The organism is Escherichia sp. WS2035 (assembly GCF_046487065.1).
Lineage (GTDB): Bacteria > Pseudomonadota > Gammaproteobacteria > Enterobacterales > Enterobacteriaceae > Escherichia > Escherichia coli.
Window position 1 is genome coordinate 1 of record NZ_JBJQKD010000023.1, and the last position, 53,846, is coordinate 53,846.

33 protein-coding genes, 17 pseudogenes and 1 other annotated feature are annotated in these 53,846 nt (G+C 47.6%); of the genes and pseudogenes, 26 read left to right on the forward strand and 24 right to left on the reverse strand.

Going from position 1 to position 53,846, the window contains the following annotated elements; translation table 11 throughout:
* Positions 1-1,709, reverse strand: a pseudogene (locus tag ACJHX4_RS24695) (Tn3-like element TnAs1 family transposase); the annotation flags it as partial.
* A gap of 3 nt (positions 1,710-1,712) precedes the next feature.
* Entirely contained in the window at positions 1,713-2,273 is a 561-nt protein-coding gene (locus ACJHX4_RS24700; protein WP_001161490.1) for a recombinase family protein, read from the reverse strand.
* A gap of 309 nt (positions 2,274-2,582) precedes the next feature.
* Between ACJHX4_RS24700 and ACJHX4_RS24705 the strand changes: the two genes are divergently transcribed.
* Positions 2,583-4,160 carry a PAS domain-containing methyl-accepting chemotaxis protein gene (locus ACJHX4_RS24705; protein WP_001513488.1) on the forward strand — a complete coding sequence of 526 codons (1,578 nt, stop codon included), beginning with the start codon at positions 2,583-2,585 and terminating at the stop codon, positions 4,158-4,160.
* Positions 4,161-4,352: 192 nt separating this feature from the next.
* Positions 4,353-4,478, forward strand: a complete 126-nt coding sequence (locus tag ACJHX4_RS24710) for a hypothetical protein (protein ID WP_257792357.1) — start codon at positions 4,353-4,355, stop codon at positions 4,476-4,478.
* 19 nt (positions 4,479-4,497) lie between these two features.
* Here ACJHX4_RS24710 and ACJHX4_RS24715 read toward each other — a convergent pair whose 3' ends face one another.
* Together ACJHX4_RS24715 and ACJHX4_RS24720 are read right to left on the reverse strand one after the other, a co-directional pair.
* On the reverse strand, positions 4,498-5,088 hold the full coding sequence (locus ACJHX4_RS24715; RefSeq protein ID WP_001350923.1) for a hypothetical protein: 591 nt from the start codon (positions 5,086-5,088) through the stop codon (positions 4,498-4,500).
* Entirely contained in the window at positions 5,085-5,345 is a 261-nt protein-coding gene (locus ACJHX4_RS24720) for a hypothetical protein (protein WP_000343091.1), read from the reverse strand. Before ACJHX4_RS24720 ends, ACJHX4_RS24715 begins: the two co-directional genes overlap by 4 nt.
* A gap of 292 nt (positions 5,346-5,637) precedes the next feature.
* Here ACJHX4_RS24720 and ACJHX4_RS24725 point away from each other — a divergent pair, with 292 nt between their 5' ends.
* Positions 5,638-6,090, forward strand: coding sequence for an acyltransferase (locus ACJHX4_RS24725; protein ID WP_000670963.1), 453 nt, complete (start codon positions 5,638-5,640; stop codon positions 6,088-6,090).
* Positions 6,091-6,145: 55 nt separating this feature from the next.
* Here ACJHX4_RS24725 and ACJHX4_RS24730 read toward each other — a convergent pair whose 3' ends face one another.
* The 3 genes and pseudogenes from ACJHX4_RS24730 to ACJHX4_RS24740 all read right to left on the reverse strand — a co-directional run.
* Positions 6,146-6,412 carry an FAD-dependent oxidoreductase gene (locus ACJHX4_RS24730; protein ID WP_001017350.1) on the reverse strand — a complete coding sequence of 89 codons (267 nt, stop codon included), beginning with the start codon at positions 6,410-6,412 and terminating at the stop codon, positions 6,146-6,148.
* The gene (locus ACJHX4_RS24735; RefSeq protein ID WP_000379710.1) at positions 6,409-6,678 is read right to left on the reverse strand and encodes a SemiSWEET transporter; all 270 of its coding nucleotides are present in this window, start codon (positions 6,676-6,678) and stop codon (positions 6,409-6,411) included. The genes ACJHX4_RS24730 and ACJHX4_RS24735 overlap by 4 nt, the downstream gene beginning before the upstream one ends.
* Position 6,679: 1 nt before the next feature.
* Positions 6,680-7,457: pseudogene (locus ACJHX4_RS24740) on the reverse strand (Gfo/Idh/MocA family protein); the annotation flags it as partial.
* Positions 7,458-7,617: 160 nt separating this feature from the next.
* On the opposite strand from ACJHX4_RS24740, the gene cvi reads away from it, so the two are divergent.
* Entirely contained in the window at positions 7,618-7,854 is a 237-nt protein-coding gene (gene cvi, locus ACJHX4_RS24745; RefSeq protein ID WP_001323890.1) for a colicin V immunity protein, read from the forward strand.
* Complete coding sequence (gene cvaC / locus ACJHX4_RS24750; protein WP_001259758.1) at positions 7,832-8,143, forward strand: colicin V; 312 nt, start codon at positions 7,832-7,834, stop codon at positions 8,141-8,143. The genes cvi and cvaC overlap by 23 nt, the downstream gene beginning before the upstream one ends.
* Before the next feature lie 169 nt (positions 8,144-8,312).
* Here cvaC and cvaB read toward each other — a convergent pair whose 3' ends face one another.
* Entirely contained in the window at positions 8,313-10,409 is a 2,097-nt protein-coding gene (cvaB, locus tag ACJHX4_RS24755; protein WP_000184924.1) for a colicin V export peptidase/ABC transporter CvaB, read from the reverse strand.
* Positions 10,402-11,676, reverse strand: a complete 1,275-nt coding sequence (locus ACJHX4_RS24760; RefSeq protein WP_000489608.1) for an HlyD family secretion protein — start codon at positions 11,674-11,676, stop codon at positions 10,402-10,404. Before ACJHX4_RS24760 ends, cvaB begins: the two co-directional genes overlap by 8 nt.
* 610 nt (positions 11,677-12,286) lie before the next feature.
* Between ACJHX4_RS24760 and yacA the strand changes: the two are divergent.
* From yacA to ACJHX4_RS24775, 3 genes and pseudogenes are all read left to right on the forward strand, one after another.
* Positions 12,287-12,555, forward strand: a pseudogene (yacA, locus tag ACJHX4_RS24765) (type II toxin-antitoxin system antitoxin YacA).
* Positions 12,555-12,680, forward strand: a pseudogene (gene yacB / locus ACJHX4_RS24770) (type II toxin-antitoxin system toxin YacB); the annotation flags it as partial. The pseudogenes yacA and yacB, both read left to right, overlap by 1 nt.
* Before the next feature lie 167 nt (positions 12,681-12,847).
* Positions 12,848-13,141 carry a DUF6404 family protein gene (locus ACJHX4_RS24775; RefSeq protein WP_000269327.1) on the forward strand — a complete coding sequence of 98 codons (294 nt, stop codon included), beginning with the start codon at positions 12,848-12,850 and terminating at the stop codon, positions 13,139-13,141.
* A gap of 77 nt (positions 13,142-13,218) precedes the next feature.
* Here ACJHX4_RS24775 and ACJHX4_RS24780 read toward each other — a convergent pair.
* Positions 13,219-13,520, reverse strand: a pseudogene (locus tag ACJHX4_RS24780) (hypothetical protein); the annotation flags it as partial.
* 180 nt (positions 13,521-13,700) lie between these two features.
* Here ACJHX4_RS24780 and ACJHX4_RS24785 point away from each other — a divergent pair.
* Both ACJHX4_RS24785 and iroN read left to right on the forward strand, forming a co-directional pair.
* Positions 13,701-14,735 (forward strand): 3-deoxy-7-phosphoheptulonate synthase, encoded by a 1,035-nt coding sequence (locus ACJHX4_RS24785; protein ID WP_001190234.1) that lies wholly within the window; start codon positions 13,701-13,703, stop codon positions 14,733-14,735.
* A gap of 853 nt (positions 14,736-15,588) precedes the next feature.
* Positions 15,589-17,766, forward strand: coding sequence for a siderophore salmochelin receptor IroN (gene iroN, locus ACJHX4_RS24790; RefSeq protein ID WP_001222186.1), 2,178 nt, complete (start codon positions 15,589-15,591; stop codon positions 17,764-17,766).
* A gap of 44 nt (positions 17,767-17,810) precedes the next feature.
* On the opposite strand, the gene iroE is transcribed toward iroN, so the two are convergent.
* The 5 genes and pseudogenes from iroE to ACJHX4_RS24815 form a co-directional block, all read right to left on the reverse strand.
* Positions 17,811-18,767, reverse strand: a complete 957-nt coding sequence (iroE, locus tag ACJHX4_RS24795) for a catecholate siderophore esterase IroE (protein ID WP_000271277.1) — start codon at positions 18,765-18,767, stop codon at positions 17,811-17,813.
* 84 nt (positions 18,768-18,851) lie between these two features.
* A complete protein-coding gene (iroD, locus tag ACJHX4_RS24800) occupies positions 18,852-20,081 on the reverse strand; it encodes a catecholate siderophore esterase IroD (protein ID WP_000933672.1) in 1,230 nt (409 codons plus the stop codon).
* A 103-nt stretch (positions 20,082-20,184) separates the two neighbouring features.
* Positions 20,185-23,844, reverse strand: coding sequence for a salmochelin/enterobactin export ABC transporter IroC (gene iroC, locus ACJHX4_RS24805; protein ID WP_001442133.1), 3,660 nt, complete (start codon positions 23,842-23,844; stop codon positions 20,185-20,187).
* 139 nt (positions 23,845-23,983) lie between these two features.
* The gene (gene iroB, locus ACJHX4_RS24810) at positions 23,984-25,099 is read right to left on the reverse strand and encodes a salmochelin biosynthesis C-glycosyltransferase IroB (RefSeq protein WP_001318220.1); all 1,116 of its coding nucleotides are present in this window, start codon (positions 25,097-25,099) and stop codon (positions 23,984-23,986) included.
* A 1,310-nt stretch (positions 25,100-26,409) separates the two neighbouring features.
* Positions 26,410-27,428, reverse strand: a pseudogene (locus tag ACJHX4_RS24815) (integrase core domain-containing protein); the annotation flags it as partial.
* Positions 27,429-27,948: 520 nt separating this feature from the next.
* Here ACJHX4_RS24815 and ACJHX4_RS24820 point away from each other — a divergent pair.
* Both ACJHX4_RS24820 and ACJHX4_RS24825 read left to right on the forward strand, forming a co-directional pair.
* A pseudogene (locus ACJHX4_RS24820) lies at positions 27,949-28,053 on the forward strand (lysis system i-spanin subunit Rz); the annotation flags it as partial.
* Positions 28,013-28,161 (forward strand): annotated as a pseudogene (locus ACJHX4_RS24825) (Rz1 family lipoprotein); the annotation flags it as partial. The pseudogenes ACJHX4_RS24820 and ACJHX4_RS24825, both read left to right, overlap by 41 nt.
* 83 nt (positions 28,162-28,244) lie before the next feature.
* On the opposite strand, the gene iss reads toward ACJHX4_RS24825, so the two are convergent.
* Entirely contained in the window at positions 28,245-28,538 is a 294-nt protein-coding gene (iss, locus tag ACJHX4_RS24830; protein ID WP_000738422.1) for an increased serum survival lipoprotein Iss, read from the reverse strand.
* Positions 28,539-29,164: 626 nt separating this feature from the next.
* On the opposite strand from iss, the gene ACJHX4_RS24835 reads away from it, so the two are divergent.
* The 5 genes and pseudogenes from ACJHX4_RS24835 to ACJHX4_RS24855 all read left to right on the forward strand — a co-directional run bounded on the left by ACJHX4_RS24835 (position 29,165) and on the right by ACJHX4_RS24855 (position 36,012).
* Positions 29,165-30,393 (forward strand): IS3-like element IS2 family transposase gene (locus tag ACJHX4_RS24835; RefSeq protein WP_088130945.1). Its coding sequence is split into 2 segments (ribosomal slippage): positions 29,165-29,480 and positions 29,480-30,393, totalling 1,230 coding nucleotides; the frame shifts between segments, so codons are not numbered across the junction.
* 1,223 nt (positions 30,394-31,616) lie between these two features.
* Positions 31,617-32,810: a CobW family GTP-binding protein gene (locus ACJHX4_RS24840; protein ID WP_000450494.1), complete on the forward strand. Its 1,194-nt coding sequence runs from the start codon at positions 31,617-31,619 to the stop codon at positions 32,808-32,810.
* A gap of 177 nt (positions 32,811-32,987) precedes the next feature.
* Positions 32,988-33,260 (forward strand): annotated as a pseudogene (locus ACJHX4_RS24845) (hypothetical protein); the annotation flags it as partial.
* 186 nt (positions 33,261-33,446) lie between these two features.
* Positions 33,447-34,836: pseudogene (locus ACJHX4_RS24850) on the forward strand (ISNCY family transposase).
* Positions 34,837-35,070: 234 nt separating this feature from the next.
* Positions 35,071-36,012: an STM4504/CBY_0614 family protein gene (locus ACJHX4_RS24855; protein WP_000974762.1), complete on the forward strand. Its 942-nt coding sequence runs from the start codon at positions 35,071-35,073 to the stop codon at positions 36,010-36,012.
* Between the two features lie 128 nt (positions 36,013-36,140).
* On the opposite strand, the pseudogene tnpA reads toward ACJHX4_RS24855, so the two are convergent.
* The 5 genes and pseudogenes from tnpA to ACJHX4_RS24880 all read right to left on the reverse strand — a co-directional run.
* A pseudogene (tnpA, locus tag ACJHX4_RS24860) lies at positions 36,141-36,335 on the reverse strand (IS200/IS605-like element IS200C family transposase); the annotation flags it as partial.
* Positions 36,336-36,808: 473 nt separating this feature from the next.
* On the reverse strand, positions 36,809-38,179 hold the full coding sequence (locus tag ACJHX4_RS24865; RefSeq protein WP_001312828.1) for a TolC family protein: 1,371 nt from the start codon (positions 38,177-38,179) through the stop codon (positions 36,809-36,811).
* A 3-nt stretch (positions 38,180-38,182) separates the two neighbouring features.
* A complete protein-coding gene (locus ACJHX4_RS24870) occupies positions 38,183-40,123 on the reverse strand; it encodes a MacB family efflux pump subunit (RefSeq protein WP_000733252.1) in 1,941 nt (646 codons plus the stop codon).
* Complete coding sequence (locus tag ACJHX4_RS24875; protein WP_000928804.1) at positions 40,120-41,307, reverse strand: efflux RND transporter periplasmic adaptor subunit; 1,188 nt, start codon at positions 41,305-41,307, stop codon at positions 40,120-40,122. The genes ACJHX4_RS24870 and ACJHX4_RS24875 overlap by 4 nt, the downstream gene beginning before the upstream one ends.
* 594 nt (positions 41,308-41,901) lie before the next feature.
* Positions 41,902-42,170: pseudogene (locus ACJHX4_RS24880) on the reverse strand (IS3 family transposase); the annotation flags it as partial.
* 81 nt (positions 42,171-42,251) lie between these two features.
* On the opposite strand from ACJHX4_RS24880, the pseudogene ACJHX4_RS24885 reads away from it, so the two are divergent.
* Positions 42,252-42,613, forward strand: a pseudogene (locus ACJHX4_RS24885) (integrase core domain-containing protein); the annotation flags it as partial.
* 147 nt (positions 42,614-42,760) lie between these two features.
* Here ACJHX4_RS24885 and ACJHX4_RS24890 read toward each other — a convergent pair.
* Positions 42,761-43,974 (reverse strand): IS3 family transposase gene (locus ACJHX4_RS24890; protein ID WP_182638387.1). Its coding sequence is split into 2 segments (ribosomal slippage): positions 42,761-43,686 and positions 43,686-43,974, totalling 1,215 coding nucleotides; the frame shifts between segments, so codons are not numbered across the junction.
* Positions 43,577-43,693 (reverse strand) — a sequence feature (AL1L pseudoknot). It overlaps the preceding gene by 117 nt.
* A gap of 138 nt (positions 43,975-44,112) precedes the next feature.
* Here ACJHX4_RS24890 and ACJHX4_RS24895 point away from each other — a divergent pair.
* The 5 genes and pseudogenes from ACJHX4_RS24895 to ACJHX4_RS24915 form a co-directional block, all read left to right on the forward strand.
* Positions 44,113-44,336 (forward strand): annotated as a pseudogene (locus ACJHX4_RS24895) (integrase core domain-containing protein); the annotation flags it as partial.
* Positions 44,337-45,588: 1,252 nt separating this feature from the next.
* Positions 45,589-46,542, forward strand: a complete 954-nt coding sequence (locus ACJHX4_RS24900) for an omptin family outer membrane protease (protein ID WP_000280980.1) — start codon at positions 45,589-45,591, stop codon at positions 46,540-46,542.
* Positions 46,543-46,974: 432 nt separating this feature from the next.
* Entirely contained in the window at positions 46,975-48,084 is a 1,110-nt protein-coding gene (locus ACJHX4_RS24905; protein ID WP_000771475.1) for an SDR family oxidoreductase, read from the forward strand.
* A 68-nt stretch (positions 48,085-48,152) separates the two neighbouring features.
* The gene (locus ACJHX4_RS24910) at positions 48,153-49,055 is read left to right on the forward strand and encodes an antimicrobial resistance protein Mig-14 (RefSeq protein WP_001312822.1); all 903 of its coding nucleotides are present in this window, start codon (positions 48,153-48,155) and stop codon (positions 49,053-49,055) included.
* Between the two features lie 682 nt (positions 49,056-49,737).
* Complete coding sequence (locus ACJHX4_RS24915) at positions 49,738-50,478, forward strand: tyrosine-type recombinase/integrase (RefSeq protein ID WP_001514245.1); 741 nt, start codon at positions 49,738-49,740, stop codon at positions 50,476-50,478.
* A gap of 284 nt (positions 50,479-50,762) precedes the next feature.
* Here ACJHX4_RS24915 and ACJHX4_RS24920 read toward each other — a convergent pair whose 3' ends face one another.
* Entirely contained in the window at positions 50,763-51,740 is a 978-nt protein-coding gene (locus ACJHX4_RS24920; protein WP_000361611.1) for a RepB family plasmid replication initiator protein, read from the reverse strand.
* Between the two features lie 745 nt (positions 51,741-52,485).
* On the opposite strand from ACJHX4_RS24920, the pseudogene ACJHX4_RS24925 reads away from it, so the two are divergent.
* The 3 pseudogenes from ACJHX4_RS24925 to ACJHX4_RS24935 form a co-directional block, all read left to right on the forward strand.
* Positions 52,486-52,815: pseudogene (locus ACJHX4_RS24925) on the forward strand (IS21 family transposase); the annotation flags it as partial.
* Positions 52,808-52,915: pseudogene (locus ACJHX4_RS24930) on the forward strand (AAA family ATPase); the annotation flags it as partial. The pseudogenes ACJHX4_RS24925 and ACJHX4_RS24930, both read left to right, overlap by 8 nt.
* Positions 52,916-52,975: 60 nt before the next feature.
* Positions 52,976-53,489: pseudogene (locus ACJHX4_RS24935) on the forward strand (DUF4113 domain-containing protein); the annotation flags it as partial.
* A gap of 179 nt (positions 53,490-53,668) precedes the next feature.
* On the opposite strand, the gene ACJHX4_RS24940 reads toward ACJHX4_RS24935, so the two are convergent.
* A partial coding sequence (locus ACJHX4_RS24940; protein WP_000663719.1) for an IS1 family transposase occupies positions 53,669-53,846 on the reverse strand: 178 nt, incomplete at its 5' end.

Below are 53,846 nucleotides of genomic sequence, written 5' to 3' on the forward strand. Positions count from 1 at the left end.
CTGGTTTGGTCGATCAGCGCCTGCGCCCGATCCGGCACCGCCGCATCCAGCGGGGTGATTTTCAGCCCTGACTCGGTGAGGATGGCATCGGGCAGCTCGTTGTCCTTGGCCTGGCGGGTGACGGTGGCCAACTGCTCGTCCAGCAGCTGCAAACGCTCTTCCAGGTACTGGTCGCTGTTCGGGTTGATCGCCAGGGGCAGGGCCTGCTCGCGCTTGAGTGCGGCGAACTTCTCGGCCGGCAGCAGGTAGTCGTCGAAGTCGCGGAACTGCCGCGAGCCCTTGACCCAGATGTCGCCGGAGCGCAGGGCGTTCTTCAGCTCGGACAGGGCGCAGATTTCGTAGAATTTCCGGTCGAGGCCTTCCGGGGTGATCACCAGCGGCTTCCAGCGCGGCTTGATGAAGGCCGTGGGTGCATCGGCCGGCACCTTGCGCAGGTTGTCGGCGTTCATCTCACGCAGGGTCTGCACGGCTGCCAGCACGCCTTGCGCGGCCGGCGCGGCGCGCAGTTCCAGCACCTCCAGCAAGGCCGGCGTGTAACGGCGCAGGGTGGCGAAGTTCTCGCCGACCAGGTGCAGGTGGTCGAAGCCTTCCGGCCGGGCCAGCAGCTCGGCCTCGCTGACGCTCTCGGTGAACTCGTCCCAGGGAATCACCGCCTCGATGGCGGCATAGGGGTCGCTGCCGCTTTCCTTCGCTTCCAGCAGCGCCTGGCCGATCCTGGAGTACAGGCGCACCTTGTCGTTGATCGCCTTGCCCTGCTTCTGGAACTGCTGCTGATGCTTGTGCTTCGCGCCGCTGAACAGCTTGACCAGGATGCGGTCATGCAGATCGACCAGCTCATCGATCACGGTCGCGGTGCTCTCCAGCACCACGGCGGCCAGGGTCGCGTAGCGGCGCTGCGGCTCGAACTTACCGAGGTCTTTGGGCGTCATCTGCCCACCCTCGCGGGCCAGCTTGAGCAGGCGGTTCTGGTGGATGTGCCGGCCCAGGCCTTCGGGCAAGTCCACCAACTGAAATGTCTTCAGCCGCTCGATGTGTTCCAGCATGTGCCGAGAGTTGGGTTTCAGCGGTGCCTGGCGCAGCCAGGTCAACCAGGTGATGCTGCTGCCGGCCTTGAGCTTCAACAGCTCGTCCAGCTTGGCCCGATGCGAGTCCGTGAGTGGTTCGACCAGGGCGCGGTAGACCCGCCGATTGGCTCGCGCAATGGCTTCCGAGCAGGCCCGGTCAATCACGCTCAGCGCCGGCAGGATGCGTCGTTTCTGCCGTAGGCTCTCCAGGGCCTGACCGGCCAGCAGCAAGCCTTTGTCGGTCTGCTGGGCCAGCTCGGTTAGCTCGCGCACCAGGGCGCGGAAGTCGGACAGGCCGAACGGGGCCAGTTGCAGGTAGGTGCGCAGTTCCTGGGCATGCTCGCGACGGGTCACGTCGCGCTCGCCGTACTTTGCCCAGCTCGCCGGCTCGGCCTGGACTTGCTTCGCCACCCACAGGATGACCGGCTCGGGCAGCTCGCTGTCGGTTCCCAGCGCGTAACCGGGGTAGCGCAGCAGGCAGAGCTGCACGGCGAAGCCGAGGCGGTTGGCGTCGCCGCGTCGCTGGCGGATCAGCGACAGGTCGGAGTCGTTGAAGGTGTAGTAGCGGATCAGGTCATCCTGGCTTTCCGGCAGCGCAAGCAGGGTGTCCCGCTCCGTGGCCGAGAGGATCAAGCGACGCGGCATGTGTCAGTCGTCCGTGCGGAGGTACTGGTAGAGGGTTTCCCGGCTGATGTTGAACTCGCGGGCAAGCTGCGCCTTGGGCTCGCCGGCCGTCGCTCGCTGCCGCAGGGTAGCAGCCTGCTCATCGGACAGGGCTTTCTTGCGGCCCCGGTACGCGCCACGCTGCTTGGCCAAGGCGATGCCCTCACGCTGCCGCTCGCGGATCAGGGCGCGCTCGAACTCAGCGAAGGCCCCCATCACCGACAGCATCAGGTTGGCCATCGGCGAGTCCTCGCCAGTGAACACCAGGCCCTCCTTCAGGAACTCGATGCGCACGCCGCGCTGAGTCAGCTTCTGTACCAAGCGACGCAGGTCATCGAGGTTGCGGGCCAGCCGATCCATGCTGTGCACCACCACTGTATCGCCTTCGCGGACGAAGCTCAGCAGCGCTTCGAGCTGGGGGCGCTGGGTGTCCTTGCCCGATGCCTTGTCGGTGAACACCTTGCTCACCTGGGTTTGTTCCAGCTGGCGTTCCGGGTTCTGGTCAAAGCTGCTGACCCGGACGTAGCCGATGCGGTGCCCCTGCACGATGTCTCCTTGGTTGAAGGCGGCTTAAGTGCACTTTCTGTTCCGTTGTGCCTCAAAGCCCATTTCTGTCAGGCTGAAATCTATAACCTTCGCGGGCATGTGTCAAAAAATGGGAAAGCAGACTCTATTCTGACGAAGCGGCGCGGCCCTGCCTGACATCAAGTTAGGGTATAGCCTAGATTGACATGCGCGATGCAACCCTTAACTTGCTTGCACCTATCGTTTCCATGCTAGCTTTATCGTAACGCTCAAGAAATTGGGCTTAATGCCGAAAACAATAAAATAAAACAGCCAACCCTTGAGGTTCTTATGCGCCAGAATTTACCAGTGACGGGTCGAAACTTAGAACTCCCAAAAGATGCCAATATTCTTTCGACTACCTCCCCTCAAAGCCATATCACGTACGTTAATCCTGACTTCATTAAAATCAGTGGTTTCACTGAGGAAGAACTATTAGGCCAGCCTCACAACATCGTAAGACACCCAGATATGCCGCCTGCTGCATTTGAGCATATGTGGAGTACATTAAAATCTGGCCGCTCATGGATGGGGCTAGTAAAAAATCGCTGTAAAAATGGCGACCACTATTGGGTAAGTGCTTATGTAACGCCAATAGCTAAGAATGGTTCGATTGTTGAATACCAGTCTGTAAGGACCAAGCCTGAACCTGAGCAGGTTTTGGCTGCGGAAAAATTATATGCTCAATTGAGAAGCGGGAAGGCCGCGAGGCCGAAATTGGCTGCTAGCTTTTCCGTGAAAATACTCTTGCTCATATGGGGTAGTATTATATCAAGCGCAATGGCTGCCGGCATGCTTACTGATACATCAATAAGCAGCTTATTGTTAGCCACTTTAATGTCAGGAAGCTTAAGCTCTGTTAGTGTTTTGGCTATTCTCTCTCCTCTTGGAAGACTGGTTGAAAGAGCCAAGAATATTTCCAATAACCCATTAAGTCAATCCCTCTACACTGGGCGCACCGATGAGTTTGGCCAAATAGAGTTTGCTTTACGAATGATGCAAGCTGAAACAGGCGCCATAGTAGGTCGCATAGGTGATGCATCAAATCGGCTTAGCGAACACACCCGAGGCCTACTAAAGGATATTGAGTCAAGCAATGTACTTACAGTTGAGCAGCAGGCAGAGACAGATCAAATAGCAACGGCAGTAAACCAAATGGTGGCAAGCATTCAAGAGGTTGCGAGCAATGCACAGCATGCTGCAGATGCGGCCGGAAGAGCAGACACTGAGACGGCATCTGGCCAGCGTCTGGTAGCCCACACAAGCCAGTCAATCACTGCCCTTGAAGGTGAAATTAGGCAAGCCACTCAGGTTATTCATGAGCTTGAAGGTCAAAGTAACGAGATATCAAAAGTTCTTGACGTTATACGAGGGATCGCCGAGCAAACGAATTTGTTGGCACTCAACGCAGCAATTGAGGCCGCGCGTGCTGGTGAGCAGGGGCGTGGTTTTGCTGTTGTCGCCGATGAGGTTCGCAGTCTTGCTGCTCGCACACAGCAATCGACAACGGATATTCAAAGCATGATCAGCGCTCTACAAGAGCGAGCGCAATCCGCTGTTACAGTCATGGAGCAAAGTAGTCGGCAAGCGCACACGAGTGTAGCTCACGCAGAGGAAGCAGCTACAGCTCTTGATGGAATTGGCCAACGCGTTAACGAAATTACCGACATGAACGCGCAAATAGCGACTGCGGTCGAGCAGCAGGGAGCAGTAAGTGAAGACATAAACCGCAGTATTATCAATATACGCGATGCTGCTGATACCAATGTACAGACCGGGCAGAATAATTTGCAAAGTGCGAAATCTGTCGCTCAGTTAACTAGCGCTCTGAGCGAACTGGCAAAACAGTTTTGGGAAAAACGAGGATAACGCTTTTCAGTATCTCGACAGGGATAACTTACTTTACCATCGGTTATCCCTTTTAGCCGCACAAATTTTAGCCATGGCTTTTCAGGAAGTCAGGGCTATCAGAATGGCCTTAGAAAGCCTAGTCAAAGAGCTGTCACGAGAACACCGTTAGCTTAGCGTACGATTTTTTCCGAATTCTGCGGTTCCCCCTTTATGCCGTTCTGGCAGGTCACGGTGCTGACGGGGGGCTTATGGGGCATTTCCTGGGGATGTGCAATGTGGTTTATCTACTGGGGGCGCAGGAAAGTTAACCGGCTGCCACCATGGGATGATGTGTAAACCGTGCACAGGCGTGTTCTTACGGAGCGGCACTTTCATTTATCTGTACGCGAACCTCCATTCCTGCATCGTGACAGGCCTGCAGCCACTGCGCCACTTCCAGCGGATCGCCCTCCCGGCGTACCACCCTGCCTTCTTTATTCCATAACTGCAGACAGGTGCTGCCGTCGAGATGCACCACAAAATCCCCACGGCAGGCCTGATACGTTATGCCGTTCAGCTGCACCGCCAGATCAGTGGCAGAAGTGCCATCTGCGGGCAGACCTGCTGCCGGGACCAGCGGCAGTACGACGACTTCTGCCGCACGCTGTTCTGCCCGGAGGCGGTCCTGTTCTGCCAGCAGCAGAGGCTGTGCCACGGCCCGGCCGGCGTCCGTCAGCTCCACTGCCAGCTGCAGGTTCGGAGCGCGCAGGGTACGCAGCCAGCCGGCATCCTCCAGACGACGGCAGGAGGCGCGCAGGTTTGGCCCGTAGACTGGGGCTTCCCCGCTTCGCTCCAGCACCCGTTCTATGTCCCGCGTCAGCACGGGTCCTGGCCGTTTTTCATCAAGGGCAGCCAGCACAATCAGCATTCTTCGCTGCAGTGGCGACGGTCGGCGGCTCTGAGTCATTTCCAGTCATCCTCCGGCCAGATGAGCTTTCTGAGGCGCTGATGGTCGGCGTCAATGATCTCCTGTCTCTTTATGGCATTCATTGAGGCATAGCCATTTATGGCCAGTTCATGCCAGAAGATCAGCACAGCTCCGGCTTTGGCTGACTCGCAGAGATAAGTTACGCCCTGGCTGTCCAGATTGCATTCCCGGATGCGTTTTTCCGCAAACCGGGTCAGTTGTTCATAGCTGAGTGAAAACACCCTTTCTTCATCCATCCTGCACGCTCCATCTGATAATGTTCTGACAAATAAAAATCATATCCCGCATGATTTGTGTGTTATTTATTATTAATAATATCAGATATGGTTTTATATAAGTTGCTTAATTATCATATTGTATGCCCGTTCCCCGCCGCGCAGATCCGGTTTCCGGCTGAAGTGGATCCAGACCTGATTTGTTGCTGAGTATCGGTAAAAGTGCGGCTTATAAGCTATTCTGAAACATAGCAAGTGAATCTGGGCTGTATAATTCCGGCAAGTGTCATCTGTATTTAAAGGACGTGTGAGTATGAAATTTATGGAATGTGCTGTCCGGGATGTGATTTATGGGACCAATGTCCGTATTGTCAAACCGGTCAACATTTATGAATGTGAACTCAGGGACAACGTGTTTGTCGGCCCCTTCGTTGAGATACAGAAAGGCTGTGTCATTGGTAGTGGAAGCCGGATACAGTCGCACACGTTTATTTGTGAGAACGTAACACTGGGGGAGAACTGCTTCATTGGTCATAACGTGACGTTCGCCAACGATCTGTTTCGTTCAGGAGCACCAGATCCGTCACCGGATAACTGGATCAGCATTACCCTGGGGGATTCGGTTACTGTTGGCAGTGGAGCCATTATTCTGTCTCCGTATATATGCAGCGGAGCTGTTATTGGTGCGGGTTCAGTTGTGGTAAAACCGATTGAGAACAAAGGCATTTATGCAGGAAACCCGGCAAGACTGCTCAGAATATTATGAAATAAATATCCTCCGGCATAGCCGGAGGTTTTTCAAATGCGCCTATAAGGCTCTCTTACCAGCCGCGCCCTAACAGGCGCACACGATCTGACATTTGCATCCAACTTCGTTCATCGATATCGCCAGGGGGAAAGCCAGTATAATGAAATGTATAACGAGAGTTCTGCATACAGGCATTACGGTAAGCGCCACCACTCCAGGGGTTCCAGATCCCCCCAATTCGGGTATTCTTCTCAAACAGAACCACGGAGTGACCTGCTTTAATCGCATTACGGGCAGAAATGATGCCGGCAGGACCCGCGCCGATGATTGCAATATTCATACGTGTTTTTTCCTGCGGTTGATAAGTGTTATTACAAGCACTGGTGCAGCCAGAAACAGTGTGACAATATTGGCGATCAGTACGGCAAAATCAGATCGCATAATGCCATACGCTATCCATGAGATTACACCTGTCAGGAACATGATATACATAACAACGGAGATACCTTCGGTATTGCGTGTCCTGATAGTTTTTATGCTCTGGGGAGCGAACGCAAACGTTGTGAAAAATGCAGCAAACAGCCCGGTTAAAAGAATGGTATCCATATCAGAATGCCTCAATTATTTCCTGTATATGAAGGCCGGATGACAGGTCCGCCAGCTTAGGAGACGAGTGACCATATTTAATAAGAGCACACCAGTCGTCATGAAGATGAATAAACGAATCAGACCAGAATGGAAGCTCCCGTGGTGGATCAGGCAAGCGTTTCAGAGCGTCGAAGCCAATTGTTTCCGTATTCGTATCATTAAATAGAATCAGGAGCAGGCGATTTTCATGGTGGGTTGAATATCTGATTTCACCATTTTCAAATACAAGCTGTATATGCAGTCCCAAATTATGATCTGTTTCCGATTTACTGGCATGAACTCTGAAATAAGCTCCCTTTTCTGAACTGCCCATTACATAGCCGTTATCATCCACTTCAACCTGACCATCTGATTTTGTACCCACGTGTCCCCTTTACCGTTTTGATCCCATGAACCACTACCGGGCTTTCCCCTATAAAACAAAATAAATCAAGCAGATGACAGGATAGATCGCCCAGAGCACCGCTGCTTTTGCTCTGTTGTGCGGAGTCTCGCCAGGTCAGGTGATGGCGGGTCAGTGCAGAATTTTTATTAAATTCTGCTGAGAAGAAATGCAGTTCACCTAATTTCTTCTCATTTCTCAGACGCATTATCATGTCGATGACGGGGTTATATCGGTAGTTAAAAGACACGATACTGCCTTTTGGAGCAATCTCCTGTAGATATCGTGCAGAGTTGAGATCTGTTGAGAGGGGTTTTTCACACACAAACGGGAGCTGTTTGTAGCGAAGCCACTCGTTCAAATCAATTCTCTTGACGTGGGGAAATCCGTTTTCCAAGCGGACCCCTTATAGGGGGTTGAGGGCCTCCTACCCTTCACTCTTGACTATGTTAACGATAATCATTATCGTTAGTGTTTGTGTGGTAATGGGATAGAAAGTAATGGGATAAAAAGTAATGGATAGAAAAAGAACAAAATTAGAGTTGTTATTTGCATTTATAATAAATGCCACCGCAATATATATTGCATTAGCTATATATGATTGTGTTTTTAGAGGAAAGGACTTTTTATCCATGCATACATTTTGCTTCTCTGCATTAATGTCTGCAATATGTTACTTTGTTGGTGATAATTATTATTCAATATCCGATAAGATAAAAAGGAGATCATATGAGAACTCTGACTCTAAATGAATTAGATTCTGTTTCTGGTGGTGCTTCAGGGCGTGATATTGCGATGGCTATAGGAACACTATCCGGGCAATTTGTTGCAGGAGGAATTGGAGCAGCTGCTGGGGGTGTGGCTGGAGGTGCAATATATGACTATGCATCCACTCACAAACCTAATCCTGCAATGTCTCCATCCGGTTTAGGGGGAACAATTAAGCAAAAACCCGAAGGGATACCTTCAGAAGCATGGAACTATGCTGCGGGAAGATTGTGTAATTGGAGTCCAAATAATCTTAGTGATGTTTGTTTATAAATAGTATTATTTAATATAAGAAAGAACAGTTATTGGACAATCCACACAGAATGATATTTCTTCTTGGTGGATTGTCTATCTTCCATTCCACCTCCAACAGATATCTGAGCATAACGAGGAATTATAACAGGAAGAAATATTCCTCATACGCTTGTAATTCCTCTATGGTTTAAATAGAAATAACTCTATCAACAGTTCTCAACGTTGTTTCTCTGTGTGCAATAATTACCCTGGTGATATTCATGTTTTTTATGGCAACATTCACGAAATGTTCACTCTCTGAATCAAGAGCACTGGTTGCCTCATCCATAAATAATATTCCTGGTTTCCGGTATAAGGCTCGTGCAATAAATATACGCTGTTTTTGACCGCCAGAAAGACCTTCCCCAAGTTCACCTATTAATGTTTCATATCCCATTGGCATATTCATTATAACATCATGAATATGACTTGCTCTGGCACATTCTACCATCCACTCTTCATCCATTTCCTCTGCAAAACCACAGATATTTTCACGAATTGAGCCTGAAAATAGCCGGTCATCCTGCATAACACAGGCTATCATCCGGTGATAATTATTTATTCCAATTTGGCGTATATCTATACCATTTATCAGTACCCTCCCGCTATCAGGTTCAAATAGTCCACATAGTACTTTCATTAATGTGGTTTTTCCCGCACCGGAAGCACCAGTTATAGCCACACTTTCCCCCGGAGCTACAGATAAACTCAGAGCACTGAATATCGGTGCTGACTGACTGTCATAACGATAGCTTAAACCATTGGTTTCCAGGGATATTGGCCCCATATCAGCAACGATTTCAATTTCAGGTTTCTTTTCCTCCTTTTCATGTAATGCAATATCTGCAATGCGCTCATTGTGCAGACTCATTATTCTTAGCTGAAGAAGAAAACTGGTCAGAGAGGCAACTCTTTCCGAAAACTGCCCACGAAAAGAACTAAACGCTACAAACATTCCTATTGTCATCTGATTATCGATCACAAGGCCTGCTCCCAGCCATAAAATTACAATCTGATCACAGGCGGTAACAAAGGTATTTATTCCTCCGAAGAGCAAATCCATCCTGGTTAGCTTAATACCCGAATTTATCGCATCTATTTTCATATTAAGCCAGTGTGCCCCCCGAATTCCGACCATCCCCTGGATTTTTACCGTGGCAATACCATATAATGTTTCCATAAAATAGGAGGCGGCACGGGCCTCCCTGACAAGACATTCTTCTGATATCTGTCGGTAATTGCCGTATGTCACCAGACGAATAAAAATGTAAATTGTGGTAAAGCAGAGAACTATCCAGGTGAGATATCCTCCGTATAACAGCATCATCACACAAACACCGACAACCATAATGCTGTCCATTATGAACCCGATCACACTGGTGGTAAATGTGGCCCTCAATGTGTCAAGGGAGTCAAAACGTGACTGGATATCACCTAATTTTCGGCGTTCAAAAAACGCCAGCGGTAGTCTGAGAAGATGATCGAACAGCCCCGACTGCCACTGTACATTGATGAGCGTGCTCATAACCAGTGAAGACCATGCGCGCAGCGTACTCGTTGCAGCTTTGAGTAATATAAAAAACATAAGAGCAGCAGAAATTAGCGTCAGTAGCCCTCTGTCCCCCGCAGGAATAGCATGATCCATAACCAGCTGTGTCCCCACCGGCATTAGCAGATTGATTGCTTCAATTACAACTGACAGACAGAAAATTTTCGCCAGCGTTCTTTTAATACCGTAAATACTGTTAATCAGTGAACGAAGACTTATGCGGGTCTGCAGGGTTTCCGACTGGAATTCACTTCCGGGCCAGACCTCAAGTGCAACGCCTGTAAAATATCGGCTCATTTCCTCCCGGCTGATATATCTTATGCCCCTGGCCGGATCATGCAGTACATAACGGTTACGCTTTACGCTGACCAGAACGACGAAGTGACTGAAATCCCAGTGGAGAATACACGGCGTTTTGAGGACTCGAAGTTCATCCAACTCCAGTGAAAGAGCCCGGGTGGCCATCCCCAGTTGCTCCGCTATTCCATTGATTCCTGCAAGGGTTGCTCCACGGGCAGAGAGATTAAACTTCCGGCGAAGATATATCAGGTCAATATTCTTACCAAAATGACCGCATATCATTGCTAGGCAGGCCAGTCCACATTCAGCGGTCTCCGTCTGATGAATAACCGGAACACGACGTTGCCAGCGCAAATCAAGCAGATTTATAATTTGTCTGAAATTCCTGTTAGTCATTGATCGGTCCTGTTGCACTGTGTTTCATGTCATAGAAAGGAGAAAGCATCCACTGGTAAATACGCCTTTTTTCCAGAAATAGTGTACTTTCGGCTTTCATTCCATTTTCCAGAGGGAGGTATTTTTCGTCATACCTGATTATCTGCTTTTCAGGCGTCGCAATGACTTTATACCAGGGAACAGAGGCACCCGGCGTATTTTGAGGTGCTCCCTTATAGGTCAACATTTCCTGTGTTGACGCAGGAGTCCTGGATATAGTTTTAACCGTAGCAGAGAACTGCCCAAATTTTTCTGAGGGGAAGGCTTCATAACGAATATTCACTTTGTCACCAGCCGAAATATAAGGAACAGCATCATTCGGGACCCAGAGAATAAGATAATAGTTTTCAATGTTCTCAGGAATAACCTGCAGAAGGCTGTCTCCGGTATTGACCATTTGCCCTACAGTGACACTCAGGGAGTCAACTTTCCCGTCAGACAACGCCCGGATAATGATTTCGCCTTCCACATCAGTGTTAACCAGTTCTTTCTGCAATTCGAGTCGTTGCAGTTCCATCTGATAGATACGATTATCAAAATCTGCTGCCTGAGTCTGAATCTGACTCTCCAGAGTGGTTATCTGCAGGGCATTTTGTTCATTTTGTCCGCTCAGACTGAGAAGGTTGTTTTGTTGTTGATAATATAATGCAACTTGGTTAGTTAATTGATCTTTATTAATCAGTCCTTTTGACTGATAGTATCTGTAATTCTCCATATTATTTTTCATTATTTTTATCCCTTCCTCTGCACGCTGTATAATGTCTGATGAGCGACGGAACGCATCTGTGTATTGCAGACGTTGTTTTTCCAGGGTATCTAGCGTTATTTTTTTACTTTCTTCCAGACGGGAAATAATGTTGTCCACACGAACCAGCTGGTTTTCTATATCCCGGCGATGATTATCAGTGACAATACCATTGCGTGTACTTTTACTGATGTCAATCAGATAAACAGGATCCCCTTTTTTTATCAACTGCCCTTCATGAACAAACTGCCTGACAACAAATCCCTGTACACCTGAATATATATTGACAGCTCTTGGCCAGGTTGTGACCTCACCACTGACATTAACACGGCGGCTATAGGTACCAACAATAATGAACATCAGAAATGCCGTAATAAACACAATGCTTCCCAGCATGATTAACCACAGTGGTATTCCGGGAAGTAATATTGCCCGTCCCTGCCACTTCATTTTTCTGTTTTCTAAAGCATCCTGGCGAAACAAATAATGTCTCCTTGCATACTATTAGTTTGTTGTTTATCTGGATTAATGATGGAAAATAAATCGAAAATTTGCATTATATGTTTCAAGGAAAATCATATAAACATACAGCATAGGAGAGTTATCAGGATAAATAATCATATAATGCTGAGAACAATATTATAAACAATAGTCTTTTTATTTATGATGAAAGAATGTCATTATTTATTAAATGACAATAATCTAACTGATTTAGGTTATTGTCAGAGAATATTAAAGTAACATAACTCATTCATCTATTTCCTAGTTTCTCTGTATATTAAAAGAGAATGGTAATCATTATCATGTTAAAGTGTCATATCGTTTACATAAAGTCAAGATATATCAGTGTGGCAAGCCTAGCAGGATTCTCTAGGGAAGGGCAGGCATACTCAGTGCATAGCTGATGCACGGATGACGGCAGGGGGGAGGAGGCTGGTGACTTTCGGACGACTGTAGCGGCTTACATCGGGCTTCGGCGGTATCATATGAAACAGCGGAGTGCCGCCTTCCATGCCGCTGGCGCGGCATATCCTAGTGACGATATCTGAATCGTTATATACTGTGTATATACGTGGTAATGACGGGGTGATAAATGGCACAGGTTAATATGAGTTTAAGAATTGACGCTGAACTGAAGGATGCTTTTATGGCCCTGCAAAAAGCATGGACCGTAATGGCTCTCAGTTAATCCGGGATTTTATGCGCCAGACCGTGGAACGGCAGCATAATACCTGGTTCCGTGACCAGGTTGAGGCAGGACGTCAGCAACTCGAGCGCGGCGATGTGCTTCCCCATGACATGGTCGAATCTTCCGCTGCTGCATGGCGGGATGAAATGAGCAGGAAAGTCGCCGGTAAATGATGGAGATATTCTGGACCATGCTGACCAGCCAGGACAGGAAGCGCATTCGTGAGTACATTGCGGAGCAGAACCTGATAGCCGCCATTGAACTGGACGAACGGATTGGTTGTTCAGCCAGCCTCCTGTTCTCCCTTTCTTTTATCAGTGTACAGGTGCATGACAACATAATCACGGTATGATAATAATAATCAATAACAATAAGTTGTGTCACGTTTACATCATGGAACGGAGGTGCTCCTGTGACTTTTGAGCAAAAAAAGCCCGGGCAATTGCCCTGATGGACAGCAAAAAGATGTGGCGGAGTAATTATGCTCCTCCTCTGCTGCGTATTCTCTGGCGGCTGGGTATCCGGCTTCCGCCATTGCCCTTTATGCCGTTCTGGCAGGTTACGCTGCTGATGGGGGGCTTATGGGGTATTTCCTGGGGATGTGCAATGTGGTTTATGTACTGGGGGCCGTCAGGAATGGTAGCAGGTGAGGCCATTATTATAAGTATCACGAGTGGTTTTTTGTTCGGACTGCTCATGGCCTCTTTCCACTGGTGGCGCAGGAAAGTTAACCGGCTGCCACCATGGAATGATGTGTAAACCGTGCCGGCATGTTTTTACGGGGTGATGCTTTCATTAACCTGTACACGAACTTCTATTCCTGCATCATTACAGGCCTACAGCCACTACGCCACTTCCAGCGGATCGCCCTCCCTGCGTACCTCCCCGCCTTCTTTATTCTATAACTGCAGACAGGTGCTGCCGTCGAGGCGCACCACAAAATCCCCACGGCAGGCCTGATATGTCATGCCGTTCAGCTCCACCGGCAGATCAGTGGCAGAAGTGCCATCTGCGGGCAGACCTGATGCCGGGACCAGCGGCAGTACGACGACTTCTGCAGTACGCTGTTCTGCCAGCAGAGAGGCTGTGCCACGGCCCGGTCAGCTTTTGTGAGTTCCACAGCTAGCCGCAGCTCAGGGATTAAGATTCAGGTAATTTACGGAAAACAAGTGATTTCCGTACGGGAGAGAAGGCCTAACGTATATTATCTCAGAAATGACTATGAATCCCCATATATTGCCAATTATACAGTAAATGATTATCATTATCATCTACTGTGTGCAACTGATGGTCTGAAATAGCGCTTTTAGGAGACAAGATGCAGTCAGCTAGTAAATTAATCTACCGCGGGAAGTTGCTTGGCAGTTTACCCACTGTGGGCGAGATTCATAAAGAAATCGCAGTATCGGAAGAAACCGTAACATGGATCTCTCTGCAACGAGATATTATAGCGAATATTTTGCTGGGAAAAGATCCTCGCTTACTTGTGATTGTTGGTCCATGCTCAATCCATGACGTTCAGGCCGCAGTTGATTATGCGAAGCGATTGTTCGTATTACAGAATAAGTACTTATCGAAAATGTACATTGTAATGCGCACTTATTTTGAGAAACCTCGAACCCGTAAAGGCTGGAAGGGAATAATGCACGATCCTGATCTAAATGGAAGTTATGATGTTGAGAAAGGGATACGATATGCTCGCCAGTGTTTGTCTTCAATCACAACGATGCGTGTCGCAACCGCTACAGAATTCCTCGATCCTTTTCTTACTCCCTATATTGCTGATTTAATATGTTGGGGTGCTATTGGTGCCAGAACCACTGAATCACAAACGCATCGTCAACTTGCGTCTGGTTTACATTGTCCAGTTGGATTTAAAAACAGTACTGATGGAAATATTAACTTAGCTATTGACGCTATTATTGCAGCCCGTGAACAACATATTGTATATATGACATCTTTAACAAATAGTATATCTACACTATTAACCGATGGCAATCCACATGGACATCTAATATTACGTGGAGGTAGAGAACCTAACTATGGTTTGTCTGATATAACTAAGGCAGTGAAATTAATGCATGATGAGGGTATTAACCATCGTCTGATAATTGATTGTAGCCATGGTAATAGCGGTAAAGTGGCTAAACGGCAAATTTCCGTTGCACGTCAAGTTATAGATAATCGGAAAAAAATACCAGGATATGTAGCTGGCATTATGGTGGAAAGCTTTTTACAAGATGGAAAACAATCCGATAGTTTTCCGCTAGAGTATGGTCAGTCTGTTACTGATGAATGCATATCATGGCAACAGACAGAACAATTATTATCAACTCTGGCAGCACAGCTTTAACTTCAACTATTGCACATATATTGCTTTTAAAGGGGGAAAAATGAAATTACTTAGTTTAAGACACTCAATTAGTGTTATCAGAGAAGCAGATATTTTATCTCTACAGTTTATGATTATATAAAGCGCTATCGTAGCCGCGTATTTAATGGTCTTAAAATATAAAACAATTGGTTACTATCTATGGCAAACTCCTGAATTATGTGTGTGAACCAGGAGTTTCTCAGGAATTTCCTCACAATGTGGCACTATCACTGTCACCTTTTTCTCCTTGGAAACCTCCAGGGATGCCCCAAAGTTTCGGTCAGTTTTTAGATAGGTAGCATTCCTCATTAATAATGAGGACACCGAGGGTAGAATCTTAACTCCGTGTTAATAGAATAAAAAACAATCATCAGAACTGAGTAGGGAAAGCGAATCATGATGTATGAAGTTTCACACACAATGTGAATCAAAAACGCACGTAGATAATCCGATAGTGCTGCCTGATACGCTGAAAGAAATTGCTCGCAGGAAGATCTGATTATGCTGATTCGTCGACCACAGGCCCTTATATACATAAGCAGCGCCCGCGCCTGAAATGCAGGTCAGAAACAATGTGAACACTATCCGTGAGAAATTGTGACAAAATTCCCGATGATCGACAAGTGCAATGAAATAAAAAACATATGTTATATATCAATTTGATATTTATGAAAAATCGATATATTTATCTTGTGAGGGATTGCTTTTTTTTTGCTAAATGATATTAATTATCATTCTTATATAAAAACAATAATGGCAGTAAAAAATATCTGGCAAGGATGTGAGCTTAACGATCAAACATTTTAAGTTAGGCATTTATTAGGGAATAGGTATGAGAATTAACAAAATCCTCTGGTCGCTAACTGTGCTCCTGGTTGGGTTGAATAGCCAGGTATCAGTAGCCAAATCCTCCGACGATGATAATGACGAGACTCTGGTGGTGGAAGCCACCGCTGAGCAGGTATTAAAACAGCAGCCGGGCGTGTCGGTTATTACCAGCGAGGATATTAAAAAGACCCCTCCGGTAAACGACCTTTCAGATATTATTCGTAAAATGCCTGGCGTCAATCTTACCGGCAATAGCGCCTCGGGCACACGCGGTAACAACCGCCAGATCGATATTCGTGGTATGGGGCCGGAAAACACCTTAATTTTAATTGATGGTGTACCGGTGACGTCACGTAACTCCGTGCGTTATAGCTGGCGTGGAGAGCGTGATACCCGCGGTGACACCAACTGGGTGCCACCGGAACAGGTTGAGCGTATTGAAGTGATCCGCGGCCCTGCGGCGGCGCGCTACGGTTCGGGGGCAGCCGGGGGGGTGGTGAACATCATTACCAAACGTCCCACCAACGACTGGCACGGTTCGCTGTCGTTATACACCAATCAGCCGGAAAGTAGCGATGAGGGCGCTACGCGTCGCGCCAATTTCAGCCTTAGTGGGCCTCTGGCTGGTAATGCTCTTACCACGCGTTTGTATGGTAACCTGAATAAAACGGATGCTGACAGTTGGGATATTAATTCTCCGGTCGGTACGAAAAACGCAGCCGGGCATGAAGGGGTACGTAACAAAGATATTAACGGCGTTGTCTCGTGGAAATTAAATCCGCAGCAGATTCTCGATTTCGAAGCCGGATATAGCCGCCAGGGGAATATCTATGCGGGCGATACGCAAAACAGTTCTTCCAGTGCAGTTACCGAAAGCCTGGCAAAATCCGGCAAAGAGACGAACCGCCTGTACCGACAGAATTATGGCATTACGCATAATGGTATCTGGGACTGGGGACAAAGTCGCTTTGGTGTTTATTACGAGAAAACCAATAATACCCGCATGAATGAAGGATTATCCGGCGGTGGTGAAGGGCGTATTTTAGCGGGTGAAAAGTTTACGACCAATCGCCTGAGTTCCTGGCGAACCAGCGGCGAGCTTAATATTCCTTTGAATGTGATGGTTGATCAAACGCTGACCGTTGGTGCAGAGTGGAACCGCGATAAGCTCGATGATCCTTCCTCTACCAGCCTGACGGTGAATGACAGTGATATCAGCGGTATTTCTGGCTCTGCTGCGGATCGCAGCAGTAAAAATCATTCTCAAATCAGTGCGCTGTATATTGAAGATAACATTGAGCCGGTTCCTGGCACGAATATCATTCCCGGCCTGCGCTTTGATTATCTCAGCGACTCCGGCGGGAACTTCAGCCCCAGTCTGAATCTTTCGCAGGAATTGGGCGATTATTTCAAAGTCAAAGCAGGGGTTGCCCGAACCTTTAAAGCCCCAAACCTGTATCAATCCAGTGAAGGCTATCTGCTCTACTCGAAAGGCAATGGCTGTCCAAAAGATATTACATCAGGCGGGTGCTACCTGATCGGTAATAAAGATCTCGATCCGGAAATCAGCGTCAATAAAGAAATTGGGCTGGAGTTCACCTGGGAAGATTACCACGCAAGTGTGACCTACTTCCGCAATGATTACCAGAATAAGATCGTGGCCGGGGATAACGTTATCGGGCAAACCGCTTCAGGCGCATATATCCTCAAGTGGCAGAATGGCGGGAAAGCTCTGGTGGACGGTATCGAAGCCAGTATGTCTTTCCCACTGGTGAAAGATCGTCTGAACTGGAATACCAATGCCACATGGATGATCACTTCGGAGCAAAAAGACACCGGTAATCCTCTGTCGGTCATCCCGAAATATACTATCAATAACTCGCTTAACTGGACCATCACCCAGGCGTTTTCTGCCAGCGTCAACTGGACGTTATATGGCAGACAAAAACCGCGTACTCATGCGGAAACCCGCAGTGAAGATACTGGCGGTCTGTCAGGTAAAGAGCTGGGCGCTTATTCACTGGTGGGGACGAACTTCAATTACGATATTAATAAAAATCTGCGTCTTAATGTCGGCGTCAGTAATATCCTCAATAAACAGATCTTCCGATCTTCTGAAGGGGCGAATACCTATAACGAGCCAGGCCGGGCTTACTATGCCGGAGTTACCGCATCATTCTGATCGTAGTGTTTCAGGCGTACTGCCCGCGTAAAAGCGGGCAGTGTTTAGTGGCTTAACTCATGACAACCTGCTGTGTAATTTGCGTTTTCACCACTGATATCTAACAGTGCCTGGCGAAAGGAGGCATTGAACATCGGCCCGTGTCCTAGGTTGGGGAAATCCCAAAATACGGCATTGACGCCTTTATCTTTCAGTATAGTGAGGGTGGTATGAATTTTCGACAGCACCCCGACAGCATGCGTTTCCCGGTTATCACCCTGTGTCGCCGAGCCTTCCATTATCGCCAGGTGTTTGGCGCAGAATTGCAGAGGCTCAACCGCCGTAACGCGGCTTAGCAAAGCATCATAACCTCTGCCCAACGACGGGCTGGCGCTGTAGTACGACCGGAAGTAAGAGGAGGACAGCCAGGAATCCAGCACGAAGAGGCCGCCGTAGGAGTGCCCCCATAAGCCGCGGCGTTGCCGATCGATATTCAGTCCCTGTTCCACTTTTGGGGCAATACGCGTTTCCAGTAACTGGCGGAAGTTGTTGCTGCCACCACTCTTACGGCTAAAACGCCCTGAGTGGAGATCTGTTTTTCTGCTTTCTGCTGCTGGCGTATAGTCGTAAGCCCTGCTGTTGAGATCGAAAGGGAGGTTGGTCTGATACCCGACAGCCACGATCACTGGCGGTGTTTTTTCTGACAATTGTTTGAGCAGTTCGTCATCCAGGCGATCCATAACTGCGTTACCGTCAAGCATATATAAAATCGGGTAACCCGATGCCGGTGCGGTTGTATTCGGCACGGCCGTCCATACCCGATAATGGCGTGTGCCATCGACAGAGTCGAAAGAGGTGACGCTGAAATGGTAAAACACGGAGCCTTTATCGGCTATATTCGGCCCCAGTGGCCGCATATCCGGCTTCGCATAAACTTGCGCACTACAGATAAGGGTGAGGCAAGAAAGATGAAAGAAAATCGCTTTATGCGGGCGTGTTGAGCGATACTCGCGGGCATACATCTGATGATTATTCCTTTTCCGCAGGTGACTATTTGATTTATTCAGGAAGTCTGTACCGTTTCCTGAAAGTGTTTGTGGGTCAACTCAACCCTGTAGTAAACCAATCCCGTCAATCAGTGCACCGCGCCACCATGCGTAATCGTGACCACCGGTGTAGATTGCGCAATGGCTTTCGACGCCAGCGGTAATCAGCCGCTGGTGAAGCTGCTGAACGTGAGGCACTGTCGAACCTTCCAGCGATCCCACGCACAGGCTGATACGTACGCCCTGCGGTGGGGCAGAAAGCAGATGCTCACTCACCCATGAGGTATCGGTTTCGCTGAACAAGCCTGGTCGACTGGTTCTTTCTGGCGTCCACCACATTGAAGGAGAGTGGCTGAGCACCAGACCGAACGTTTCCGGTGCGTAACGAGCCCCCATTAGCGCACTGATCCCGCCGAGGCTCTGCCCGGCCAGCACTGTGCGCGAACGGTCTGCCCACTGACGCTGCGGTTGTTCAGCGCGAATCATCGGCAGCAGATGTCCGGCGATATCCTTTATCAGTTTGCTGCGCCCGCCGAGTATCTCAGTGCGTTCATGTTCATTAATGTTGTCAATGCCCAGTACAGCCACGGGCACGATGCGCCCATTATTTATGGCGGCGTCAATTGCCGCGCATACGCCAAGGTGATCAAACCAGGTTTCACCATCGGGCAGCACGACCAGCCCGAGGGGCTGAGAAATATCAACATCCGGAATATAGAGCCGAACCTGGCGAGATTTCCCGGCGATAATGCGCATGGAGGTAAGCAGTTGTCCGGTGTGGAAGCCGCCGTTCCATTCCGACAGGGCGGGAGCTTTATCAAGTGTCAGCACTGATTCCTTTGCGTTTCCCCGAACGTTGATCTCCGGCATTTTGTTTAGCGGATCGGCCTTTCCGGCAAGGGTGGCAAAACGGCCTCCGGACAGTGCAATCGTCTCAGCCGTAGTGCCGGGGGGGATTTCCAGCAGCGAATAGGAGCCGCAGTAACTTGCGGGTAAACGCAGTGTCAGTGTCCAGATATCCGTTTCGGGAAGGGCGCTCATCATTCCTTTTTCTACGTGCTCTTTATCCGTCACCCGGTTCAGACGCAGATAAACGCCCTGCAGAGGATGTCGGGCGCGCCACAGAAAGGTCACTTCTCGCTCATCTTCCGCTCCTTCGACTGGCGTCACAAGAGGAACATTCAGCGACTCAGCTTCGCGCCAGAAGTCAGTAAGGTTAGCAATGTGGCCCGCTGCCAGTTGGTTGCGCAGGCTGGCGATAGCAGAGAGATGTTGTTGCATGTTCAGCATTCATACTCTTTAAAAATTAAGGATGTCAGTATAAATAATTAAAGCGGCTATTCACGGTACCGCCGCTTCTGACTGTGTTTTTAATACATTACGTGTCCAGTAACTATCCCGGGGTTTCCTCCTTCATGTTGTGCTGGCGATGGAGAGCAGTACTGCTGACGCTGTCATGCCATAAGCGGGTATAGAGGCCGCCCGCAGATAACAGCTGTTCGTGGGTTCCGTATTCCGCAAGTAACCCCTTATCAATAACGGCAATCAGATCGCAGCGTTGCGCGGTGGTCAGACGATGTGCAACAATCAGCGCCGAGTGCTTCCCGGCATGCACGACATCTGTTAACGATGACATCAGTCGTTCTTCGGATGTGCGATCCAGACATGACGTGGCTTCGTCGAGCAGCAGGATGTGGGCATTCGCCAGTTGCGCGCGGGCCAGCGCAATCAACTGGCGCTGACCTGCGGGCAGATCGGCTCCGCCGTTATTCACCGGTGTCCGGAATCCCTGCGGCAGATTGCACACCATCTCATACAGCCCTGCCCGCTGTGAGGCAATTTCAACGTCTTCATTGGTGGCGGATGGCCGTGAATAACGAATGTTTTCTGCAATATCACTACTAAACAGTGCTACATCCTGATCGACAAGCCCAATCTGGCGACGATACTCAGTGAGCGAGGCATCATCGAGCATTTGCACACCGATTCTGATGTTGCCGTGCGTGGGGAAATACAACCCGGCAATCAGCTTAATCAGCGTCGACTTACCCGCACCGCTGCGACCGACGACCGCGACAACCATTCCCTCTGGGATCGTCAGGGTAAGTTTGTTCAGAGCTGGCTCGTGACTGTCGGGATAACTGAACGTGACCTCATCAAGATGCAGTGCACCGGTGACAGGGAGGACCGAAGAGGACCCGAGGTTCTCAGTGCCTTCTGTCGCCAGTAGTTCATCAATATGTTTGCCGCTGGCTGTCGCCTGCTGCCAGGCGTCGACAATCCCTGATAACTGCTGCACTGGCCCATAGAATTGCCCCAGCAACAGGAAGAAAGCCGCCAGTACCCCGGCAGTCATTTCTCCAGCGGCGACCTGCGAAGCTCCCACTAACAGAACAGCGGCATAGGAGGCCTCGGTGCAGAATGTCAGGAACGGAAAATAGACTGCAAGGTATTTTTGTGCTCGCACACGGGTTGCGCGGAAACGCTCCGATAACGCGCGCAGCCGGGCGCCCTCCAGTTCCTGCTGACCATGCGATTGCACGACACGCAGGCCAGAGACTTTTTCCTGCAGGGTGCTGTTGACTTTGCCTATTTCCAGCCGTGCCTGTGCATAAGCAGGGGTACTGAGGCGGCGATAAATCATGGTTGCCAGTGCGGCCACTGGCACTGCGCTTAATGCCGTCAGCGCCAGGAACGGGTCGAGCCAGAACATGGTGGCGGCGATTGCGAACATCGTCACCAGACTGGTGGCCGCACCGGCAAGGCCGTTTTGCAGAAAGCGGGCGAGAGAGTCCACATCAACGGTCATGCGGGTAAGACGCGAATCGGCATGCTTTTCATGCCAGGGGAGTCCAAGACGCAGCATATGGCCGAAGCTGCGCAAGCGCACCGAATGCTGAACTGATTCCGCCGCTCTGGCGGCGAAGACCGTCTGCAGAGAATAACTGCACCAGCCCACAATGACCAGGCACAGGGCGAGCAGGGCACAGAGGCCGATGATCGACATATCGCCTGCGGCGACACCGGAGTCAATGCCGTGCTGCAACAGTATCAGTACCCCTACGCCTGCCGCAGAATCGAGTGCGATCAGCAGAGCGGCGATGACGAACATCCACGCCACAGGCTTCAGTAGTGACGTGACTTTGCGACCTTTACCGGCCAGCGCCTGCTGTACTGCATTTTCCGGTACGCGGGTCATACGGGCGACAAAACCTTTATCCCCCGTATCCGTTACATCGTCTTGTGTCGCTGGTTCAGCCGGCCACAATTCGTTGTGGCTATTGTGGGACGTGGCCAGAAAATCGCTGTCGCCGGTCATCAGTGCGCGGAACGCCGGACAGCGCGCTTCAAGTTCTGCCGGGGTTCCGGTATCCACCATACGGCCCTTATCCAGCACCACAACCCGGCTGGCTAGCTGAAGTGTTGAACGCCGTCGGGCAATCACCAGCAGCATATGCCCTTCGTCAGCATAGCGACCCAGCGCGGTATTAATCTCCGCTTCCGTAACAGCATCAACCGCTGAGGTAGTATCATCCAGGATTAACACGTCCGGTGCAGTAATGAGCGCCCGCGCCAGCGCTATTCGCTGCCTCTGCCCGCCGGAAAGATTCGTACCCCGTTCGGTTAACAGGCTATCGAAGCCTTTCGGCAGGGCGTTAATAAAATCGCTGGCTCCTGCAGCAGCTGCCGCACGGCGAATGTCGTCCGCCGTTGCCTGAGGGTGGCCATAGGCGATATTTTCCGCCACCGTACCGGCAAACAGAAAAGCATCTTCAAATACGATGCCTACCCGGCGACGAAGCGCCTCCAGTCTGATATCGCGAAGATTTTGTCGGCCTTCGCTGGTGTTGAGCCATATCTTTCCGGAGCAGGGATCATAAAAACGCGCCAGTAGCATCAACAGGGTCGATTTTCCTGAACCCGATGCGCCCACCACCGCCACGGTTTCACCGGCGCGCAGGGAAAAGGAGATATTGCTGAGGATATGTCTGTCGCCATGGTGGTAGTCAAAGCTCATATTCTCCAGTTCCAGTCCGACAACCTGACTGTTAATCGACTCCGTCCCGTCCTCCATCTGTGAACGGGTGTCGATCAGTGCAAACACCCGCTCCACGGACGCCTGAGTGCGCTGTGCGATAACCAGAAACGATGCCAGTACGCGGGTTGGCCCGGTCAGCATCGCGAGGAAGCTGGCGAATGCAACGAAGGTACCGAGATCGATCCGCCCGTGCATGACCGACCACCCGCCGTAGCACAGCAGGACGATTTGCCCGAGCACCGGTAGCGCCAGCATGGTGGCCCCAGGCATCGCCTGCGAGATAACCGCACCGATGCGTACACGCACAATCTGCCGCGACTGCCTATCGAGCCAGTGCGTTTCACGCATCTCTGCCACACAGGATTTTACCACTGAGATCTGTGCCAGCACCTCGCGTATATGTTCGGTGAGATTCGCCAGTTGGTCCGAGGCCAGCCCGGTTTGCGCGAAGACCCTACGACGCGCACGAAGCGCGGTGATCGCCAGGCATACCAGTACGCACACGACGATAAGCGTCATGGCAGGGGACATCCACAGCATCACGGCAATGCCGGCAATGTAATAAGTGAACACTGCCAGCGGCACCGGGCACATCTGCAGCAGGGTATGCACCTGCTGCAGATCGCTGTTGGTCCGTGAAATCACCTGCCCGGTGCGCAGCGCATCCTGGCCTGCGCCGTCAAGTTTCTGAATACTGTCGAATACCCGTCCTCTGAGGGTATGCTGCACCCAGAGTGAGAGCATCCCGGCATAACCACGGCGCACATAGTTACCGATGAAATCAAAAAAAGCGATCAACAGTAACCCGCAGGCCAGCCACGGCAGGCGGGCCGGATTGCCCGCCAGTGCGTCATTCACAGCCTGTCTTGTCAGCAGTGGCGTCAGCGCAGCCAGCAAAATAGTCGATACTGACGCTACCACCACGATGACACTAAGTTTCTTACGTTCCCAGCACACGCGCGCTAGGCGAACTATCCATGACTGAGCCGGTGTGGGAGTGTGATTCGCAGGCATTAAGCCTCCTCCGTCTGTAAAATACGATCCACTGGCCGGATCGTTCCGCAAAAAAGCCAGCACGCTCCGGTCCCGCATTGTTATGGATGCATGACTCCTGGATGGGTGCTGGCATATGATTATCATGAAGGTGTAGTGGTTACCCTTTCTGTACCATTGTGATCAGGCTTTTCGCCACTTCACCTGGGCAGGGTTGCGCCGCCATTTCCGCTGCTACCTCTTCAGAGGCTTTGCGAAGTGAGCGATTGTTGAGGAAAGCATTGATCATGTTACTCGACAGGCCGACGTCGCCAGGGATAATCCCGCAGCCGCGTTCGGCAACAACGCGGGCATTTACCGGGCGATCGGCTCCCTGGCCGAAGACGATTTGTGGAATACCAGCGTGTAGCGCTGTCAGGGTATTGCCTGCTCCGCCATGATGAATGAAACCATCTGCGCCGTTGAGGAAGACACCCATGGGTATCCAGTCAACCAGGCGAACATTTGACGGCAGCGAGCGCAAATCGGACCGCGCATTGGCTGAAATATGCAGGATGATCTCGGCATCGACCTCACTGGCAGAATCCATAACCCAGGCGATTAGATCAAGGCCGTCAACCATCGGTTTGACAGTGCCGAGACTCACCAGCAGACGTTTACGCTCGGGCCTTCTCTCCCACCATGGTTCCCACACCGCGCCACCGTTATACGGGACGTACTGCATCGGAATAATGGGTTCACCGTCGTTTTCCAGAATGCTCATACTCGGCGGTGTTACGTCGATCCAGGCCATATCACGTGGTGTGGCCCCCACATTGTGGCGACGATAGGCGTCCGTGAGCGAACGCGTTACACCCTTGATATGCCAGGGGGTATGGCCGAAGCCTACGGTTTGCATCACGACCGGTATATCATATTTGGCGGCAATCAGCGGCCCGATGACTCCGAGCGGAGGGTAGATGATGAGGTCAGGCCGCCAGTGTCCGGCAAACTCCACCAGATGGTCGGCCATTTCTTCGCTGAAGAATGAGAAGTTGCCCATTTGGGTTCCGATATTACTTTTTTTCCGCTGTGCCTCATGGTGGCGGTAACCAGCTTCGGAATCCAGACCGGGTGCGGCGTCAAACACCACCAACCCGGCCTCTGCCGCTTTTTGTGCGAATTGTCCTCCACTGGCGATCAGCACTTCATGACCGTTAACGCGAAATGCCTGCGCCAGAGACAGCACAGGATACAACAGCCCATAGAGAGGCGGGCCTACAAACAAAATACGCATGAGAAAATCCCTCTCCGCTTGACGATCTAAATCAGGCAGTCGACGCACTCATATGCCAGCAGCAGGACACGACTTTTCGTTAAACCTGCTTTACCAGATGCTGCGCCATTTGTGCTTCACCAGCGTTATGGACAGCTCAGTCAGAGACTTTTCCGTGACATACACAGGTGAACAGGGAACTCCGTATCCCCACTTCCATTAACGCTTACGCGCCATTGTCCTGTTGAACAGCCCAAATGGCGTCGGACAGCTACGCCGGGATGTTCTGACGCATTTGTGCAGTGTTAGACCGAACAACGAATCTGGAAAGAACCGTGATTTCTTAGACACACGATGCATCATCCTGATAGTCTCGCCTTCGCTGGTCTGTAAGTAAAAACGCCGTTGTACAGGCGATGTTTGTTCCCTTTCAGCCTTACCAGAAACAACACAGACACAAATGCTAATGATAATAATTACCAATATCATTTAACTATTGCAACGGTAATTAAAACTTAATAAAAAGGGAAGCTCCCAGAGGGCTATCTGGGGATATTTAAATTGAAACCTACGCTGCTACAGACCGTGGAGAATATCTTGCAAACGCTGAGCATGCTGTTCCAACTCACCGGAAGGCTGATAGACGTTAAGGCATTGGTGAGCGGTTCTGCCGTCGCCAAAAATGTATAGAGAACTCCGACCAGCAGCGTTTCATCCTCTGTCTATAGCGCAAGCGTGTCGAGAACTACTGCTGATATTACGCTGTTGGCGAATAATCCGATTTTTGCTCCTGACCAGGTGAGTTTTTTCGGCTTTTCGCTGCCAGTATCAGGCTTTCACGTCATCATTTTGGATACGTTATTTCACTAAATGGTCATTGTTAGGGAAAAGAGAATGTGTGACTAGGTCGTTTAGCGTTGCTTTCCATCACACTCTAGCCAATTCACAACTATGGGCGGTTCTCGACGATTCCAGGTCAGGTTGACGGGACGCTAGTGGTTTCAAAGCTTGGTCAACAGATAACGATTGAAAAAGTCATGATCTTACTGAAGTTGTGCGGATAGTGAGTAATGCCGCGAGACGAACTGGCCGGGAGATTGATGGAACTTTAAAAATTATCTCTTAACGCATTTACGAATGCAAAAAGTCTATTTTTTGGTTAGCGGAGAATTTGTTAAAAGAATCCAGCATAGTGAATCCCCCTGCGCGGCTGTCTCTTGATCAGATCTCCTGATAAAGAGACTTCATCACCAGCCTCAACCATATCCTGAAGTCTGAACCAGCCATCCCACATATCTACCCAACCGGGGCGGCCTGTGCGTTTGCTGTGTATGGGTCCACCACATATTGCAATTTTTGTTCTCTTTTAAAATATATTCCACGGGCGTCGTTAGTGCGAGCGCCTTGTGGAGTCTTTTGCTGTTATACAGCGCCAGATATTCCGCCAGTTTCAGGTTAAACAACGCCAGATCCTCAAAGAGTAAAATTTCATTAAATTCAATGAATTGCTCTCTTAATGCCCGGTTAAAACGTTCACAGATAGCGTTCATTTTTGGCGTGTAGGGATAGGTCCAGAGGTGTTTGATGGCGGCTTCCTGCAGCGTTTTGTCAAAGCTTCCCAGGAACTCTTTCCCGTTATCTGTGATGATCTGGCTGATACCGACAGGGAACAGCCGGGCTGCACGGCTGAAAAAGTGATTGACGATATCACTGTTGAGCGACGGCACAGCCAGCGCCAGTACATAATCGCTGTGTTCGTCGATCATGGTAATGATATAGCGACGCATTTCACCCATTCTGAGCTCAATGGCGTCCATCCCAATGAGCTCTCCTGTCTTTACCGGACGGTAGTGCTTTGGCCTGCGGGGGGGTGGTGGTTCGCTTTTTGACAAGCAGAGCCTTACCCCGCGAGCTCAGACGTACTGGTATCATCCGCATTTTATCGTGTGCGGTGGCGATCATTCTGCCGATGGTGGAAACACTCGGGCAGGTCTGATGGCGTTATGCGCACCAGGGCTTCAGGCGAACAAAAATCTGCTCTTTACCGAGGTTCGGCAGCTCTGTCCTGAGGCGTCGAATCTCTTTCAGCACATCGGGATGCCAGTGCTTTTTTCGTCGCACCAGAGGTGCCTTACTGTGCGGGATTAGCCCCTCAGGTCCTCCCTTGATCAGTAACTGACGCCACCAGTAAAGCGTGCGGCAGGATACGCCAAAGGCTTCAGAAGCTGCAGAAATACCGTGTTTATCCCAGAAGTGCAGAGCCTTCATTCTCATTGTTGCTATATCAGCCATCACTGAAAGCCTCAACGCATAATCGGCTGCTTAGGATAGCCAACCTCAGGTGCTGCATTTGCATAGTGCAATCTCCCCTTACTTATCCGGAGGCAATTGCAATATCTCTGTGAACTTACACTGTGTATCATCAGGTTATTATGTGAGCTGGTAAATCAGATTTTGCATGGACTGAAATGATGCTGTTATTTAGGGACAAAGAACCGACTTTTTCTCTTGCCTCCTCGCCAGTAATGATTAATGGGAATGCTTCCTCTGGGGAGGAGGACAGTAGAAAAAAGAACCCGCCAGCAAAAATATTGGGGATGAACAGCTTTCGCTACTCAGGTTGTTGGCGGGTAAATTTCCTCATGAAATAAGAATGCTACGCGCTCTTTTTAATGAAAATGATAATCACTGTCAACTAATTGCGCATATTTTCTTCATACATGATTGATAAAGGTGATTCAGACTATCAGTGTTTTGCTGATGGCCTTTTTGTCTTTAGAAAACACCAGCCAGGCTGGTTGGTTCAGTTAAGCTTTCAGCTTCGAGAATTTTATGAAAGCTATTGATTTGTTAAAATAAATCACAGTCTGGTGACTGCAAAAGTTAAACGAGAAATCAAAAGGTGGCCCAAATCTGAAAATGAAGCTCTGCGTGATGATGTTGCCGCTGGTCGTCGTCGGTTGCATATCAGATCAATCTGCCCATCCCCGCGTGAAGCCACCACCGCCTCGGGCGTGGATAATGCAGCCCCCCCGACTGGCAGACATCGCTGAACAGGATTATTTCCTCCCTCAGAGAGAGGCTTATCACTATGCAAAAACAACTGTAGGGAGCCCAGAAGTATATTAATGAACAGTGCAGATGAGCTCCCCATATCGATGGGCAACTATTGTGAGCAATATACCCGGGCTTCCAGCGGAGTATAGATGCCAAAAGTGATAAAACCGAGCAATCCATTTACGAATGTTTGCTGAGTTTCTGTTTTAACAACATTTTCTGCACCGCCACAAATTTTGGCTGCATCAACAGTTTTCTCTTGTCCAATTCCCGAAACGAAGAAATGATGAGTGATGGTTTCCTTTGGTGTTACTGCTGTCGGTTTGTTTCCAACAGTAAACGTTTGTTGAGCACATCCTGTAATAAGCATTGCCAGAGCGGCAGAAAATAACATTTTTTTCATCTTATTATCCTGCATTGTTAAAAACGGCAGAATCCTATGTGATAATAATTAAACGATAGCTAAATGAACGAAAATTAAAAGTATAAAAGTGGTTACTCAGACTTGGTAGGTACTCAGAATCATGGGAAATGAATAAACCGCTTCATCTGTCCATTACTCTTTTAGGTGTGTTGTATTGTCGCCATATTCCCCGCATTAACCATGACAGTAGCCCGACGGAGAACTCCTTCTGCAAGAGTATACGGGAATAATCAAAAACGATGCACATCAAGTGGTTCGGGTTGCTGTTTTACTAGTTTTCGCCACAAAAGCCACTATTTTCCCAGACAATATATCTCTGTCTGGGTTACATAACGTTTGTCCGTTTATTTCCTTACTGATTGAACAGACCTGATTTCGTATAGTGTAATGTATGTAGCATACAGCAACAGAATATCTTATCTCTGGCTACGGTGTATCGTACAGAACGGGCAAAATGCGGCGGTTTCTCCACAAGCATGTGGAGAAACATTCTGCCTCTAGGATTCGTGCACCTTAGACTGGCCCCCTGAATCTCCAGACAACCAGTATCACTTAAATAAGTGATAGTCTTAATACTAGTTTTTAGACTAGTCATTGGAGAACAGATGATTGATGTCTTAGGGCCGGAGAAACGCAGACGGCGTACCACACAGGAAAAGATCGCAATTGTTCAGCAGAGCTTTGAACCGGGGATGACGGTCTCCCTCGTTGCCCGGCAACATGGTGTAGCAGCCAGCCAGTTATTTCTCTGGTGTAAGCAATACCAGGAAGGAAGTCTTACTGCTGTCGCCGCCGGAGAACAGGTTGTTCCTGCCTCTGAACTTGCTGCCGCCATGAAGCAGATTAAAGAACTCCAGCGCCTGCTCGGCAAGAAAACGATGGAAAATGAACTCCTCAAAGAAGCCGTTGAATATGGACGGGCAAAAAAGTGGATAGCGCACGCGCCCTTATTGCCCGGGGATGGGGAGTAAGCTTAGTCAGCCGTTGTCTCCGGGTGTCGCGTGCGCAGTTGCACGTCATTCTCAGACGAACCGATGACTGGATGGATGGCCGCCGCAGTCGTCACACTGATGATACGGATGTGCTTCTCCGTATACACCATGTTATCGGAGAGCTGCCCACGTATGGTTATCGTCGGGTATGGGCGCTGCTTCGCAGACAGGCAGAACTTGATGGTATGCCTGCGATCAATGCCAAACGTGTTTACCGGATCATGCGCCAGAATGCGCTGTTGCTTGAGCGAAAACCTGCTGTACCGCCATCGAAACGGGCACATACAGGCAGAGTGGCTGTGAAAGAAAGTAATCAGCGATGGTGCTCTGACGGGTTCGAGTTCCGCTGTGATAACGGAGAAAAACTGCGAGTCACGTTCGCGCTGGACTGCTGTGACCGTGAGGCACTGCACTGGGCGGTTACTACGGGCGGCTTCAACAGTGAAACAGTACAGGACGTCATGCTGGGAGCGGTGGAACGCCGCTTCGGCAACGAGCTTCCGGCGTCTCCAGTAGAGTGGCTGACGGATAATGGTTCATGCTACCGGGCTAATGAAACACGGCAGTTTGCCCGGATGTTGGGGCTTGAACCGAAGAACACGGCGATGCGGAGTCCGGAGAGTAACGGCATAGCAGAGAGCTTCGTGAAAACGATAAAGCGTGACTACATCAGTATCATGCCCAAACCAGACGGGTTAACGGCAGCAAAGAACCTTGCAGAGGCGTTCGAGCATTATAACGAATGGCATCCGCATAGTGCGCTGGGTTATCGCTCGCCACGGGAATATCTGCGGCAGCGGGCTTGTAATGGGTTAAGTGATAACAGATGTCTGGAAATATAGGGGCAAATCCACAATTTCTTAATATAAAAGATCCATTACATTGCTCTGCAACTATAACTGCGTATTACCGTGAAGGAGAACGGTGAGTAACGGCGTTTTTCAAGGCCATTGTCAACGACGGATGAAAAGTGGAATCCTCTGCTGGGATTCAGCTCCTAATGCTACAAATCTCATTGATGGCTTGATGTAACTTCACATATGGTTTCAGCCTCAAAGAAATCATTTTTATTAATTTTAACGAAGGGTTGGACAAAATGAGGAGGTATTAGCTTTGTTTTATGACGCATTTCCGAAAATTTCCGTGCCATATAGTGAGCATCTTCGCAAGCTTCCATAACAATAGTTGTGTAGGAGGAATTAGTAAGGAATTCGAATAATTTCGAGCACTTGGATTCTGACAGTTAAGGACTCTGCCTGTTGCATCTTGGCAGTGGACGTTGAATGAATTTTTGCCTAGATAAATACCAATCAAAGATGACGTTATTCATAATGGTTCTCCCAAAAAAACACCGTCAGCGTACTGCTGCAGGGTAGGGTGATCATCTAATAAAATCCAGTATAACTGGATAAGAAAGATACTCCTGGTGAACTGGCTCCGCCACACTTACCAGGAAACACTATTCCCTGGTCGAACTTATCCTCCGGAAACACCTCTTTTAAGTGGTTTGAAGTTTTTCGGAATATATCGCACACAGAAAAATGCGGATATCACAGACAGACTTCTGTCGGTTCCAAATAGTGCAGACCCAAAAGCTATGTATCTTAGTACAGAACGGGTGCCCGACATCCTCGGAACGGATGTCTTTTAGATACGACAACAGGGTGAATAGACAGGAAAAATAGAATGATGCAGCTCTCTTTTTTACAAATGACTGACTCTCTGATATCTAGAACAGATAACGCTCCCGGAATATACTTTATCTAGGTGCTATCACTGATACGAAGAGACATATTCGAATAAAAATACAACAACTAGCAATCTGTAATTACTTTCAGGAGGTCACACCTCCCACTCCTGTTCAGAACAAATCTTCCCCCGGAGATAAAAATGGTGATAATTATGCTGATGGAGACTAAATACCAATAAGTCCGGTGCGTTCTGTGGCAGGTTGAGACCTCACAGGAAAAACGACAACAACTCCCGTCGACGTTATGCGATTCAATCCGGATGCTCTTTGTACCACCAAGCGCCTTCCTCGCTAACTAACTGGTGTACTGCTGATATGGAAACAACATCTGTCATCATTCTCAATGGCTTCCTCGGCGCAGGGAAAACCACTCTGCTGAAAAACCTGCTCATACAGGCACACGAAAAACAGCTTTCAGTCTCTGTCATAGTCAATGACATGAGCGAACTGGATGTGGACGGCGTGCTGATCGCCAACACAGATATTGTAGATGCAAAAGACAATAATTTCGTAAGTATCACCGCAGACAGCATCAGCAGCCCCGCAGGCCTCAAAAAGATGGATCTCGCAATTAACCACCTGCTTGATCACAACAAGCCGGATGTGATGCTGATTGAAACCTCCGGAAGCAGTCATCCGCTTCCTCTGGTCAAATACCTGCGTCGCCATTCACGTGTACGCCTGAAGGCGTTTTTAACACTCGTTGATACTGTCATGCTCCATGAAGATTACAATGATGGGAAAAAACTGATCCCCACTCTTCAGGAAAATCTCCGGCATAACAAACGCGGCCTGGAGAATTTGCTGGCCGAGCAAATCATGTTCTGCAACAGGCTGCTGCTGACCAGAAATGACCGCCTGCCCTTTGACATTATCTCCGCTGTGGCAAAAGCCATACACCCACTTAACCCCTCCGTGGATGTGCTCGCGGTATCATGGGGAAATATTGAACTGAGCACATTACTGGCGATCCCGGACTACAATTTTGACCGTGTTGAGTTACTCATCAGTGAACTGGAAGCACTTGTAGGAAACATGGATACTCCGTGCAACAATGAGGAACTTATATGGCGCGTCATCAGGGACGACAGGCCATTCCATCCGCAAAGATTATGGGATACCTGTCACCGCTTTATGGGCATGGGCGTTTATCGCAGTAAAGGTTTTTTTTGGCTCCCCGGGAGAGATGATCTTGCCCTGCTCTGGAATCAGTCAGCAGGAAGCATCAGTCTGGCGCTCATTGGCTACTGGAAAGCTGGAGTACTGGAACATACTGACAATAATTTAACTCGTGAAGAACGTTCAGCGCTACAGCGACACATCGACACAGCCTCTGGGCGATTTGGCGATCGCTGCTGTCAGTTGACTATCATTGGCAATGCCACTGAAGTTAATGATTTTACACATGCCTTATCCCTTTGCTTGTTGACTGAAGAAGAAATTCAGTGGTGGATGTCGGGTGGAGTATTCCCTGATCCATGGCCACAGAAAGTTACCCGCCTGTCCTGACAGAAATTGCATTCATATCAGGCTTCCTGTTGCATCTGGTGCAGGCAGTGGCCCCAGAAGGGCTCTCCATACCATCTCGTATCATAGCCGGGGGAGAGCTGAAACACACGTCACGAGAATAGTTGCATTATAGTGGGTATGCAGAGTAGCTACCTGGGAGGTCTTTCGACCGCTGACTCTGACTACCGGGTTAATGAAACACGCCAGTTCGCTCGGATGTTGGGACTTAAATCGAAGAACACGGCGGTGCGGAGTCCGGTGAGTAATGGAATAGCAGAGAGCTTCATGAAAACAATAAAACGTGACTACATCAGTATCATGCCCAAACTTGTGGTCTGTTTTTTATGGAGCAGTTTGTGCTCAGTACTCAGAAAAAATATTTTAGAGCCTGTAGAGCAGATGAATGCGTGGATTAGGGGAGCGATTAATAAGAAAAAGAAGTGGAAATAGAAGCAGTAAGCTTCATGAAGTAAGTTAATATTCAATGTTATTTAACATAAGATAGATTGTGCGCACAAACATTGTAGAGGCTCAATGCTAATGTCTATTTGTGGCTCATTAGGAATGTCCAGGCTATAGTTTCTCAGATCCCTATGTCTAGACAACGACTCACTTTTTCCTGATGAGGAGTTTTCTATGGCTATAAATGACGCCGGAATGTTCACCGTGAAAGAAATCAATCGCCTCAAAATCCTTCAGGATGTCATCGATCGCAATATCCGTCCTGGACAGGCTGCCGAAATGCTGGGCATCACGCCACGTCATTGCAGCCGTCTGCTCAAACGTTATCGCCAGTATGGGCCGCTTGGCATGAACAACCAGAGTCGTGGCCGCACTGGTAACCGTCTGTTGCCAGCGTCACTGACAGATCAGGCACTCAGTATAATCCGGGAGCACTACCGTGATTTTGGCCCCACGCTAGCGCGGGAAAAGCTGGAGGAAGTTCACGGTCTGGTCCTTGGAAAGGAAACCATCCGACGTCTCATGATAAAGGCCGGACTCTGGATTCCCCGCAGACAACGCGCACCGAAAATTCATCAGCCTCGTTACCGGCGTCCTTGTACTGGCGAGCTGATACAAATTGATGGCTGCGACCACCACTGGTTTGAAAACCGGGGTCGACCCTGTTCTGCCCTGGTCTATGTTGACGATGCCACCAGTCGCCTGATGCACCTGCTGTTTGTGAAATCTGAGTCCACATTTACCTATTTTGAAGCTACACGTGGCTATATCGAGAAATACGGTAAACCGATGATCCTCTACAGCGATAAAGCCAGCGTATTCAGAGTCAATAATAAGCACGCCACCACCGGCCCCGGCGAAACCCAGTTTGCCAGGGCCATGCGCTGCCTTAATATTACTCCTTTGTGTGCTGAAACCAGCCAGGCAAAAGGCCGCGTTGAACGTGCTCATTTGACACTTCAGGACCGACTCGTTAAGGAGCTCAGGCTTAAGGGGATCTGTACAATAGAAGCGGCCAATGCATTTGCAGAAGGATTATAACCGGCGCTTTGCCAAAGAACCCTTGCATGATTTTAACGCGCACCGGCCGCAGGCATTAGACGATGACCTTGATGCAGAATTTACCTAGCGAGAGCCTCGCCGGGTATCAAAAAATCTGACTGTACAATACGATAAAATGCTCTATCTGATTGAGGACAACGAGTACAGTCGAAGAGCCATCGGCAAGTATATTGATGTCTGGCATTATCCTGACGGACATAAGGAGCTGCGACTAAATGGCGTGCTGCTGCCCTACTCCACCTATGACCGGCTTTCTGAGGTTGATCCCGTCGCCATTGTAGATAACAAGAGACTTGGCCATGTGTTGGATGTTGCCCGTCAGGTCCAGAGAAAACGGGACAATAATCGCTCACAATCGTTACCTTGTTCTGGTGATGAGCCTTCCCGCAGACGGCACGCCCCTAGCATCAACAAATCTCAGCGCTCACTGAACGAAGATGACCTACTTGAAGCCATGATAAAGCTTCAGGGAAGCTCTGAGGCCATCTTTGGTAAAAGGTGAACTTGGCGGAAACCTCGTACTAACTGACCAACGGCGATGTGTGCGCTATCTTTCGGCTATTGCAATCAAAGCCAGAGAAGATTTCTGAGAAATGCAAATAACTTCAATGATATTATATACAAAGGAAACCGAGGTAAAATTCGGGTGTCACAGAACCCCGAACCGCTTCGCGGTGCAAAGAGCCAAACAGCAAGTATCACAGAACAGCATGTAAAAAAATCTTGAGGCTATTTCATGGCAATTATTAATATTTATTCTAAGAGACAAAGAAAAATTCGTGGCGAAGTAAATGACGTATATCAATATAACAATATTCCACATGCACTCAGGGTGCAAATAATTAAAATAATAACTGATTCTATCGGCTTCCCCTCTTCTAATGAACGCTACACATCGTATAGAAATGAAGCTGACAAAGTATATGCATATATCCATGAGATACTTTCTAAGGAATATGGTGTTTTTTCTTTGAAGGAATTTGCAAAGAATGACTTTGACGCTCTTGTCGACTTTTTCCTTAAAGAGAGAAATACAGAGAAATGCCTAGATTTCATAGAAATATGCTTCCAGATACTAGTGAGCCACGTTGCGAAAAACCATTATGAATTCAAAGACATAACAAGTCAAAGTCCTGGAGATGCAGTTATTGAACTAAATGAAAGGTTTAGAGAACATGGGGTTGGTTATCAGTTTGAATCTGAAGAGATAATAAGGATAGACTCTCAATTGATTCATGCTGATGTCGTAAAGCCAACCCTGATTCTTTTAAGTGGAGAACCCTTGTTTGAAGGCGCCAATGATGAATTCCTTGCTGCGCATGAGCATTACAGGCATAAGCGTTATAAAGAATGTCTAAATGATTGTCTGAAATCATTTGAAAGTATAATGAAAGCAATACATGATAAGAATAACTGGAAATATAGTCCTAATGATACAGCATCAAAACTAATAAATAGCTGTTTAAGTCAAAATTTAATTCCGGCATATTTACAAAGCCAGTTCACAAGTCTGAAAACAATGCTGGAAACAGGAATTCCAACCATCAGAAACAAAAATGCAGGTCATGGGCAAGGAGCTGATATTAAAGAGGTTCCGGAAGAATTGGTAAGCTATATGCTTCATCTTACTGCTACAAATTTACTATTTCTCTTAAAATGCGAGAAGAACATTAAGTGATGGTTCGCATAATGACGTTATGCTAAAGAGGCCGCTGCGGGAGGGATTTTCGCAGCGGCCTTTTCAATATATGGACATTTATAATGAGCCAGTGATTAGACATTTTCACTGAGCTTTGACAAACATTGTAGCATATGGATATGATCTGCACAGCATTCAGCTTCCAGAATCCGTACACTTTTCCACTCACACAGCTTTCTCAAAATACAGCCTATTGCTCTACGCTTCTCTCTGTAGAACACCTGTCTTCGGTATTTTGGCGCAAATACTATGTGATATTTACAGTTCCATCGGGTGTGCGCTAAGCTCTTTTCGTTCCCCATTGGGACCCCCTTTTGATTTCTTGTTTGACACTTGCAGTTGCCAGACCGCAAGGTGTTTTAACAAATCAAAAGGGGTTTTAATAACTGGCTCAAAGCTGAAAGCTTTCCGGAACCCCCAGCCTAGCTGGGGGTTTTCTATGCACAAGAAAACGGCTCCCTGTTGTAGAAGCCGTTATAGTGCCGCAGTTTAAGGAGCGGTCAATTGATCCTTAATTGCTCGGCATTACGCTATGCCGGTGGATATTTATCGAGTTTGATGACTGCTTTGATGATCACTTTTAAGAAAAGATATTTACACAGAATGGTAAACATGCTCGTGACACGCAATACTGCTCTGCTGAAGTGAATAGCATTGCGCTTAACAGTGATTTTTTGTTTTCAAGAGCAGGTAAAGCTCAAATGTCAATGGCTATGGTGTTTTCAGCTGTGGCTATTTTTCACTCCTTATTGCTCCTGGTTGTCCCCAATTAGACTTAAGGAAAGGTTGATGCCCCGCCAAACTCAAGATAAATTTTTGCTAGATTCTGCAACTGATTGAAGCGGTTTTCATCCAGTCGCAGCTCCGCCTGACGACGTTTTTCCTGAGCATCAAGCCAGAATGAAATACGTACTGCACCATGCCGGTAACGAACTTCGTTTAACCACTCTGACTTACGTGCAAGTTCCAGTTCTTCCCTGAGTCTTGTCTCCTGAAGCAGCAACTGGTTACGAAATGAAAGCGCGTCCTCTATACTGCTCATTGCCTTATAAAGTAGCTGTTTAAACTCCAGCACTCGCTGTTCGTAATCGTTACGGGCAATTTTTACCTCTATGTCCCGCTGTCGCCACTCCAGGAACGGTAGCGTCAGGTTAGCGCCTACGGAACCGACCGGATTATGCAGTAATGCCAGTAGCGAAGCGCTGCTGGTACCCAAAGCGCCTGTCAGGTTGAAGGTGGGGTAATATTCGCTACGCTTGATATCAACCGTAGCTAGCGCCTCACGCAACTGCCACTCTTTAGCACTTATGTCAGGCCGGCGCATCAGTATGCTGGCAGGAATATTCGCATTGACCTTAGGCAGGCTTCCTTTTGGCAGCGTTGTGGGCTCGACTATCTGGCAACCGGGCACGGTGCCGAGCAAAACGGCCTGCTGATTGAGTAGCTGTGAATGTTCTCGTTGTAGCCCTGTAAGCTGGTTCTCTTGCGTGAGCAGGTTTTGCTGCGCGTCAATCACATCCAGCGACGAGATATTTCCTGCACGATAGCGAACCTCGGCCAGACGCAGCGTCTCTTTTGCATAGTCAATACTCTGCTGGAGGGTGGTAATTTGTTGATTTACAAAACCGATACGCCAGTAATTATTGCTGGCCTCTGAAAGCAGCATCAGGCGCGCGGAGCGAAAATCTTCTTCACTGGCATGGACTGCCCACTCAGCAACATCACGCTGACGGGCAATTTTTCCCCAGAGATCCAGCTCATAGCTGGTGCCAAGGCTGGCAGAACCGCTTTTTGCCCAGCCGGACGAGTTATTCAGCTGTTTTTTTCCGTCCATACTCAGTGCCGCCTTTAGTGCAGGAGTATTGGTGATACCTGTTCTTTCCGCATCCAGCTGCGCCCGATGTATCCGCAGTGCAGCTATAGCTATGTCGTTATTACTTGTCATCACCAGGTGAAGCCAGTTATCGAGATTAGGATCGTTAAATTCTTCCCAGTCAAACGGGGATGTATTTCCGTCCACATCGCCCTTGGTCCAGTTGATGGGATAGTTCACTTCGGGAGCGCGATAGTCACTTTTCAGCACGTTTGTGCAACCTGAACAGAGTGCGGTGATAAGGCATAAAGTCAACGATGATAAAATTTTCATATATTATTCGCTGGCCAGTGAAATAACCGGGTCCATCCTTGCTGCCTTGCGGGCTGGGAGATACCCGAAGATTATGCCGATTAAGGTTGAGCAAAAAAATGCAGCAACAGCAGCCTGCCACGAATATATAGCTGCGAATATCCCGTCCGCCAGAGCGTTAAAGAGCGCACCTGTGATATACGACAGTGCAATACCGAGTGCGCCACCAATCAGGCAAACCAATACGGCCTCAATAATAAACTGTTGCATAATGTCGCTGCGTCTCGCGCCAACCGCCATTCGTACGCCAATTTCATGAGTTCGTTCCGTTACAGAAATCAACATGATGTTCATCACCCCGATACTGCCGATCATTAGTGAGATACATGCGACCATAAGAATTAAAATACTGAAGGTCATTGAGGTGTGTTCGATAGACTTTCTTATTTGTTCAAAGTTATAAAGCTGGAAGTCTTTTATGCCGTGACGCCGGGTTAATAGTTGGGAGATAGCGCTGATTGCAGCCTCGTTATCCACATTGTCTTTTAGCCTGACGCTAATACCGGTCAGAACTGGTTTACCCACAATACGGTACATCACCGTGCTGTAAGGCATCCACACAGTAATGCGATTTGATGCATCACTACGGTTGTTACTTTTAGCGATGCCAACCACTCGTGCTGGTACAGAACCAAGAAAGACTATTTGCCCCAGAGCCTGTAACCCTGTGTTGTCGAAAATGGCCTTACGAGTATTCTCATCGATAATAACTTCCTGTAGAGCGTTGCGATCGTCTCTAAAAGTAGTCCCTTGCAACAACTCAATACCTTTTACCCGGAAATGTTCCCGCCCAACGCCGTTAATGGACGCTATCGCAGATTTACCCAGAAAACGAATGTTGTCTGAAGCGCTAACTTCCGGGCTGACGCTATCGATAAACCCTTGCTTCGCCAGTGCATTTGCGTCAGCAGGTACCAATGTTCTAATACTCTCAATGCTGTCATCGAACAAATCCTGCCCGGGATAAATGCTGACCACGTTTGTCCCCAGACTTTTAATCTCTTCCAGTGTTTCTTGCCTGGCTCCTTCACCCAATGCCACAACAGTGACAACGGAGGCGATACCAAAAACAATCCCGATCATGGTAAGCGTGGTGCGTAAGCGATGCGTCTTCATCGCTTTTAGCGCCATTTGCATCGATTCACGCGTTCGATCGAGCAGTGTTTTCCAATAGCTTTGCCGGATTCTGTTGGTTTTTGGTAGTGTTTCCGTCGCAGATACGCAACCTCCACTATCAGCGATGATTTCGCCATCACACAGCTCAATGATTCGCTTTGCGTGCCGGGCGACCTTCATATCGTGGGTCACCATTACTACAGTATGACCACGTCGATTAAGTTCATTCAGAATGGCTAACACTTCTTGCCCGGATTGCGAATCCAGAGCACCAGTTGGCTCATCCGCCAAAATTATCTTTCCACCGTTGATCAGTGCTCGGGCAATACTGACGCGTTGCTGCTGACCGCCTGAAAGTTCGCAAGGTTTATGATGCTCACGTCCTTCCAGTCCCAGTCTGCCCAGCAACGCCGTTGCACGTTGCCGACGGCTGTCGCGTTCGCTGTTGGCGTAAATGGCCGGGATCTCCACGTTACCAAGTGCGCTAAGATCAGGTATCAAATGGTAGCGCTGGAATATAAAGCCAATGTGTTCCCGGCGCACTCTAGCCAGCTCATCGGGTGAAAGACAGGCGGCATTTTGTCCGTCGATGTAGTAATCACCTCTATTGGGTACGTCAAGGCAACCCATTATGTTCATTAAGGTTGATTTGCCTGAGCCAGAGACTCCAATGATTGCCACCATTTCTCCAGCAACGATTGTCAAATCGACATTTTTCAGGACGGTCCGCGTTTGATCTCCGTTGCCATAAGTTCGGCTAACCCCTTTTAACTCAATAAGTTTTTTCACAGCATAATCCTTTCTTCGGGCTCTTTCTTATCCGGCAGCGACAGCACGACATTTTCTCCGACATTTAAACCTTCGAGGATCTGAATATCCACGCTGTTCGTGATACCAGTTTTCACATTCCGGGGTTCCAGCCTGCCATCTGCTGCCAGCACCAGGACCTGTTGCTTCTTCCCCTCATTTCTGTGCACTGCCTGAATGGGTACCAGCAGTGTATTTTGGGCTTCATCAGTAATCAGGGTAACCTGAGCAGTCATGGCAATACGAAGTCGATTTTCTGGGTTAGGCACATCGAATAGAGCATTGTAATAAACGGACGCATTTGAAGTTCCGGAGCCTGATGCTGAAGTGTTGCTGGCGAGAGAGTCATCTTTCATTACCGATTCTGGTGCCAGTTCAACGGCACGCAGTGTTGCGCTGTAGTGCTTGTCCGGTTCGGAGAAGATAGAGAAGCGGGCTTTTTGCCCCACAGAAATACGGGTTATATCAGCCTCGGAGATCTGTGCTTTAATGGTCATGACATCCAGACGAGCGAGTTTAATAATTGTTGGGGCACTCTGGTTTGAGTTAACGGTTTGCCCTTGCTGAGTGACAATGGCAATAACAATTCCATCCATTGGCGCTACGACTCGCGTATATTCAAGGGCAAGCTTTTTCTTATCTACTTCTATCTGTGCCTGGACCAGTTTGGCATTCAGAGAATGTAATTCAGCGCGAGTGGTCGCAAGCATTGCCTCCGCAGACTCAAAATCTTCGTGTGAGCTGGCATTTTCTCTTAGCATCCGGAGCTGGCGTTTAAAACGCAGTTCAGCCTGTTTCAGGAGCGCCTGCTTGGATTGAAGTTCTGCTTTCACTTCGTTGAGTGCAGCTTCGGCATTACGCAAATCGTTACACTGAGGTAGGTCGTCAATTTCGGCAATCAACTGCCCTTTAGTCACATGGTCGCCCTGTTTCACTTTCAGTGATTTTAATTGCCCTGATACCTGTGCCCCTACGTTTACCCGTTCAATTGCATCAATACGGCCTGTCGCCAGAACAGAATTTTCTATATCGCCTTTGCGCACCGGGGCAGTAATATATTCTGGCACATCAGAGCTTCTCAGAAAGGTGAACAAAACGGTGATAATAATGATCAACAGTGTCAAGGTACAAATGATGGCGCGGTGAGAAATATATTTCATTAACATTGTCCATGTTTTCCATAACAATGAAAGTGGTATTCTGGGTTTTCTTAGTTAATGCCCAGCATCTACTGGAAAAATATACTTATTTGGAATTAATCATAATCAAGATTATTATTTATTTGCGTAAATTGGGCTAACCCCCTCTCGCTTTGTTTCAACAGTATTACTAATTACCGGGAAAGCCTGACAAGATTTCGTATTAAGGTGTTATCTACGCCCATTATACTTTAATACATCAAGTAATTAATTCACTAACCTCTCTTTCGTTTCACTGGACTTTACGGCTGTAAAATAGCTTTTATCTTGCAGATGAAAACTCTGCTCAGGAAAGTGCCTTTAGTTCTAATGGATGGTGAGTTTTACGCTTGTCTTTGTAACCAGGAAGAGAGGCGTAGACAGTAAAGTTCCTCGCTCCCTCATCTTGGCATTCGGTGAACTATAGACAAGAGTCAATAAACCAAACTGCAACAACATAGTCATTTTGGGAGTAAGATTATTAGTCTTAACGTCTCATATAGCTGGTATGAAGAAATTTTCATGTATACTTGATAAACGTATCGTCAACAACCGATAAAAAGTGAGCCATTTATATCTCCATCAATGATCTAATATTGAATCGCCACGGGTAGTCTTACTCCTTCCAAGTTGTTGATAATAATTGTTTTTATATTCTATTGTTGACATCTGTTCGCAGGAACCATGCCGACGCTTATTGTTATAAAACATTTCGATGTTCAAAAATATCGTTGGAGGCGTTTTCCCGCGTTCCGAAGAGCTTTTTCTTTATCCGTTCACGCTTCAGTAACTGGAAAAAATTCTGCAAGCGTATCGTGGTAATTACTGCGACGGAGCATACACTCCTCCAGGTCTTATGATTTCAGGAACGACTGTCATTCATGGCTTGTTTACTGACAACCAGCATCGTTTTTGGGGATTACGCCGCTATACAGGTGTGGTGCGGTGATGTGACCTATATCTGGACGGGTAAGCCCGGCGGGGTGATGTTCCACAGCGATACGAGCAGGCAGTTCCGGCAGTTATTGTGGCGATACCAGATCAGGCAGAGTATGAGCCGGCGCGGAAACTGCTGGGATAACAGCCCAATGGAACGCTTCTTCAGGAGTCTGAAGAACGAATGGATGCCGGTGGTGGGTTACGAAGCTTCTGCGAGGCCGCTCACGCCATAACGGTCTATATCGTTGGATATTACAGCGCACTAAGACCGCACGAATATAACGGTGGGTTATCCCCAAACGAATCGGAAAATCGATACTGGAAAAACTCTAACTCGGTGGCCAGTTTTTGTTGACCACTTCACACGTTCAATGTCGTTGATGACTTTAACTATGAGGCGTTGTCGATTGAAAACAATCTGAATCTGCCAGCTTCACAAGTGGTAGCGGTACTCTGTAGGTGAACCGCCCCGGGTTTCCTGGAGAGTGTTTTATCTGTGAACTCAGGCTGCCAGATCATCGTTTCCGATGGAAGCATAATAAGCTTTTTCTGCTTCTGCCGGAGGAGTATGGCCCAGCCTTTCCAGCAATCGTCGATTGTTATACCAGTCCACCCACGTGAGTGTGGCCAGTTCCACTTCTGCACGGTTTTTCCAGCTCTTACGGTGTATTACCTCCGCTTTGTAAAGGCCATTGATGCTCTCCGCCATCGCGTTGTCATACGAGTCGCCTGTACTTCCTGTTGATGCCAGTAATCCGGCTTCCTTAAGCCGCTGTGTGTAGGCCAGCGATACATACTGAGAACCTTTATCACTGTGATGGACTGTGCCGGACGGTCGACGGGCCCATAACGCCTGCTCCAGAGCATCCAGCACAAATGTCGTTTCCATAGACGATGAGACCCGCCACCCCACGATGTATCCGGCAAACACATCAATGATGAACGCCACATAGACGACCCCCTGCCATGTGCTGACGTAAGTAGAATCAGCCACCCACAACTGGTCAGGACGTTCTGCCACGAACTGACGGTTTACGCGGTCGCCTGCGACAACGGCTTTCCGGCTGATGGTCGTACGGACCTTTTTACCACGGAGAACACCGGCAAGTCCCATAACCGCCATGAGACGTGCCACAGTGCATCTGGCCACTCTGATACCTTCCCGTAACAACTGACGCCAGACTTTACGCACACCGTATACCTTGTGATTTTCATCGTATACGCGCTGTATCTCTTTCTTCAGCCAGTCATCGCGCTGCGCACGGGCACTGCGTTTATCCGGATGATGTCGCTGTTGCTGACAGTGGTAATACGTTGACGGGGCAATATGCAGTTCGCTGCATAGCGGTCCGACCCCGTACTGCTCACGCAGCTTATCCAGCAGTGGCATCATTTTTTCCAGAGGCGGTCGAACTCCGCCTTCGCAAAATAAGCGGAAGCCTGGCGAAGGATATCGTTACTGCGGCGCAGTTCACGATTTTCACGTTCCAGCTCTTTCAGACGCTGACGTTCAGCGGTGGTGAGCCCGCCATCACCGCCTCCGGTATCCCGCTCATGCTGGCGTACCCAGACACGCAGAGTCTCCGGTGTACAGCCAATCTTTGGGGCAATGGAACAAATTGCCGCCCACTGTGAGTCATATTCGCCCTGACTTTCCAGAACCATACGAATCGCCCTCTGACGGACTTCGGGGGAAAAACGAGTATTTTTAGTCATCCTGTTTACCTCTTTCTCAGGGAGTTTAGTCTCCAGGATTCCCGGGGCGGTTCAAGGATTGCGGAAAACCATGTCTATCCAGCTATGATTCGCATAGATTATGGCCAGGATTTTTTTTATCCAACACGGACGTAATGCGCAGAAAAACATGTAGTAAAACTGGAGATTACCCAATCAGGTAAGTTGGCGCAGAACGCTTTTATCGAGAGTTTTAACCGGACATACCGAACAAAAATACTCGGTTTTTGTCTGTTCAGAACGCTGGATGAAAAGCGGGAACTGGCGGCAAACTGGTTGTCAGAATATAACAGTGAACGCCATATCAACTACTTAACCATATGACACTGGAAGAACATCACTAACGCCATTATTTGGTCACGATCTCAAAAGGTGCATGGAACTAAAACGAGTCTGTTTACAACGCAAGATGGGTTATGTTATAAAGTAACATAAATGAGTTGGTAAGCATAAAGTAAAGAGGATAACTTATAGTGCTCCCCTTATTTAAAGCATTTTGTTTTTTTTGTATTCTATTGTTAGGCTCAGTATTAATTCGGGGTAATAATAATCTTATTTCACCAGTGGTTAGACAAGAATTTTTTTTATCGAAAAAAACAACCCCATCCTTTTATCAGAAAATTGATGCGTGCTTTAGCAACGTTAATCTTGACTTTACATACAAGTCTGTTGATTACTCAGCATCTACCATTTTGCAATACATTAGAAGATTAATAAGAAAGCTTTACATTAAATAAAAGAGATGCAATTATCAATAAAATAAGAATATCTCGTTAAGAAATATAGCAATATATATGATATTTCAGGAAATAAGTAATCATACATCTATTGATTTATAAAGTATTATTGGAAGGAAGTGTTACATGAACGATTTACGCACTCCCCTCCATTACACTAATAAACACCACCGACTTGGTATTTATAAATTTTCTAATAAAAGCATCATTTTCACTGAAACAAAATAAATATCAATCACTAAGATAATTAACTTATCTGAACAAGTAATCACACTCATATGTTATTAGTTTTCTTATTAATCAGAAAGGAGGGATTTATAAACCAGCAACTTTTTTTGTAGGTGGAGCCACGGTTGATTTCTGATATCAACCACCTGAGTTTATTTTCGTCGAATGGTAATGTCTTGTCGCACAAACGCTATCTGAATAATTAACTGTAATGGCGTTATTGGTATATTTGCCGACATTAACGCTAATAAAGACCCTGATTGCTTCATAATCGCAGGATTTGGCCATTTTGTCTCCCTTTAGATAAGAGTTAACAAAATAACCCCAGGAAGAAGGTACCGGTTTCCACGTTACAGACGTTCCCGGCATAAAGTGTCCGACCAGGGCCTTATTCGCAGTTACCAGCGCCCTGTATGCCCTGATATTTTCTGGAACATGGATGACCGGGGCAGTAATCATACCGGGTTTGACTGACTCCCCTGATATTCTGACATAAAAGGGAATAAATAAAGCGACATGTGGCCACATTGTAAACAAACGTTAAACAAAACAGCATTTTTCAGTTGACTACTACGAGTAAATAAAAAAATATTTATCAAAAACAAACGAGTGGAATGGAGTTAACTTGTCTATGTACTTAAAGATTCTTGCTACTGCACTCTCAGCTCCTGTAGCGTTTGCTGCACTGGCTTCTGATACTGGGCTTTCTTTTACACCGGAGAAAATCAGTACGGAGATTGATTTTGGCACTTTAAGTGGCAAGGCCAAAGAACGGGTTTATCTGCCTGAAGAAAAAGGGCGCAAAGCCAGCCAGCTGGACTGGAAATACAGTAATGCGCCAATTGTCAAGGGGGCATTTAACTGGGATCTGTTACCCAGAGTATCTGTCGGTGCCTCAGGGTGGACAACATTAGCTGGTCGTGGAGGCAATATGGTGGACAGGGACTGGCTGGATACGAGCAATCCCGGAACCTGGACTGATGAGAGTAAACATCCGAATACCCGTCTAAATTTTGCTAATGAATTCGACCTGAATATTAAGGGATGGCTCCTGAATCAACCAGACTATCAGTTAGGTCTTATGGCTGGTTACCAGGAAAATCGTTATAGCTTTACAGCAAAAGGAGGCTCTTATATCTATAGTAGTGAGGGAGGCTTCCGGGATGAAACGGGATCATTTCCAGATGGTGAAAGAGCTATAGGCTACAAACAACACTTTAAAATGCCCTATATAGGGTTAACCGGTAATTATCGGTATGATAGCTTTGAGTTCGGGGGGAGTTTCAAATATAGCGGATGGGTGAAGGCATCGGATAATGATGAGCATTACAACCCTGAGAAAAGGATCACCTATCGTAGCGATGTAAATAATCAGAACTATTACTCTGTCTCACTACATGCTGGTTATTATATTACACCTGCAGCTAAAGTTTATGTCGAAGGAACATGGAACCGTATTACTAATAAGAAAGGTGATACTTCTCTGTACTCCAGAAATTTGAATATATCTGATCACACCAAAAATGGTGCAGGCATTGAAAGCTATAACTTTATGACCACAGCTGGTCTGAAGTATTATTTTTAACCTGAAGCATGCCTGTTTTTAACTTTTTCATGACACTTTAAATATGATAAACAAAAGGCCAGCACTTCTGATGGTGGTCTTTTGATTTTTTATAATATGTGGAGGGTATATGTGCTCAACGATAAAAGTGTTTCTGTTAACTCTTGTATTTTTAAAGATGCTGCCCTGCCACTCTTCATGCATAACGACACAGTGTTATCGACATAAAAATAATTGATAAGCGATGTTAACAATATGAACTTTATTATAATTCTATTACTCGTCAATAATAAGAAGACCATCCAATAAAAACACACGCAATAACCTGAAGGATTCTGCCGTATAAAAATAAACATTGTTTTTACATTTAATCTCTCTTGATTTTGTTTAATCATTGTTTATGTAAGATAATTTATTTTTATAATGATCACATGAAAACAAAAGAGGTTAGATATGAAATTATTATTACTTACAGGTGCAACAGGATTTCTTGGTGGCGCGGTCCTGGATAAGCTGCTGGATAACTGTAATAATATAAATTTGCTACTTTTAGTACGAGCACCTACTCCACAAGCGGGACTGGAAAGAATTAAAGAAAATATGCGTAAATTTAATGTTTGTGAGGAAAGGTTGCATGCATTAACTAATGATAACATCTTGCCTGGGGATCTAAATAATCCGGAAGCCTTTCTCATGGATCCTCGTCTTGATGAAGTCACTCATGTTATAAACTGTGCGGCTATAGCTTCTTTTGGTAATAATCCTTTTATATGGAATGTGAATGTTACAGGTACACTTGCTTTTGCAAGAAGAATGGCAAAAGTGGCAGGACTGAAACGCTTCCTTCATGTTGGTACTGCTATGTCTTGTACACCTCATACGGGGTCGCTAGTTAAGGAAGAGTCTGCTTCATCAGAAACAGGTGAACATTTAGTAGAGTATACGCATTCAAAAGCAACAATAGAATATCTGATGCGTAAGCAGTGTCCTGATTTACCTTTGTTGGTTGCCCGACCATCAATTATTGTTGGCCACAGTCGTTTAGGGTGCTTACCTTCAACCAGTATTTTCTGGGTATTCAGAATGGGGTTAATGTTGCAAAAATTTATGTGCTCTCTGGATGATAAAATAGATGTTATCCCTGTAGATTATTGTGCTGATGCATTGCTAATGTTGCTTGAAAGCTCGTTAATTAATGGTGAGATTGTTCATATATCAGCAGGTAAAGAAAGTAGTGTGACGTTCTCTGCTATTGACGAAGCTGTAGCCCGTGCTTTGAACTGTGATCCTGTTGGAGACAGATATACTAAAGTCAGTTATGACATACTGGCAATGAGCCGTCATGATTTTAAAAATATTTTTGGTCCCTGTAACGAACGCCTTATGTTAAAAGCCATTCGTTTATATGGAGCGTTCAGTATGCTCAATGTTTGTTTCAGTAACGACAAGCTACTGAGTATCGGAATGCCTAAACCGCCAAAGTTTACTGATTATATTAAATACTGTATAGAAACGACAAAACACCTTTCAATTCAACAACAAATGGAAGTTGATTTTAAATAATATTTATCATAATCAGAATTATTGTTGGTGTTGCACTCATAATATATAAAAACGCCGAGGATATGACTTTGTCAATTAAAAATATAAAGCGCATTATTACGGCCTGGAAACCATCTACATTCGAAACGTACAAAAAAACTTTTGAAAAATACGGTGGTAGTGTAAACATGCATCCGGATGTTGTTTCATACTTTATGATACATCATGACTGGAAGTTTGATTTTTTTCACTATGAAAAAGATGGTGATATCAAAGGCTCATATTTTCTGTGCAATGGAAAACAAATTGGGATAATGGCAAGAAGGTCTTATCCTCTTTCATCTGATGAGGTATTAATTCCTTTTTCCCCACATGCAAGATGTTTTTTTCCGGATAAAACTAATAAATTATCAATTATAAATAAACAAAATATTATCAATGCAACATGGAAAATAGCCAGAAAAAAACAAAATTGTATTATAAAGGAATCTTTTTCACCTAAATTTGAAAAAACTCGCCGAAATGAAATCCAGCGATTTATCAGGAATGGCGGAGAGATTAAGTGTATAAGCCAGTTATCCGATAAAGAAATATCCAGCTCTTATATATCACTTTTTCATTCCCGGTTTGGAGGTACCCTACCTTGCTACGAATATGATAATCTGTTAATGTTTATTTCTCACTTACGAGAACTTATGTTTGGCCATGTGCTATTCTGGGATAATAAACCGTGTGCTATTGATATAGTACTGAAATCTGAAAGCTCATGTAATGTTTATTATGACGTTCCAAATGGTGCAGTTCTGAATGATGAGAATTGCATGAAACTAAGTCCGGGAAGTGTCCTTATGTGGCTGAATATAGATAAAGCGCGAAGGTATTGTCAGGATAATAATAAAAAGATGATATATTCTATCGGTGCATTCAGACCTGAATGGAAATATAAACTACTATGGTCTGTTCCCTGTAAGGTTGGTAAATGCTTATGTTAGAATATGTATAAAGGTAAGTAACTATATAAGAGCGTCCAGTCTGCAAATACTCCTCTAAACATGGAGGAGTAGATTTATAATATCATAACATTTACTAAATCGTTTTACATTAATTTCAAATTTGAAATTAATGTATTTTGATAACTATATATTTTTGATTCCGAAAACAGACATTTCTTTCTTTGAGTCAGGGCTTACACTCAAAATATTAATATTGTTTGTGTGAAGACATATTATTCAATAACGATGGTGAGAAATATCTGTACTTTTTCGCATAATCTAACCATTTACTTAATTGTTCATTCTGTGAACAGAATCTGTTTGTTATGTATCAGGTTGATGATGTGATTAAGCAGTCTGAAACCAGAGGAATATGGAGTCAGAAATTTTCAGTTGTCTTTTAAGGGCGTCTGCAGGATTTTTTCTCCGTTTCTGCCTGTCCTGGCATTACCCCAATTCTCCCAAAAACAGTAAACCAGCCCTCAGCCCGCACCATGACTGGCTTAAGACGGGATCCCAGCGGCAAAATGCGCCTTTACGTATTTGGTTTTACCCGCAATAATGCGTGATAATCAAACAAAAGGATCCGCGCGCTGCGATTTATTGTCGTGGAAGGATCCGGGCGTTCAGGTCAGAATACCTGTATCCATAAACAGTGCGTGTGCTACGTGAAAAATAACTCATGAACAATGTCATTCCCCTGCAGAATTCACCAGAACGCGTCTCCCTGTTACCCATTGCGCCGGGGGTGGATTTTGCAACAGCGCTCTCCCTGAGAAGAATGGCCACTTCCACGGGGGCCACACCGGCCTACCTGCTGGCCCCGGAAGTGAGTGCCCTTCTTTTCTATATGCCGGATCAGCGTCACCATATGCTGTTCGCCACCCTCTGGAATACCGGAATGCGTATTGGCGAAGCCCGGATGCTGACGCCGGAATCATTTGACCTGAATGGAGTAAGACCGTTTGTGCGGATCCTGTCCGAAAAAGTGCGTGCGCGACGCGGACGCCCGCCAAAAGATGAAGTGCGCCTGGTTCCGCTGACAGATATAAGCTATGTCAGGCAGATGGAAAGCTGGATGATCACCACCCGGCCCCGTCGTCGTGAACCATTATGGGCCGTGACCGACGAAACCATGCGCAACTGGCTGAAGCAGGCTGTCAGACGGGCCGAAGCTGACGGAGTACACTTTTCGATTCCGGTCACACCACACACCTTCCGGCACAGCTATATCATGCACATGCTCTATCACCGCCAGCCCCGGAAAGTCATCCAGGCACTGGCTGGTCACAGGGATCCACGTTCGATGGAGGTTTATACCAGAGTGTTTGCACTGGATATGGCTGCCACGCTGGCAGTGCCTTTCACAGGTGACGGGGGGGATGCTGCGGAGATCCTGCGTACACTGCCTCCCCTGAGGTGACGGCATACGCGCTTCCTTATATAAGCTGTGGTCAGCAGAACAGACATAACATAAGCTGGAGCATGTATATAAGCTGTAGTGAGTAAGTCATGTTTTATGAAGGGAGCAATGCCTCAGCATCAGGTTACGGGATCACTTACGTAAGGGACAGGCAGATGGCAGCTCAGCTACAGACAGCACTGCAGGAAACAGAATATAAACTGCAGTGAGCAGACCACTCACTGCACCGGTTAATATAAGCTGTAGTCAGTAAAGGAGCGCTCTTCACTGACTACAGTTTATGTTCAGCGGGATTTGAAGAGTTTTTCCAGGTCATCCAGCGTGATGCCCAGTTTCTCAAGCAGGGCAAGCTTCTCCGCCATCTCCGGACTGACTTTTTCCGCAGGTGAAGGTTGCAACGGATTTTCCTTACTCTCGTCATTCGGCGCTTTTAACCGGGGACGCCGGTAGTGAATACAGAAGAATTTTGTCCGCCCCCGCTGGATCTCCGTGTAATCAAGATATCCAATCTCGCGCAACTGCTCCATTGCCCGTCTGACCGTCTGGTTCTGGGAAAATACAGGAGACTTCAGATTGAGGCGTGCACGCAGCCGCGCCAGCGATATCGGTGCCGGATCCCGGGGCAGGCTCTCTATAAAGGTGTAGAGTGCCTGGGCGGACTCCCGTCGCTTCAGGGCATTAATCGCCTTAAGCTGGAGAAGGACTTTTCTGTCAAACTGGTACAGTTCAAACAGGCGGGGATCGGCCTGTAACTGCACAATATCCCGCTCAGTATCGTAGTAAGCTGACTGTACCAGATGGGTGATATATTCCCGGGTGTGCTTCTCATCGGTACGGGAAAACGAAATCACGGTACCGGCAATGCGCTTCAGGGAAGGGCTGATGCGCTCACGCAGCCTGCGGGATGACTGGCTTGAAGGTATACCACACAGTTTTGCAAACTCAACAAAAGGCAGTTCAACTTTGTCACCAATCACGTTATGGCGGGCAAAGGAATGAATGATCCCCACCCAGGTCTTGAAATCATTATCCATATCCAGGCGGGGGCCGGTGATCTCAACCTTATCGAATCCCTCAGCACGGGCCAGGGAAAGACGTGTCAGCTCTTCCGTGGCATCAGTACGTGACAGTGTATTTTTTTTACTGTTCTTCAGTGATTTAAGGGTCGGTACAAAAACGCCCAGACGCATCAGCGCCACAGGTTGTACGGTGTTGTTATTGTTTGGTGTCAGTGTCACCAGCTCACCGGAGGACTTATCCACCTCGCCGAACAGTTTTTTGATGTCTGAATTTTCGTTTTCCAGAAAGCCTCCAGCCTGTGGACAGTAAAAGAATAAACAGAAAATCGTGTGTCAGAACTCCGCTAACTGACTGAAGAAAAACCTGCAGCCTGTATTTAACAACTGAGTCTGGCATACTGACCATAGTTTATGTCATTAACTTACTTCAGTATATGGATTACTGAATACAGCTTATCATTAGCATGTTACAGTTTATCAGTAACATGCCACAGCTTATGTGATCGTGGTCCCGGCCCATGAGTGACAAGGTTTGCAGCGATATGGGGATCTTTAATGGATCCTTTGTTGATCATTCATGGATCTGTTTACTGGATCGGGCCTCCGGATATGTGGATAAATCATTCCAGAAGGACAGCGCACACAACCGTTTTATGAAAGGGCTTCAGGGCGTACCTGCTCCCTGTAACTACAGATACATTGCGCTTCCTCGCCGGTTCGCGGGCTTCGCCCGGTCACCGGTCTGCGGCGAGCACTGTTTTTTCTGATGTCTGTCTTTACAGGTAATTTTTGACGGAATCTGCCGTACTTCCTGAGCGTACGGTCATATCCGAAGTACACTTCATATGTGTGTTTCAATGCCAGGGATTGTGTATACAAACTACAGGTGTCAGCGCCAGTGATATAAGACGGTAATTCACCATTTGGATTGTCCGCTCCACCCAACATGTTGTTTCCTTAAGGTTCTCACACCAGAAAGGACATCAACATGCTGAGCAGAGAGGACTTTTACATGATAAAGCAAATGCGCCAGCAGGGCGCGTACATTGTCGATATTGCGGCTCAGATTGGTTGCTCTGAACGGACGGTCAGACGCTACCTCAAATACCCTGAACCGCCAGCCAGAAAGACCCGCCACAAAATGGTTAAGCTGAAACCGTTTATGGATTACATCGACATGCGCCTGGCAGAGAATGTCTGGAATAGCGAGGTTATCTTCGCGGAGATTAAGGCAATGGGTTATACGGGCGGACGTTCCATGCTGCGTTACTACATCCAGCCCAAACGTAAAATGCGTCCGTCAAAAAGAACAAGGAGAGAGTTACCGGTTAAAAGAGAAACGTAAAGCTGGAGTGCTGACCAAAAACACAACGCCAATCAGTGATGATGAAATGGTGCAAAGCGGACAGCATCAGTAACGAAAGTATTTAGCGGGCATGAAAATGGCAAATAACGGTCAAACATCGTGGCGTTGACATAGTCGCAGTTTTGGTGAACGAATCACAGACAAAGATGCCATGCACCAGGCTGTTGTTCAGTATGCAGAGCGGGCCGCAGAGAAACTACGTGGGGAGCGTCAGTATTGCCGGCAGGTGACGACATTTGTACGGACATCCCCCTGAACCCTGTTACAGCAATGCCGCTGTGGAAAAGCTTTCATTACCCACACAGGACAGCCGGGACATTATTGCCGCCGCATGCAGAGCCTTAAACCATGTCTGGCGTGAAGGGTACCGCTATATGAAGGCAGGAGTCATGCTGGCTGATTTCACACCATCGGGTATAGCGCAGCCGGGATTATTTGATGAAATCCAGCCCCGTAAAAACAGTGAAAAGTTAATGAAAACACTCGATGAACTGAACCAGTCGGGAAAAGGGAAAGTGTGGTTTGCGGGGCGAGGAACCGCCCCTGAATGGCAAATGAAACGGGAAATGTTGAGTCAGTGTTATACAACTAAATGGCGAGATATTCCCCTGGCCAGGCTGGGTTAGTTCAGTCATCTCCGAACATATTTTCAGCGTTTCTTCTGGTCTGGTCTTCACCGTCATTTCTCGACAGACTCTGCTCTGTAAGGGGAGTACTGCAATCCACAGACGTATGGAGACCAGATTGTTTTTCCAGTAATTCAATCAATTTCTTTTCAACCGAAAAAGCAGGTAATGACTCCAACTTATTGATAGTGTTTTATGTTCAGATAATGCCCGATGACTTTGTCATGCAGCTCCACCGATTTTGAGAACGACAGCGACTTCCGTCCCAGCCGTGCCAGGTGCTGCCTCAGATTCAGGTTATGCCGCTCAATTCGCTGCGTATATCGCTTGCTGATTACGTGCAGCTTTCCCTTCAGG

Coding starts and splice junctions, on each gene's coding strand:
- ACJHX4_RS24705 (WP_001513488.1), top strand. CDS start 2,583: ATGCGCCAGAATTTACCAGTGACGGGTCGAAACTTAGAACTCCCAAAA.
- ACJHX4_RS24710 (WP_257792357.1), top strand. CDS start 4,353: ATGCCGTTCTGGCAGGTCACGGTGCTGACGGGGGGCTTATGGGGCATT.
- ACJHX4_RS24715 (WP_001350923.1), bottom strand. CDS start 5,088: ATGACTCAGAGCCGCCGACCGTCGCCACTGCAGCGAAGAATGCTGATT.
- ACJHX4_RS24720 (WP_000343091.1), bottom strand. CDS start 5,345: ATGGATGAAGAAAGGGTGTTTTCACTCAGCTATGAACAACTGACCCGG.
- ACJHX4_RS24725 (WP_000670963.1), top strand. CDS start 5,638: ATGAAATTTATGGAATGTGCTGTCCGGGATGTGATTTATGGGACCAAT.
- ACJHX4_RS24730 (WP_001017350.1), bottom strand. CDS start 6,412: ATGAATATTGCAATCATCGGCGCGGGTCCTGCCGGCATCATTTCTGCC.
- ACJHX4_RS24735 (WP_000379710.1), bottom strand. CDS start 6,678: ATGGATACCATTCTTTTAACCGGGCTGTTTGCTGCATTTTTCACAACG.
- cvi (WP_001323890.1), top strand. CDS start 7,618: ATGGATAGAAAAAGAACAAAATTAGAGTTGTTATTTGCATTTATAATA.
- cvaC (WP_001259758.1), top strand. CDS start 7,832: ATGAGAACTCTGACTCTAAATGAATTAGATTCTGTTTCTGGTGGTGCT.
- cvaB (WP_000184924.1), bottom strand. CDS start 10,409: ATGACTAACAGGAATTTCAGACAAATTATAAATCTGCTTGATTTGCGC.
- ACJHX4_RS24775 (WP_000269327.1), top strand. CDS start 12,848: ATGTGGCGGAGTAATTATGCTCCTCCTCTGCTGCGTATTCTCTGGCGG.
- ACJHX4_RS24785 (WP_001190234.1), top strand. CDS start 13,701: ATGCAGTCAGCTAGTAAATTAATCTACCGCGGGAAGTTGCTTGGCAGT.
- iroN (WP_001222186.1), top strand. CDS start 15,589: ATGAGAATTAACAAAATCCTCTGGTCGCTAACTGTGCTCCTGGTTGGG.
- iroE (WP_000271277.1), bottom strand. CDS start 18,767: ATGTATGCCCGCGAGTATCGCTCAACACGCCCGCATAAAGCGATTTTC.
- iroD (WP_000933672.1), bottom strand. CDS start 20,081: ATGCTGAACATGCAACAACATCTCTCTGCTATCGCCAGCCTGCGCAAC.
- iroC (WP_001442133.1), bottom strand. CDS start 23,844: ATGCCTGCGAATCACACTCCCACACCGGCTCAGTCATGGATAGTTCGC.
- iroB (WP_001318220.1), bottom strand. CDS start 25,099: ATGCGTATTTTGTTTGTAGGCCCGCCTCTCTATGGGCTGTTGTATCCT.
- iss (WP_000738422.1), bottom strand. CDS start 28,538: ATGAAAAAAATGTTATTTTCTGCCGCTCTGGCAATGCTTATTACAGGA.
- ACJHX4_RS24840 (WP_000450494.1), top strand. CDS start 31,617: ATGGAAACAACATCTGTCATCATTCTCAATGGCTTCCTCGGCGCAGGG.
- ACJHX4_RS24855 (WP_000974762.1), top strand. CDS start 35,071: ATGGCAATTATTAATATTTATTCTAAGAGACAAAGAAAAATTCGTGGC.
- ACJHX4_RS24865 (WP_001312828.1), bottom strand. CDS start 38,179: ATGAAAATTTTATCATCGTTGACTTTATGCCTTATCACCGCACTCTGT.
- ACJHX4_RS24875 (WP_000928804.1), bottom strand. CDS start 41,307: ATGTTAATGAAATATATTTCTCACCGCGCCATCATTTGTACCTTGACA.
- ACJHX4_RS24900 (WP_000280980.1), top strand. CDS start 45,589: ATGTACTTAAAGATTCTTGCTACTGCACTCTCAGCTCCTGTAGCGTTT.
- ACJHX4_RS24905 (WP_000771475.1), top strand. CDS start 46,975: ATGAAATTATTATTACTTACAGGTGCAACAGGATTTCTTGGTGGCGCG.
- ACJHX4_RS24915 (WP_001514245.1), top strand. CDS start 49,738: ATGAACAATGTCATTCCCCTGCAGAATTCACCAGAACGCGTCTCCCTG.